The following is a 57,081-nucleotide window of genomic DNA, read 5'->3' as shown; positions in this document are numbered from 1 at the left end:
TCGGGTTGTCCAGCAGCGCCGGGGGGAGCAGGGTGTTCAGCGTCAGCGGCATGGCGGCTCCGAAAATTGGGGGTGGCCGCCCCTCCCGGGGGGGAGGGACGGCCGGGGTTCGAGTGAGGAGCTATCCGAAAGTGATGACGTCCCCGTTGCCGAGGTACGCCTTGTCCTTGGATCGGAAGCGGGCGGTTCCTTCCACCACCGGGTAACCGGCGGCGATGAACTTCTTGGCGCAGAGCACGCCGGTGCAGTGGTTGCAGCCGATGCGCTCGAAGCCGTAGTCGCCCAGGGTGATGACCAGGTCGTCGTATTTGGGGTCCCAGTCCTCAAAGGGCGAGATGTGCAGCCCGCCGTATATGCCGTAGCATTTGTCGTTTTCGTACTTGATCTCGGTGTACGCGGTCTCGGCGAAGCGGATGATGCCCTGATGGCAGCAGCCGGTGACCGAGACGAGGCCCTTGTCCGCCACGTTGAAGTACAGCGACTGTTCGCCGTACACGCGGCAGATGATGGGGATGGCGAAGACGTAGCTCGCCATGCCCGGCATGACCTTGTTCAGGCCGGGCTGGATCGTGATCAGCTTGCCCTTGTGGCCGCAGTCCTTGATGTACTGCAACCCTTCCGGGTAGAAGCCCTCGGGGATGTAGATGGTGATTTCCGGGTCGTACTTGAGGGCGACCGGAAGTCCCCAGAAGTGGTCGAAGTGCTCGTGGGAGAAGAACAGGGCTTCGATCTCCTTGTTCTCCAGCATCTTGTCGATGCCCTCCCGCTTGAAGCATTCCTCGCACCATTTGTAGGACCAGCCCACGTCCAGGAGGAACTTGTGCTTCTGGCCGCTCATCTCCTCCACTTCCACCAGCGCGGCGTAACCGCCCGCGTTTTCGGGGTGGACCGAGTTGGCCTTGATGATCTCCCAGGCCTCGTCCAGCCTGCCGGGCAGCAGGTGCTTGATCTGGGCGATGCCTTCCTCGTAGGAACCCTTGCCCAGCCCCTTGCCGTTGCCGAACGGCGGCCAATTGTAGTCGTATTGGTTCACGAGCAGGCCGCCGGCGCCCTTGATGTCGCCCATGAGGTTGCCGTTGTCGAACCAGCTGGTCTCCGAGATGTTGGTGACCTTGACGCTCTTGCACATGCCGATGTCTGCGCCCTTGCGTTCCACCTGGGTGAAATGCTGTTTGCGCAAGGGAGAGTAGGAATAGAGTCCCATGGCTCCAAGCAGGCCAACGCCCACACCTGTGGCGGCTCCCTTCAGGAAGTCGCGTCTCTTCATGTTGTCTGACATGCGATTCTCCTTTCCGGGCTACTTGCCGGGTATGATGTTGACGGACGCGTACACGTAGGGCAGCGCCCAAAGCGTGATGAAGTAGAACATGACGCCCATGGCCACGCCCGCGCCCAGACCGGCGCCGAACCTCGGGGTCCAGCGGATATCGTCGATCTGCGCCTGGTGGGCCGTGTGATCCGCCTCGATCTCCTCGGCGGTCTTGGGCACCATCTTCCAGCCGGGCCAGTTGTCCATGAACCAATGGTGGACCAGCCAGATGTTGACCAGCCAGATCATGGGAATCATGGGGAACTGCTGCGGATGGGAGAATCCCTTCTGGGTTCCGAGGAAGTTGTGCGAGGTCTTGTAGTACAGGATGTACAGGGCGATCGCGCCCACGATGGTCAGTATGGTGCGGATCATCACGTTGACCGGCATGGAGAACTTCCTGGGCCAGTTGTTGCAGTAGAAGGCGATGAACAGGGCCGGGACCAGGAAGAAGATGGCCATTTCGCCGACGTGCAGCCAGCGCCAGTCGGGCGCGAAGGCACGGCGGGTTCCCCGGATGGCTTCGCCCCAGGTGAGTTCCTGCGCGAAGTAGAGGAAGAAGTGCATGGCCACCGCGATGGCGATGATGCCGAAGAAGCAGGCGAAGCGCCGTCCCCAGTCGTTCTTGATCAGGTTGAAGGGATAGCGTTCCCAGATGGTTTCCACCAGCCAGACGACCACGGTGCAGCACATGATCCACGAGATGTGGAAGTTGCCGGAGACCGTGTCCGCGAACTGTTCCCAGTACGGCGGCGCGATGGAGGTGAAGTACTGCCACGGATGGTACAGGATGCCCATGTGCGGATGCATGGTCACGAAGTAGACCACGGTGGACAGGAAGAAGGTCATGATCAGGATGGAGAAGCCCTTGGCGGGCTGGGTCAGCTTCTGCCACGGTGCTTCCTCGAAGGCCACGACCCATGCGGGCGAGAGCCAGCTGGCGATGGCCGCGAACATGAGGATGGCCAGGGAGGCGTATTCAATGGCGAAGAAGCTGGTCACGCCGGGCAGCTTTTCGAGCTGTTCCGGGTTGAAGTAGGCCAGACCGTAGTTGCCGAGCAACCCTTCGAAGAATCCCTTGATCAGGGCGACGAGAATGACCACGGATATGAGCGTCAGTATCGAGCCTTTGACCAGCGGGTGGGTTGTTTCCAGCCACTTTCTCTTGAAGGGCCAGTAGTTGAAGATATAGACCATCCAGATCATCATGATCAGCCACCAGCGGCAGTACATGTAGCCCACGTAGGGGGTGTACATGCGCATCAGCCCGCGCGGGTCCTGGAATATCCACCACGTCAGATAGAATATGGCGAGAGTGAACACCAAGCTTACCAGTGCGGGAATCGGCCCCGACCAGCGCTTGACGAGCTTCCGCTCTTCCAAGTAGCCTTCACCAAACCGTTCCATAAGTTACCTCCTCCTGTAGGGGGTGCCGGGATACGGGCCCCACCCCGTTTCCCCGGCCTGTTCGGTTGTCATCCCCCGGACGGCGTCGGACCGCTGCCCGCCATGGCCTCATAGATGGCCGTGAGCAGTGTTTCGCGGTCCGCGTCCGGGGCCAGCCCTAGACGTTCTGCTTCCATAGAAAGCAATTCAGGGGGGAAGTCCCCGGCAATGGCCCCCAGCTCCATTTCGGGACGCGGCGCGTCCTTCGACTTCGGCTGTTCATCGCCCGCGGCCGCAGCGGACACACGCCGCCCGGCCTGGAAACTTCCCCTGAAAAGTTGTCTGCGCGTCATGGTCGTCATGCCGTATTCCTCTCGTCCTGTTCGTCCCGTTCCCTGAGCGACCGGAACACCAGGTCGGTCATGAGAACCTGTTCCCGTTCCTCCAGAATTCGGCACATGCGCAAAAAATAGTTGGCCGTGATCGTCCTCGCCCATTCCCCGTCCCTGGCGCGCAGGGCGTGCAGCAGCTTGATGTGGTCCGCGAAGATGGCCTCGCGCTCGTCCCTGCGCATGGAGAAGAAGAAATCGTAGGCGGGCATGTCCGCGGAGCAGACCTGCTCCACCGTGCGCACCAGAAAATCGTTGCCCGTGCCCACGGCGATCAGCCGGAAAAAGGTCAGGCTTTCGCTCCACACCCGCTCGGCGGATTTCTGGAAAATGGAGCGCGAAATGTTCACGCTGCATTGCTTCAGTTCCTCCAGATGGCGTTCGCCGATGCGTTCCGCCGCCTGTTCCGCGATCATGGGCATGACCATGTAGGCCGCCTCCAGCTGGTCCGCGATGGCCTTGCCCGGACTCAGGTTGAGGTCCAGCGGGTTGTCGTGGGCCGAGGAGATGCCCACCCGCAGATAACAGCCGCTGCCGGGGCGGATGACCACCAGCCCGCGCGCCTCCAGCGAGTGCAGGATGGCGCGCAGGGTGTTTCGGCTTACGTCGAGCAATTCCACGAGCCTGCGCTCCGGGGGAAGTCTGTCCCCGGCCTTCAGCTCCAAGTCCTGAATGACCTGCCCGAGTTTTTCGAGGGCCTTGTCCTTTTTGCTCATGGTGCTTCGCCTTTGCGCTTTTATGCGCCATTGGGACTACCAATTAGCCGATAGTGAATTGGTCAGCCAAATTTTTTATGTCAAAAATGCTAATATGAACCAATTTTGGCTTGATTTTAGCCCAATACCAAAATCGGTACTACCAGTTTTTGGTATTGCCGATATTGGGGTGGTAAAACCGATTTTGCCCGAAGCTGCGGGGCGCAGTCGGGCGGAAGGCGAGACAAGGGGCGGTTGGCGTTGCCCGCAGGCTACATATTGAGCTGGTATTTCACGGCGATGGACAGCAGGAAGGTCTGTCGGCCGACGATCTCGGGCCGTTTGACCTTGCCGCTGGCCGTCCGGATGGCGTTCAGGGCGGCCGCGTCCATAAGCGGGTCCCCGGACGAGCGGCGCAGGCGGATGTCCGCGAAGGTGTCGTCGGGCAGGATGCGAAACGAGCACAGGGCATTGCCCAGCAGGCCGGAAAGGTCTGCGTCGTAGTGGAATTTGTACCGTTCCACGGTCTCCTGAACGCGCTGGAAATATCGTTCGCGCGCCAGCCTGCGCCTGCGCCGGGCCGCGCTCTCCGCACTGCGGGACTCGTCCGGGACTTCCATCTGTTCCAGGGCCAGCGTGTTTTCCGTGGGCACGGCGGCCGCTATGGTGAAATCGGCGGGCAATATGATTTCCTCTCCCGCCGCAGTGGGAGTTTCACGGCTCCATTCCCGGTCCAACGCCCAAAGATGCAGGCCGCAGGAGATGGCTATGCACAGCCAGAATATCTGGTTCCGGGTCATTGCTCGTCCACCGCCTTGCTCGGAGGGGCGGTGGGCCTGGTGACGATGACCAGATTGCCGAAACCGTGGGTGCGCACCATGTCCACCACGCGAACGAAGTCCACCACGTCCGCATGCGGGGCCGCCTTGAACAGGATGTTCTGGGGCTGTTCCGCATAGGGACGCTCGCCTATGACCCGCAGCCGGTTGGCCAGGGCGTCGGACGAAATGGGCTGCGTATCGCAGAACAGGTCGCCGTTTTCACGCAGTTCAATCTCCAGGGACTTGCCGTACACCGGCGTGGACGAGTTCGCGGAAGGCAGTTCCATTTCCATGCCCCTGGCCGTGAACACGGTGGAGACCACGAAGAAGATCAGCAGGATGAAAACCACGTCCAGTAGGGGCGTGATGTCCGGCGCGGCCGATCGCGGCCTGATCCGGTTGAATGCGATCATGCCTCCTCCTCTTGCGGGCCGTTCAGAAACTGGTTTGCCGCGTGCTGCATGCGGTAGGCGGTCTTGTCGTACTGGTTGCAGAACCAGCGGTGGGCCAGGAGCGCGGGGATGGCGACGGCCAGGCCTGCGGCGGTGGTCAGCAGGGCCTGCCATATCCCGCTGGCCAGAAGCGTGATGTCCACGTTTCCCGAGGCGGACAGGTTGGAAAAGGTGGAGATCATGCCGATGACCGTGCCGAGCAGTCCCATGAGCGGGGCGGCCGTGGCCACCGTGGCGAGGAATTCCAGCCGGCGTTGCAGGGTGAAGAGCAGGGCTTCGCCTGTTTGCAGGATGACCTTTTCCTTTTGCGGCAGGGGGCGGTCGTTGAAAAACGCGGCATAGAGCGGGACATAGAACGGGGCGACGTCCTCGATGTGCCTGAGGGCGGATTCGGGGTCGTTTTTCCGGTAGAGGGCGAAGGCCGGAGCGAGTTTCTCCGGGGAGGGAAAGCGGCGGGTGGTGAAGGCGAGAAACCGTTCCGCAATGACCGCCAGCGACAGTATGGAGAGCGCGAGGATGGGCCACATCATGAAACCACCCTGTTCAAGGATATGCATAGGTTGACTCCGTCAGTGAGTTTTAATGACAAACAATAAACTCACTGTCGATGTCGGCGGATGTGGGGATAGGCCGAGGTCGGCAGTGGAAAGCGGCGTGCCGCTTGGGGGCTGGCGCGGACGTCGACTGTACCCTACCCCAGCCAGGGGCGGTGTTCAAGGCCTGCTTCGCGAAAGGTCAGCTTTTTTTCTTGCGCAGGGCGTTGATCGCCTCGTTCAGGGAACTCAGGATCGTGTCGAATCTTTCCGGCTTCACGTCCACGAACCGTTCGGGTTCGGTGGAACAGAGGATGAGCACGGTCTGCAGCTCGCCGTCCATGTAAAAGGGCTTGGCATAATAGGAATGGATGCCGTGCGGGATGAACAGCGCCCAGTCAATGGGCTTGATGCTGTCCATGGTCTCGTCCACCACCAGGTGGTCGAGATTGAACCGGGCGATGTCTTCGGCGATGGTTCCCCGGTAGGAGAATTTCTCGCCCTGGGCCATGTTCGCCAGGGGCGCGCCCGTACCGTACACCTGGACCACGTTGTTCCTGGCGCAGATGCACGACAGCATGATGGCGTTGCACCGCTTGCTGATGTCGGGATGTTCCAGGGCCTGGCCCAGCATGGCGGACAGGTCGGGCGCGTTTTCGAATGCGGCCCGGACGTTCTCGCTCAGCTTTGTCTCGTCCTTCCTGTTGTCCGAGATCGGGGTCACGGACATGCGGACCAGTGCCGTCTGCTTCCAGGGAACCCAGCGCAACTCGGTTTCGGCCCTGAACGGTTCGCCCTGGGTGGTGCTGAATTCGAACACCCCGTTCCAGGGGTGGGTGGGCAGGTCGTTGAGAATGGCCCCGAGGTTGTCCACGGGGTGGAGCGAGATTTCGGAAAAATGGGGGAGTCGTCCGGTGGCGGCGTTGGGCAGGCCGAACAGGTGGCAGGCCGCGGCATTGGCCTGGCGCAGGCGCAGGGACTGGTGGTTGAACAGGATGATCGGGGTGGGGACGTGGTCGATGCGGTTCCGCGATGCCTCTTCGCTCCGTTGGATGTCGCGGATGACGTTCACGGTGTCCCCCACGTCCAGGAGGTAGCCGTAGTAGTAGCGCGGGTCCGACGAGTTCACCGCTCCGGTGAGCTTGAGCCACATGATGGAGTCGTTCGGGGTGTGCACGCGAAAGACCGTGGCCATGGTTTTTCCCTGGCTCACCGCGTCCAGGAACTTGTCCAGCAGGTGCGAGTCCTCGGGCAGGAGCATCTGTTTGCGGAAGGCCCGGTTCTTCAGGAAGAGGCGCGCGCTGTCGCCCAGGGGTTGCAGCGGATAGTCGTTGAGAAATTCGATGCGCGAGCGGGCAATCTCGATGCGCCACAGCAGGGCCGGAAAATCATCCAGGAAACTGCGGATATCCTCGATGGGAATGGAGGCACAGAGACGTGGCTCGTCAAGGGGGGTGTCGCTCATCATTAGAATCCTCTTACACTTACATTGATACTGCAATTGATTCTTATGGTCAACGGCATAGTCGCCGCCTCCGCCGGAAAGGAGCGGAACCGAGACGCTCGCACGCCAACGCCCTGCGCATCGCCCGCAATGGGGAGCCTCCATGGGTGGGGAGAAACAAAGGAGCGATTCCCAGAGAAAAATCCGGTTCCGCACGTTTGTCCAATCGGGATATTGGAGCGGCCAGCTTTTGCGCGCCGTATGGCTATCCCCATAATGCACTGCTGGTCGAGGCGGAAATGCCCACCCAATAGAACCCCCTCGGATTACGGCAAGGGGGTTCTTTCAGTGGAGCAAGAAATGAGATTTGAACCCGCAACCTGCTGATTACGAATCTGATACGTTGTCGGATTAACGTTGTTGTTCGACCGCCTCGTCCCGCCGTATGGAGAGCTGTGCGGCAGCAAAATTCAAAAGGGTTTACGGAGTATCTCCGTAAACCCTTGTTTTGTCTGGTCGGGATGAGAGGATTTGAACCTCCGATCTCTGCGTCCCGAACGCAATATTCCTCTTGTTTGATATGCTTTTCTCCTGTTTCTTTTAGTTTGCTGTAATTTGTTATAATTGACTTATTTTAATTTTTGTCTTTGCTCCTCTTTCTTGTTTTGTGTTGTTATTTGCTTCTTTTTGCGCTTTTAGGTAGCAATAGGGTATCAAAGGAGAGGCTATGGCAGGAAAGGTTGGAAGTAGAAAACGGGTTGACCCAAATCGCTGGCCTGGAGTTTACGGGTATACGAGTAGTACCCGGCGGGTCGATGGCAAGCCTGACGTTTGTTATTACATCACCTACAAAGTGGACGGAAAGAAGATTTGGGAAAAGGTCGGTTGGAAGGGTGAAGGGTACAACCCCCAAACGGCCGATGAGCTTCGCTCAGAACGAGTTAAAAAGGCTCGGCACGGAAAATCAGTCAAGACCCAAAAAGAAATTCGTCAGGAAGAGCGTAAGCGTAACAGAACGCTTGATGAGATAGCTGCAGCATATTTTGAGACACGAGATATTGAGAAGCAAAGCGTCAAGATAGACAAAGGGCGCTACGACAATCATGTGTCTCCGGTCTTGGGGAACATGAGTGTACGGAAGTTGACTGTCCTCGATGTGCAAAAGATTGAGGCCAGAATGAAGGGGCTTTCGCCCGCTTCAATATGGGGTGCACTTGAGATGCTGAGGAGGACGATTAATTTTGGCGTTCGCTCCAGTCTTTGCATGCCTCTTCCCTTCAAAATCAAGATGCCCAGACGTGACAATGAGGTCGTTGAGTATCTCAAGCCAAAACAGCTTGAGCGACTTCTGAAAGTCCTTGATGAGTGGCCCTCTAAGGATGTGGTCAGAATGATTCGCCTGGCGATGCTGACGGGGATGCGCCGCGGAGAAATTTATAAGCTTCGTGACGAGGATTTGCATTTTGAGCAGTCCTTGATTGTCTTGAAAAAGCCCAAGGGGGGGCAAACCGTTTCCATCCCTATGAGTAGCCCTGTTGCCGCGTTGCTTGAAAAGCAGCTTGAGTGGCGTGATCTGACGGCTTCTGGATCGTCGTTCGTTTTCCCCGGTCGAGGCGGTGGGCAACGGGTCAACAGCAGTGCTGTGAATCGGATTAAAGCTGAAGCCAATCTGCCTAAGGAGTTCCGTATATTTCACGGATTGCGGCACCATTACGCTGTCACCCTTGCCAATTCCGGTGAGTTTTCCCTAGACATGATTGGGGAGCTGTTGACCCATAAAGACAGGGACATGACCAAGAGGTATGGTCAGTTTTTGCCGGATACTAAAAAGAAAGCTAGTGAGCGGGCGGCATCGCTCCTAATGAAGAGTTGATTAAAAATATGGCTAATGCTTGAAGAGGAGAATGAGATGCAAAGATGTTGTTCTTTGGAGCTGACTAATAATACTATTAGACAGGTCGATTTGACGAAGAGTCTTTGGAATCCTTTGTGGGTGTCTATACTATTGTCTATAGTTGCTGCACAAATAACAATGATACCTATGTTTGTAGATGTTTTTTTGGATAGAATTGGTCCCGAATCCTTTTTGTGGACTCCTATTATTCCAATTCTGTATTTTGTGACAGCACAGAGTGTGGTCAGTCAGTTCATGTATGGCACTAAACACAGATTGATTTGTGCCAGTTTCTATAAATTGATGGATGGTAAAAATCTTTCCAACCCTCGCGGGACAGTTCATCTGGGCTATGCTCTTTTGAAATGGTTCAGTGGTAAACTTGGTAGGTGCACGCAATTAGAGTCTGCTCAGGAGCTATGCTACGTGGCTATGGCCTATCTGATTAATATAGGAATGGTAAGAGACCAGGGGCGGGGGCGTTGGCTCCGAGGAGCTGTTCAGGAATTGAATGCGTTTGTAAGAAATCCAAATTTCTATCGAGCAGATTTAGTCTTCCCGCCCCATTACGATACCTACAAAAGGTTTAGTCGAGAGTGCGCAGAAGAAGGGGGAGGATTGTTTAGAACCAGGGAGCAGGTCGAGTTTGAGTCTTGGACATAATTTGTCCAGATAAAGCCACTAAAGCCGATTTAAAGAGGCGACTAGTTTAAACTAGTCGCCTCTTTGCATTGCTGTGAACTTTGCAAATAATAAATATTTAGGATGGTTAATTGTGATTTCAGGGTGGTGGAAAAGAATCAAAAAAGTGCTGTGCAAATAGCTTCTGTCTGTCCCGATAGCGTCAAAGCCCATGAGGGCAAAAGCAAAAGGAGACAGCAATGGAAAAGCAAAACCTGAACACGCAAGAAGCATCCGACTACTTGCGAACCCTTGGAATCGAGTTCGCTCCTCAGACCTTGGAAAAATGGAGATGTCGTGGAGGTGGGCCTGCATTCAAGAAAATTTCCATGCGGGTATATTATGAGCGCTCCGTTTTGGATGAGTTCGCCAAAGGGAGGACTGTCTTAAGAGAGACTATGGTGTAGCCATGAGTAAACGCGAAAAGGAAGCCCAACCATTTAAGGCTGGGCAGCGGTTTAATCCGTATGGACATTTCAGGGGGATTTACATCCCTGATTGTGTGGCAAAAACGAAACTGCTTACCCCTGTTGAGAAACTTGTGTGGGGACGATTGTGCAAACATGCTGGCGAAGATGGAAATTGCTATCCATCTTTCACAAGAATTTCAGAAGCATTGGGAATATCCAGAAGTGGGGCTATTAAAAGTGTGGCTTCTCTTGTTTTTAAAAGGTTTTTAGAAAAAAGTACCAATGAAGGTGCTCTACCTAATGGGAGACATCACAGGACAAATCGTTATGTTTTCTTGTGGCATGAGTGCCTAAATGACGGTTTAAAAGCTACTAGTCTACACAGTACATCAGAGATAAAAAAACAGTCAGCATCCAGTATAGTTAGTGAACCAGGGCCGGTCTACCCTGTAGACCAATGTGGTCCACAGAGTAGACCCAAAGAGATTCTTGAAAAGGGCCTGAAAAAAAACACCACTACACCTAGCGCGGGAGGATCGCCTTCCATCGTGGTGGGTGGTGGTTTTGATTTTGCTTTGTCGAATGAAGAGGTTCGATACATAGAATTGAAGGTTGATTATGTGAAATCTCATGGGCGACTTCGCAAGGAAAACTCACTGCCTTTGGAAAACTATCTTAGACTTGAAGCTTCTAAAGGGAAGCTGGATATGTCTGATTTTGAGCGGCTTAAAGAATGGAAGTCCAAGCAGATTAAGTCGTTGACAGCCAAGGGGCCTCTCATTGTGCAGGATTTTGAGACCCGACATGCAGATCTTGAAGCCATAAACCTAGAGGTCCGAAATTGGTGGAACTCCCTTGGTCCTACCCACCCTGCAAAAAATGACAAAAGAACCAATCTTTATGGAGCAGACCCCGATGGGTTGCATTGGATTAGATGTCAGTTTCAAAAGTATTCGACCAAAGAGGGACCGGATAGTGCTGAATAGAATCATTAATTTATTATTTTTGCTGGCCGTCTTTGTCGGCATAGTGCCGCACTGGTTCATTGATTTTAAAGCTATTCACCCCAAGTGTTCTGCGATTCACGCCTTGCTCCTCCTTGTTACTAGTGCCGTCTGTTTGGCCCTGAACCATCTTGTCGGTCTTCAGAGGCAACCAGACAAGCAGAGGGAGGTTGACCATGAAGCGGACTCTTAGGCTGACGATCTTCTCCTTGGCTCTTTTGAATACGTCTGTGGCTTTCGCCTCCGGCATGGCCGTGTCCGATGCCCTGTCGCATATCTACGAGTCCAAACAGCTGGAAAACATAGTTCAGCAGCTTGAGACCGGCCTCAAACAGCTTGAGCTGGTCCAGCAGTACACGGACACGATCCAGACCACCTACGACAAGGCCCACACCAACTACAAACGGGCAAAGGGCGTTTACGACGATCTTATGGCCGTCAAAGAGTTTTATGAGTCCACAAAAAACACGTGGATGGGGCGGTATGAACAGTACAAAGGGCTTTATGACTCGATTGCAAATCCGGACTTGGAGGATTTTCAAGACCTTCTGGATGGTGCCTTTGTTGACCCCCGAAATATCGACCCAATGGAATGGAAAAAGCTCATTGATCGGCAATTCGACATGCGCCAGCTCGCGCTTAAAGACCTTTTGGATAAGACCGAAAAAACCACCCAGGACATGGGTGGGCGTATCGAAAAGGCTCAAAATTTAGCCAGGGACATCGACGAGACCGGCAGCGAGAAAGACGCCATGGACCTGAACAACCGGCTCCTGTTCGAAATCCTCTCGGTGCTCCAAGAAATGATGGCCATGGACTCTCGCTATCAGCAAACCATGGCCTCACTGGAATACGAGGGCGTGACCGAGGGTTCAATCAAGGCGCGTCAGGAAAAGCTCAAAGAGCTCGAAAGCAACTATGAGAAGTTTCGGTATGAGGTCCAAGTTATCAACTCCTACGGAGTAGACGTAAACTCTGACTCGGCCCTGGACGCAATGGACAAAGTTATCAACCAAGGACTTTAGGCATAAACATGAGATGCTTATTGCTTCTTCTGGTGCTTTTTTGCGCCTTTGGCTGTGGTCAAGACGATGTAAAAGACCGAATCCCCTCCCCTAAAATCGTGGAAGGGACCAGCAATCTTAAAACGACCCCTGATGATCCGTTCCCCAAATACGAATCTGGTTCCAAGGCTTTTAATCCTGACAAGAATGAACGCTTTGAAAAAAAAGCTCTTGATAAGATTGGTGTTGATGTAAATACGGATTCGCCTCTTGAAGCAATGGAAAAAGCCATGAAGAATATGGAGTAACGAAATGACAATCTCTGCAAATATATATTACAGCACATGTATGAGTCTGAGTCGTTTTTATTTATCAATGTATAGCGATCTAATGGATAGCTTTTCTATTTTCCTGCGTTCAGCTTTCGCGCTTTACATAGTGTATGTCGGATATCAGTTCACGATGAATAAGAAGGAAGGAAAAGACTCACAAGACATATTTATAACAAGTATTCTAGTCTCTGCCGTCTATGTCTTTGCTTTTGAAACAAGTGGTTATTACAACTATGTGATAAAACCAGCTTTTGGCTTATTGGAAGATATTTTGACATTCATTTTAAGCAAGGTCCAGGAAGCAAGTAGCTACCTGGGAAAACCTGCCGAGACTGATTATTTCAGTGACGTTACCAATATAACGCAACTTTTTACAGCCCTTGATATGATGTTTCTGGAATTCATGAAGACATGCAAAGGCTTGCTCCCATCCGGTTGGAAAATGTTTAACCCTCTTCTCCTTGTAGATGTTTTTGCAATCCTAATGTTAATTTTGGCATACGGTGCAATGTATTGCTGTTTCGTATTCATGTTTATTATGAGCTACTTCCTCATGTGGCTTCTTTTTTATGTGGGCGGTATCGTCTTAATTCTTGGCTGTTTCAAAGAGACAAGAGGTATTTTCTTTAGTTGGGCAAAGATGCTCTTTAACTATGCACTTGTTGCTATATTTACAGCCCTCGTTGTCGCAGTTTGCTACGCAGGAATAAGCCAATCTGTTTACAAAATGACCACATACGATACGACAATGCTCAATTTCACGGCAGACTTTCTCGGTCTTTTTGTGTGGTGCTTCATTTGCTTTGCAATCACGCTTAAGACTCCTGATCTGGCTGCTGGCCTCACGAACGCCATGGCCGGTAGCACCTCCGGGATCGCTGGCGCATTGTCCATGGGCGGCGGCAAAGCAGCGGCAATGTCTGCCGGATTGGGAACAATGCACGGCAAAGGAATTGGTGCGCTTGCCACCAAAGCCGGGCAAATGACCGGGGTTGTCCCTCATGGCAGGAGCGCAACCCAACGTCTGAAAGACAGACTCGGCATCAAGAACTGATTTAATCATGGGCCATGGGGGAGTCTCCCCCCATGGCCCTTTACCTTCAAGGGGAACACAATGACGAGAAGGGATAGAGCCAAATGCAAGGCATACGCGATTTGGTACCGCCTGGAATTCAATGAATGGAGAGAGGATTTCATTAACCGCCTTTCTCGGCAGGGGCGTTGGCCTTCACCAAAGTACGCAACAGAGTTTCAGGCCCTGAGGAGAGCCGGACTCTACTATCTGGAAAGGTTGATAGAATACACCCTGATGAGGACGGGCTAGGCCTTATGCGTTCGGCTCCCGCCTCCCTTGCTTTCCGAACCGGAAGCCGGTTCCGTTCTCCCTTCGGTCGAGGGCCTGGGGACACCCCTTGGGACCCCTCCGAAGAAAAGCCCGCTGCAAGCGTACAGTGACCGAAGGGAACGGAGGTGGCCAAGTTGGGCAAGCGTGTGCCTGGGGCCGTGCAGCGAAGCGAAACGCGGGAGTCTACCGGCTTCCCCCCCAGCCCATAAGAGGCTTCGCCTCGTCCTCTCCCTGGAATTGCCTTCGCCTTTTCCCCTCCCTTCAAAAATCAGGGGATACAAGGAAACTAGCGGGCGATACACGCCAATTCCACCGCGATACAAGGCAGAGGGTACGCGATACACGCTAAATCGGGCGCGATACAACCGGAATCGGCCACGATACAAAACCATTGGAACCATCAAATTTAGTCAATTTTTGAATAAAATATACATTAATTCAGATAGTTAAATACAATCAGGGTCGTAACAAGGGTTTTTAGGCGGCAGAAATTGCTTGGGTGAAATGGATGGATTTGTTGATGGCAGGATACGCACTTTGTCGGACAAAGCGCTATTGGCTGCCGCCAATCCTGCCTTTTCAGCCGAAAAGGGAGGGGTAGCCCCCTCGCTGGCCATGGCCAGCTTCACCCGAAGCGCCTTCCCTAAAGGGGCCCGGCGAGGAGAACATATGAAGACCAACAAGATCAGTGTTCGATTGGACAGCGAGCAATCTGCGCTTCTGGAATCCGAAAGGAAGAGGCTCAATCTTCGAGGCCATTCCGGGGTGGTCCGGTTGGCGCTGGAAGAATTGGCGCACAGTGATCAGCCGCAATTGAAGCGAGAGATGGCCGAGGAGTTTCAGGCTTGGCGCAAAGAGCTGCATGGCGTCGGGACAAACCTGAACCAGATCGCTTTTCGCCTGAACGCCGGGCATCCGCTTTCCTCGCATCAGATTGAAGATGTACTTGGCGATTTGCAGCGCATGCTCAAGCGCCTTTCGATCAAAGTGAAGGAGGCCCGCCGTGAGTTCAGGGTTTAAGCCGGAAGACGATGAATACGGTTCTGGCCGTGCCAGGCGCGGCAAGGCTGGCTCCTTGCGGCCTGCCTATCGTGGAGGCACCAGTTCCAGCAAAACGTCCACCCCGCCCCCGCAAGCGATTGTGAAAGTAGCGGGATGGGCACCAACACCGGCATCCGTTAAACGCATGTTGGATTACGTTGCCCGCGTGGAGGATAAAGAAGAACGGGAATTGGTGGCACTCGAAACTGAAGACGGCGTTTTGCGTAAAGGCCGGGATGAAGTTGATGAAATCATCGAGGAGTGGAAACCGGATTTCGAGCGAAAGTCCAAAGGACGCTCAAACCAGACCCGGCACGCTGTCCACCTGGTTTTGTCGGCCAAGGCCGAGCTGAGCGCCCGAAATGTGGCGCGGACGGTGGCAGCCGCCCGGCGGGTGCTTGAGAAGCATGTGGGCGAAGCCGGATACCCTTACGCCCTGGGCGTCCATCAGGACGGCAAGAATCCCCATGTGCATGCCGTCATCAAGACGGTAAGCCGCGAGAAAGACGTTCCCAAGCTCAGGCTCACCCCTGCTCGTTTGCTCGAAATGAGGAAGAGCCTGGCCGAGGAATTGACCAGGGAGGGGCTGGAACACGTTGCGTCACGTATGCCACGCCGTGAGAAGACAAGACGGGCGAACATGAAGGGAGAGGCACCCAACACTTTGCAGAAGGTCGAGGCCGTGCTGAAGAAGTTGAGAAAGGAGCAGCGGCAATTTGAACGGGCCTTGGGCAGAAAGGAGCCGAAGGTCAACACGATCCAATTCCGTCAGCAGCAGGGGAAAGCCCTGGATACTTTGCGGGCACAGGCCAAGGACGATACCGCCCTTACCGGAAAGGATCGGCAGGAGGCTTTCAACCTGATCAGGGGCTTCCGGCGGGAGATCGAGAAAAAGGGAGTGAACCCGGAATTCGAGATGAAGGCCACGGTAAATCATTTTCAGAGCCGCATAGCTGATTGGAAAAAGGAGCTGGGAAAAGACATGGCAATAGCTCACACAGTTGGCAGGAAGCCCTCCTTAAAGGCACTCAAAAAGGGCGAGGCGTTGCAGCGCGATATTCACCAGTTCATTGGTTCTGATCTGCGGCAACAAGACATCCCTGTCGAAACCAAGAAGGCGATCTATGCCCAGCTGCGTAAGGAGTTCCTGGAAATAAAGAAGACCAACGAACGCTGGATGGGCCGGGAACGATAATTTGATAGTTGGAGGGGATCGAGCTATTCTCGATCCGCTATGGTTTGCTCCCAATGTGGATGGTAAACCGTTTCATTGGTAGGGCCGGGGAGTGGTTCCCCGGCTCTTTATTTTGGGTAACGGGGAAGCCATCCTAAATGGCTTGCCGGTAAAACCTCCCGGTATGAGCTAGGGGCGTGTGGATAGGAGTTAGAAAAACAAAGTATTACAGTAAGTTCAGTATTTGTAAACGGAGCAAGAGCAACACATTGAGGTAGTCGGCTGATCGGGTGCGCCTTGGGAGGCTAACCCCAACGGGGAAGCCATCCTAAATGATCAGGGACGGAAACCTAAATGATCGGGGACGGAATCATAAACGGATGGGGAAGCCATCCAAAATGGATTGCCGTAACACTCGGTCATGTTTAGACGCGGTCCATATCTGTAAGCCCATTGGGGTTGAACTTATCAAGCTACAACTTTCAATATGCCTTTCTCGACAGCAGTATTTAATAGCTCGCTCGGTCCCCGATCTTTAGTACCTAAAATGGCGACACGATATTTAGCCCGGGTAACAGCAACATAAAGTCTGTTGTGATAAGCATATTTCAAAAAAGCACGACTTTCGATGGTGTGTTGATCTTTCGTGGGCGGCACTCTGCCTTTATCCACTCCGACGAGTATAACCGCAGCAAACTCTAAGCCGCCAACGTAGTCGGGTTTGGATAATAAGTGTGCCCCTGATTTGCTCGCCCTTTCTTTAAGTTCGATATCGCCACGATTTTTAAGTAGAAACAATGGTTTGTTGTGTTTCGTAGCGTATTTTTCGATTTGATTGAAAAGGCTATCATCAAAAGCAACGATTAATACTTCACTCTTCGTAACATCGAGATCCTTGCTAATCTTTGCCGCCAATTCAAATGATTTTTGGACCAATTCTTCATCAGTATCAGTTTCGTAATAAAGTGGATCAGCACATAGTTTTTCTTCTTGTGCAGTAAAAGTGCTTGAAGAAATCTCAAGTGGGTTATCGAAATTGGTGAAAAGGCTAGCTCCTGAAGACATAACAGCGAAAGCTAGTTCGACAATTTCAGAAGAGCATCTAAAAATTGAAGTTATGGATGTCTTTGTAGCATCCACGACGTTGTTAGACGTTAGGGCCGTAACAAAAAAATTATCGTGCCAACCATGGTCCCCAATAGCTTGAGACTTGTCGATAGTGAAGGCAATGGGATATTCTTTTTGGCTTTTTGACAAATAGTGGAACATGGACAGTTCGTTCATGTTGAATAGATGCGTTTCATCAATAAATATACTGTCATAGCCTTCTTGAAGTCTGCGCCTTCTCCATAAAGGAGTGTTGAGTTGAGCAGAAGCAGAGAGGATTATGTCGTCTGTGTCGAATTGCGAAGCTAATTGAAGCTGTCTTTGATATTCAAGATAGACTAGGAAAACGAAAGAGCGATCAGGATCAGTTTTCACAGGGAGTCCATATTCAAACCGTTCCAAAGCCGTGTATTTACTCTTGTCTTCTTCAGCTCTACCTTTGATCAAAATACTGATTTCGTGTTGCAGTAGATCAGAAATTATATCTCTATCTTCTGTGATAATGTATTGATAAAATTCATTTGAAAGAAAATGCTTGTAACTATTGAGTTCTTTGTCGATGACGCTATCCAAAGACTCTCTTATGTAAAGAGATTGTATCCCTTTTGATGTCATTGCATCATTGTCAAGAAACTCAGTTTCAGTGATTGACATTGTTAAAAGTTCACCGCACAATCCTTGCAGTGTTGTAATGTGCACTGATTGTATAGAGTGTTCCCTTTTTAGAGATATGAATGGTAGTTGGATTATATTGGCAGTAAGTATTTCTTCTATATTTTTTTTGGTGGATTCACTGTGGGCGATAATTACACTGTGATGTTCATTTCCTAATTTGTGTGCAGTAACTAATTCGTGTATACATTTGAGAATTAGGCATAAAGTTTTTCCTGTCCCCGCAGGCCCTTCAAGCCGATGTGGAGACTTCATTTTAGATAGAACGAATTTTTTTTGCGTTTCTGTCAGAGCAATAAGCCAGCTCTCATAGCCTTGATAAGGCGATAGGTGGGAGCCCTGGTATCCAATGCTCGTGTGCTTAAAGCTATCAAGATCCTCTTGGGGGGATCGGCGTGGATTGACTGATTCGGCGGCTTGAATAGAGTCCGCATATCCAATTGCTTTTCTAAAATTGGTTATTGGGGCATCAACTTTTTGGCCTAAATCATCTTGTTTGCCGCAGTGCGTAACAAAGAGGTGCTCCCCGGGGCGTTTGGTTGCTCGTTTTGAGTCGGGTTCAAGGTCGATGATGATTCTAAAGTGAGTCATCTGGCTAATTGGAAATGGGAAAAGAGCCACCCTAGAATCATTAATATATCTTTCATGGCTGCCAAAGCTGATTTTGTTCCACTTTTTCAGCCCAAATCTTAGGATTTTTTGGAATATCCTTAAGACCTCATTGGGGCTGAACTTGTTGAATAGCTTGCAGTTTTCATTGTCAATAACTATGTAATTTCGAAGCGTAGTTCCTCTCCCAATTATGGCCACTCCATCCTTGTTTTTTTGGCATTTCAGCCTGTTGTCGAAGTCGTAATCCTGAGTTTCGTCGTTAATAAATTGCGCTAAAGCACTTCCTTGTGAGAACTCAGCTGTTTGCGTGTAGCGGCTGGATGCAATAATATCAGAAGCTGTTTGATCGATAATTATATATTTCATTGCGTCGTCCTACTCGCTAAATTTTGTCAGCATGTGTTGGATGTATTGATCGTTGATGTCTTCAACTCCAATCCGTGAGAATAATAGTGCGAATGTCTGCATCACATGTTCAATTGTAGGCGAAACTAACTTGCCAATTGGGTAAGCCATGTCCCAATTTTCAGAAAATTGAATGTGATGCTCAATGCCCATGGCTTTCGCTTCGTCTTGTGTTAATCCTTGAGCTACAAGTTTCATTAACTTATCGGGGATCATTCTAACCTCTCTTAATAGAAGTACATATCCTGTACTATCGCCTGTAGCTTCAGTTTTTTCTAAGAAATAATATCCTTGCAGATTATGGTTAAAAAGTCTTTTTAAAACATCCTTAATCTGTGGAGTTGCTATTTCAGTGAGAGTTGTCGTGGCTGATGGAGAATCGAAGTCGTAGTTAGTAATGGTTTTAATTGTCTGGATTTGAGCTTTGAGCTTGTTCAACTGCTTTAAATCTTTACTTTTTGTGAGTGTCTGGCTCAATTTTTCGCAAACAGAGCTTAGCCCCTCTGTTTCGACAACTGAGTAGCTCATGTTCAATTCCGAACATATTGATCTCGTCGTGTTTATTGCATTTTTTGTAGCGCTGTCCAAGATTATCCGCGCACCATCGACCCTAAGCCACTCGTCAAGTGGTACGATGGGTACGTAATTGTATGCATGTACCTTGTCCTGTGCTATATCGCACCGGGCCGTAACGACAAATCCAAACACATCTGTTGTTGGATATTCTTCACCTACGGCGCAACTAAATATTAACCCCTGGCATATTTCACCATGCCTGGGGTTGTCTATTTTGATTTGTTTGTATGCTTTTATTTCTTTCACGGTAACCGTAGGGGGTGAGAGTGTAGATCACCTTTCTACGCCAGCCAGTCTTGATGCAAGGCGCTTAGCTCTGAGGTGAGTGTTCATTTTACCATTTGCAGATTCCTATGCCCTGTAATCTCCGCAATTTCAAGAATATCTAATTGGTTTGTTCAAACAATCGCGATGTGGCCTCGTGGCGAAGGTCGTGAAAAGTAAAATTCTCAATGCCTGCCTCTGCTCTGTCACGGCGCATGGCTATTGTGATTGCGTTTTCACTCATGCCGAAGACAGAACCATTTAGCCTTCTTGGGATACCTTTGATTGTGGCTATGGCAGTAGGGGAGAACGCTATAGCCCGTTCAGTCATATTCTTGGTTTCAGCCAGGTAGGCCGTTTTTTCTTTTAGATTGAGGTTAGCCCAGGTGAGGTTGGCTATCTCCGCGCGGCGCATGGCTGTTTCGATGGCGAATTGGACCACAGGCCGGAATCTTTCGCCGCATGCTTCCAGAAGGCGTTCCTCTTCGCTTTTCTTTTCCTTGCCCTGCGCTGGTTGGAGTCGTCTTGTGCGCCCTCCATTCAATTTGGGCTTCCTGGCTCGTTTCACAGGGTTGCTCAGACTCGCCATGCCCCAATCCGTTGCCGCTACTTCGAAGAGGCGGGAGAGGATGGCCAGGTCAAGACGTATGGTGTTGGGTTTTACGCCTTCGTCTTCGGGCTCCTTGATGGACTCTGCAATATGCTTGCTACGGATGGAGGCCATGAAGAGGGTGGTGATCTCGCGCTGCTGAATGGCTTTGGCCCGGCGCGTCTCATTGGTGACCATTTTTAAATTGTGGATGTACTCCTAAATGAATCGTTCCAAGGCTTCGTAGAGCGTCGTGCTTTCGGCTTCTTTCCGAGAGACGAAAACGCCGCGATCCATTTCGTTTTTAATGTCTCGCGCCCATTGCTCAGCGTCGATCTTCCGTTCAAAGGTTTGCTTTGCGACGGGTGCCCCTTTCTACGGATCTTAGCCTGCCATTGAAGTTTCCCGCGTTTCTGAATTGTAGCCATCGGAGTCGTGTCTGGTTGTAGTGTGTTTATGCCAATATCTAGCAACTTTGTATATTGTCGGGCAAGTGTAACTTCTTGTATATGGTGGTAAATTGAGCTGAGGAGGAGTTTATGCCTTGCTGCATGTGTGAAGAGTACGGATGGGAAGACCCGCAGGCAGTGGTTTTTAGGGATCTCGAAAGTGTAAAAGATTACTGCCTATTCCATGCACCAGTTGAGCGTAAAGGAGTTACGGTTCGAGAGTTTAATGAGCGCGTAGCGGACCGCATACAAGCAATTGTTGATTTCGATGATGAAGATGTTCTATGCGATTTTAGTGGAGCTGTATTCCCTGGAAATATTTGTTTTATGTCTGAGTGTAATATCCCATGGGTTTCTTTTAAAAATGCACATTTTTTGGGTACTGTCAGTGTGTATGGGTGTTCATTTGAAAGTGATGTTGATTTTTCAGATGCATTGTTTCTTGAAGAGGTTGATTTCCAAGAATCCACGTTCAACGGGACAGTTGATTTTGCTGGTGCGAAGTTTTTTAATAATGCTTTCTTTGAGGGAGCAACAATGCATGGTTATGCAGACTTTATGAACTCATCGTTCCTCGGCGATGTTGATTTCTATGATACGACATTTAGAGACGGCGTGGCATTTTGTCATGTGGAGTTCGGAGGGAAGGTGGTTTTCTGGAATACCTTGTTTTCCAATGAAGTAAAGTTTATGAAGACAAAATTTTCGGTACAGGGTGCGGTTTTTCAAACAATACAGTTTGAAGGCTCTGTTGAATTTACTAATATTAGTACAATTAATAAAACAATTTTGAGTTTCATTAATTGTAAAATATCACATTCTGAAATACTTATTCAGGATTGTGATCCAAGGTGTTGTGATTTTACAATGCAACGAGATCTTAGAAATATCCATTTTATAAATTCTCCATGGGACATAATGGGACGAGTCAAGGCATCTGCTGAAGAGCAGGAAGGAAATCTTCAGCTAGTCCGTGATTTCTATCAAAGGATGAAAGCAAAGTACAAAACTGAGAACAACGAGTACGAGGCTTCGAAATGGCATGTGGCTGAGAAAGAATCGCAGCTGAAGTTGCTAGGCCGAAAAGATGGCTCAAGGTTTCTTCGGGATGTCCTCTGGTTGTATAAATATTCAAGCGGATTTGGAGAAGATCCTCGTCAGGCATTTTGGGTGTTGTTGATGCTTTTGGTGTTGCCGTTGTTGTTCTTGGTTTGCATTGAATTATCGAACAATTTTGTATGGTGGGGTTTTGACCATTCGAGGATAGACGCTGTTTTTACGGAATGGCTCAAGTTCATACCCTTGACCCGAGCCGCTGACAAAAATGAGCTTGGTCTGCTGTATGCGTTCATGGTGTTTTGGCAGCTCCTAATAACCATTCAGACGGCATTATTCGTCTTCGCCTTGCGAAACAACTTTCGCCGTTAATGTCCCAAATTTGTCCCAAAAACTTTATCAGACAATAAAAAAGGGTCTAGCAAGCTGCTAAGCCATTGATTTCATTGGAGACGGGAATGAGATTTGAACTCACGATCTACTGATTGCTAATCAGGTGCGCTGTCAGCTACTAATCGCTGTTCAGCTACCGATGTCTCACTGTGTGGGTAGCAGTGGGGTAACAAAACAAATAAGGGTTTACGGAGTATTTCCGTAAACCCTTGATTTTTCTGGTCGGGATGAGAGGATTTGAACCTCCGATCTCTGCGTCCCGAACGCAGCGCTCTACCAGACTGAGCCACATCCCGATGCGTGAGAAGGGGTGTTTAGCGCAGGGGTGAACAAAAGGCAAGGCAAAAATTCAACTTGGGGTGAAGGTTGTTGACCCAATGGGTAAAGCTCCTTAAAGTCGGAGATTGAATGACAAAATAATACCATGCCGAGACCGGCCTGATTAGGCTCCCAGGATGTTGACGCCGGTTGGCGGATGGGGGATCGTTCTGGCGGCGGGGCGTTGGGATTTCAGTGTTTCCTCAAGGAGATGTATACGTGATCAAAGTTCTCGTCGTGGATGACTCCGCCTTCATGCGGAAGGCCATCAGCACGATGCTCGACAAGGACCCCGGCATCACCGTGGTCGGCACGGCCAAGAACGGCCAGGAAGGCCTGGACATGGTCCGCGAACTCGACCCCGACGTCGTGACCATGGATATCGAGATGCCCAGGATGGACGGGCTGACCGCCCTGCGGCACATCATGATGGAGTCGCCCCGCCCCGTGCTCATGGTCAGCTCCCTGACCACCGAGGGCGCGGAGTCGACCCTCAAGGCCATGGAACTGGGCGCCGTGGATTTCATTCCCAAGCAGCTTTCCAAGGTCTCCCTGGACATCATCAAGATCGAGCAGGACCTCATCGAAAAGGTCAAGACCGTGGCCGCGCGCAAGATGCGCCACGTCATCGCCCGGCCCGCGCCGGTGCGCAAGGCGGTTCGTCCCGTGGCGGTGCCGGCCCGGGCGACGAGCAGGCCCGTGCGCGACGTGGTCGCCATCGGCGTGTCCACCGGCGGCCCGCCCGTGGTCCAGAAGATACTGTCCTCGCTGCCCGAGAATTTTCCTGCGGGCATCGTCATCGCCCAGCACATGCCCGCGGCCTTCACCGGTCCCTTTGCCCAGCGGCTCGACAGCGTCAGCCGGATCAAGGTCAAGGAGGCCGAGACCGGCGACGTGCTCAAGCCCGGCTACGCCTTCGTGGCCCCCGGCGGCAGGCACATCGTCCTCGACCAGAAGGTCAGCCGCATCGACATCGTGGTCACCGACGAGCCCAAGGAAGCCCTCTACAAGCCGTCCGCCAACGTGCTCATCGGCTCCGTGGCCCAGGCCGTGGGCCGGCGCGGGCTGGGCGTGATCCTGACCGGCATGGGCAACGACGGCTGCGAGGGCATCCGCGCGCTCAAGGAGAAGGGCGGCCGCGCACTGGCCCAGAGCGACTCCACCTGCGTGGTCTACGGCATGCCCAAGGCCATCGTGGAAGACAACCTGGCGGACGAGATCGTCGATCTCGACGACATGGCCGAGTCCATCATTGCGAACCTGTACAAATAAAGCGACCCACGAGAATGGGGAGGTCTGACGACATGGCGGATTGCACGGATTACCTGGCCCTGCTGAGCAGCGACAATAAAGAGATCGTCCGGGAGAGCGCGTTCAAGGCGGGCGAGGACAACTGCGTGGAAGCCGTTCCCAAGCTGGCGGAACTGCTCAAGACCAACCACCTGGGCATCCAGGAGGCGGTGGACAGCTCCCTGCGCAAGATCGGCGGCCGCGAGACCGTGGAGGCGGTCATCCCCCTGCTTCGCTCCGACGAGGCCCCGGTGCGCAATCTGGCCATGGACATCCTGCGCGAGGTGGGCAACCAGGACATGCCGTCGCTCATCGAGCTGACCCAGGACGAGGACCCCGACATCCGAATTTTCGTTTCCGACATCCTTGGGTCCACCGGAAACATGCTGGCGGTCCAGCCCCTGTGCGAAGCGCTGCTCAAGGACCCGGAGGTCAACGTCCGCTACCAGGCGGCCGTGAGTCTCGGCGAGCTGGGGCTGGAAGAGGCCACTCCCTGCCTGAACAAGGCCATCAACGACGAGGAGTGGGTCCAGTATTCCGTGATCGAGGCGCTGACCAAGATCGGCCACGCCAGCTCGGTGAACGCCCTGGTCAAGGCGCTCGACGGGGCGTCCGACCTGGTCGCCTCCATGATCATCGACTCCCTGGGCGAGATGGGCAACGTCAAGGCCGTGACCATGTTGCTCAAGCGCATGCCCGACGCGCCCACGGCCCTGCGCAACAAGATCGTCAAGGCCGTGGTCAAGATCATCGGCGGGAAGTCCCTGACCCTGCTTTCGGACGAGGAGCGCGAGCGGTTCAGGCAGTACCTGCTGGTGGCCCTCCAGGACGAGGACGAGGAGATTCAGGACGCGGCCATCCAGGGGCTGGCCTACGTGGGCGGCGAAGAGGCGTCCAGGGGCATCCTGCGCATCGCCGCCGCCCTGGACCCGGACCGCGACCAGGACCGGCTGGCGCTGATCATCGGCTTCCTGTCCCAGATCGGGCTGACCGAGGCCCTCAAGGGCGGGCTGCTCGGCGAGGATCAGGAGCAGGCGCGCGTGGCCGTCCAGGTCCTGGCGCAGATCGCGCCCGACGAGTGTACCCTGGAGGACTGTGTCTGCCAGGTGCTCATGGAGGCCTTCTGGAAGGCGGCCCTGCCGGTGCAGCGCCAGATCGTCGGCGTGGTGGCGTCCAAGAGCGACGAGCAGTCCAAGGACTTTTTCATCCGCGTGCTCAACGAGCACGAGGACGGGACCGTGCTCAAGAGCGCGGTCTATCTGCTGGGCGAGAAGCTCCGGCTGGCCGAGGTGGTGGACCGCATCTTCCCGCTCCTCGACCATCAGTACGACGACGTCAAGGAGGCCGCTCTCGAGGCCTGCATCGCCATCGGCGGCGACGGGGTCCAAGCCCGGTTCCAGGAGATGTTCACAAGCGAAGAGCCGGTCCACCGGCTGATGGCCACCTACGCCCTGGGCAAGCTCGGCCCCATGGAGAACCTGGAGATCCTCCGCCAGGCGGTGGAGGATGTGGTCCCGGACATCCGCAAGGTGGCCGTGGAGGCCCTGGCCGCCTCGGGCGGCGACGATTCGGTCTGGCGGCCGCTGGTCCTGCACCGGCTCTCCGACGAGAGCAAGGATGTGCGCCTGACGGTCATCGAGATCATGGGCCACCACTACGACCAGGAAATGGTCCCGCACCTGCTGGACGCCCTCGACGACGAGGATGACTGGGTCAAGATCAGGGCCATGGACGCCCTCGGCGAGCATTCCACCGCCGAGGCCGCGCCCCGGATGGTCGAGATGCTCGGCAACACCAACCGTTTTGTGGTCATGAAGGCCATCGAGGCCCTGGGCAACATCGGCGGGAGCGCGGCGTTCGCGGCCCTGCTGGAAGTGACCAACAGCGACGAGTACGAACTGGTCAGCGCGGCCGAAGAGGCCATTTCCAAAATTCAGGAAATGTAGGAGCTTCCGCAACCGATGTCCTCATTGTTCTCAAAGACCATCACCCTCGGGAGGGAGCTCCGGATCACGGATCAGGAGTTCACCAACCTGCGGGATTTCATCTATGCCGAGTGCGGCATCTACATTGCGGACAACCGCAAGTATTTACTGGAGAATCGCCTCGGTAACCGGATCAAGAAGCTGAATCTCAAGAATTTCGACGAGTATTACAACCTGCTCCGGTTCGACCCGGCCAAGGGCGCGGAGATGAAGAAGCTGTTCGAGGTCATCACCACCAACGAGACCAGCTTCTATCGCAACCCGCCGCAGCTCAAGGTCTTTCAGGAGGAGGTGCTGACCGATGTCCTCGATTCCTGCCGCAGGAAGGGCAGGAAGCTGCGCATCTGGTCGGCGGGATGTTCCACCGGCGAGGAGCCGTACACCATCTCGATCATCATCCACGAGATGCTCAAGGCGGAACTGCCGAACTGGGACATCCGGATCACTGCGAACGACCTTTCCGAGAGGGTCCTGGAGTCGGCCAGGCGGGGCGTGTACAATGACTACACGTTGCGGACCACCCCGGAGGAAATCGTCGGCCGCTATTTCGACGTGGACAACGGGCAGAACAAGATCAGGCAAGAGGTGAAGCGGTTGGTCAGCTACGGCCAGATCAATCTCCGGGATCGCGTGCAGGTCAAGCGCGTGGAGCGGTCGCAGGTTGTCTTCTGCAGGAACGTCATCATCTACTTCGACGACGAGATGAAGAAGCGGGTGATCAATGCGTTCTATGACAACCTGCTTCCCGGGGGGTACCTGATAATCGGCCATTCCGAATCGCTGCACAACATCACCCGCGCTTTCAAGCCCATTCATTATCCCGGTGCCATCATCTACCAGAAGGAGGAGTGAGTCATGTCCTTCGGCGGATTTGATAAGGTGGCGCATGTCGTGTTATTCAAGGGGGAATCATGCCTAAACATATTCTGATAGTGGACGATTCCAAGACTGTCAGGAATCTTGTGGCCTTCATCATGAAGAAGGAAGGCTTCAAGGTTACCACGGCGGAGGACGGACTGGACGGGCTGGAAAAGCTCTACAGCCTGTCCGAGGTGGATCTGATAGTCTCGGACGTGAACATGCCGCGGATGGACGGCCTGACCTTCATCAAGACGGTGAGGGAACAGGGGGCCTACCGGGACATTCCCATCGTGGTGCTCTCCACCGAAGGCCAGGACAAGGACATTCAGACGGGCTTGACCGTGGGCGCGAACCTGTACATGGTCAAACCGGCCCAGCCGGAAAAGCTGGTCCGCAACGTCAAGATGCTGCTGGGATAGCAGTCCGGGCACGGGATGAACACACGTAACCGATGCTGCGGCGGGCGGGGAGCACGCTTCCGGCCCGCGCATGAGGAGACTCGATGAGCCAGGAATTTCTCGATCCTGAAATTCTCTCCGATTTTTTCATTGAGGCCAAGGAACACCTGGAGACTATAGAGCCCAACCTGCTCGAACTGGAAAAGTGTCCCGACAACCTCAGCCTCCTCAATGAGATATTCAGGCCCATGCACTCCCTCAAGGGGGCATCGGGCTTTCTCGGTCTGAACAAGATCAACGGGCTGGCCCACAAGGCGGAGAACATCCTGGACGACTTGCGCCAGGGTTCCATGCGCGTGACAGGCCCGATCATGGACCTCATCCTTTCCGCTACAGATGCCCTGCGGACCATGGTCGACAACCTGGAGACCAGCGGGCTGGAGGGTGATGTGGACACCGCGCCCATCATTGCAAGGATCGAAGCGGCCCTGGTCGGGGAGCTTGACGACGGGGGCAGGGAATTGGCCAAAGACGGGGCGGCCTGCCCCGAGCAGGGCGCCGAGCCGGCGGACGAGCCGGTCGTGGAACCCGAATACATTGAACCGGAACCCGCCTTCACGGCGGAGGAAGCTGGGGATACTCCGATGACTGCTTTCAGCCCGCAGCCAGACCCTGATTTCGACGCCACCCCCTACTCCCTGACCACCGTGGGCGAAGGCCATCTGGCCGACTTCCTCGAAGAGGCCCAGGAGATAGTGGAGAACCTGAACCGCTGCCTGCTGGCCATGGAAGGGGACCCGGGCGGGAACGACGAACTGATCAACGACACCTTCCGCTATTTCCACAACCTCAAGGGCAACAGCGGCATCATCGGATTCAAGGAGCTGAACTCCCTGACCCATGAGGCCGAAACCCTGCTGAATCGGGTGCGCAAGGGCGAGATCGCCTCCACCCAGGGGCTCATCGACCTGCTGCTCGCCGCCGTGGACCTCATCGAGGCGCTGGTGGGCAAGGTGGACCTGGAGCACGGCAAGGTGGAGCCGCTGGACACCAGCGTCATGGCCCAGGTGCTCCAGAAGGTCACCGAGGACGGCAACACGGACGCGGTCGGCGGCCTGGTGTCCTGCACCAAGAATGCCGAGGAAAAGCCTGCCCCGCCGGCAGCGCCCAGGGCGGCGTCTCCGGCAGAGCCCACGGCCCAATCCGAGGCCGTCGAGCCGGAGTACGATCCGGAGGACGTGGCCCTGTTCATCCAGACCATCGACCAGCAGTTCGAGGCCGTTGTCGTGGCCTTCGAGATGTTGCGCAAGGACGCTGACCAGCGCGACATCGTGGACGGCCTGTTCCGGACTTTCCAGACTATCCAGAATTCCACCGGCTACATGGGGTTCGACGAGATCAAGGAGTATGCCGGGCGGACCGTGGGGCTGGTGGACCAGGCGCGCAAGTCCGACATGGATTTCTCCCTGATGCTCGATATCCTGGAGCAGGAATACGCCATCCTCCGGGACATGATCCGGGCGGCCATCGCCAAGCTGCCGGGCGTCTCCGAAGAGAAGGCCGCCGAAGCCCCCCCGAAGGCCGCCCCCAAGCCGGCCGCGCCCAAGCCGGTTGCGGCCAAGCCGGTTGCTGCCAAGGCCCCGGCTCCGGCCCCCAAACCCGCCGCGCCCGCGCCAAGGCCCGCTCCCGAACCGCCCGCGGCGGTCGAGCCTCCGCCGCCCGCGCCTCAACCCGCAGCCAAGCCCGCTCCCGCGGCAAAGTCTTCCATGTCCTCAGGCACCAGCAAGAGCGGGGCGCAGCCTCCCGCCAAACCCAAGGCCTCCAGCACCATCCGCGTGGACCATCACAAGCTGGACCACCTGATGAACGTCATCGGCGAGCTGATCATCAACCGCAACCGCTACGCCATGCTCGCCCGCGCCCTTGAAGAGGGCCAGGAAGACGTGCACGTGGTCGCCCAGCAGCTCACCGAGACCACCTACGCCATGGCGCGCATCTCCGACGACCTGCAGGACACCATCATGAAGGTCCGCATGGTTCCGGTGCAGACCGTATTTTCCCGCTTCCCGCGCCTGGTCCGCGACCTGAGCCGCAAATCCGGCAAACAGGTGGAGCTGATCATGGAAGGCGAGGAGACCGAATTCGACAAGTCCGTGGTCGAGGAGATCGGCGATCCGCTGGTGCACCTCGTCCGCAACGCCGTGGACCACGGCCTGGAAGACGAGAACGCCCGCATCGCCGCAGGCAAGAAGCCCAAAGGCCACGTCTGGCTGCGCGCCTACCACAAGGGCAACTCCGTGGCCATCGAGGTCGAGGACGACGGCCGGGGCATGGACCCGGAAAAGCTCAAGGCCGTGGCCGTGCGCAAGGGGCTCATCAGCCAGGAAGAGGCCAACGCCATGGACGAGCGCGAGGCCATGGACCTGATCTTCGCGCCGGGCTTCTCGTCCGCCGAGAAGGTCACGGACATCTCCGGGCGCGGCGTGGGCATGGACGTGGTCAAGACCAACATCAAGAACCTCAAGGGCAGCGTCCACATCCAGTCCGAGGTGGGCAAGGGCACCAAGCTGACCCTGACCCTGCCCCTGACCCTGGCGATCATCGACGCGCTCATGGTCCAGGTGGCGGGCGACACCTTCGCCATCCCCCTGGACGCGGTGTCCGAGACCACCAAGATCGAGGTGGAGAAGCTCTCCGACATCAACAACCGCAAGGCCGTCACCCTGCGCGGCGAGGTGCTCGGCATCGTCGAGCTGGCAGAATTGCTCGACCTGCCCCAGGATTCCGGCGAGCGCGAGGTGCTGCCCATGGTCGTCATCCAGGACAACGACCGCAGGCTCGGCCTGGTGGTGGACCGGCTCCTGGAGCGCCAGGAGATCGTCATCAAGCCGCTCGGCCAGTACCTGAACAACTTCAACCTCAAGGGATTGTCCGGCGCGACCATCATGGGCGACGGCTCGGTGGTCCTGATCCTCGATCCCCACGAAATCTACAGCCTGTCCACCCAGCTCGGCCGCAAGGAACCCCTGGTCGTGGCCGGTGCCATTAAGTAGGCAGCCGAAGACCCGCAAAAAAAGGGGCTCCTGAAAGGGAGCCCCTTTTGTTTGCGGGTCTTTGGGCGCGGCTCTCAAAAGCCTGAGGGCGTGGGACCTCCCACAACAGAAAAGGCAAGCTTAACCGCGTTCGCAAGGCCTTGCCGAAGGCACCTAAAAAGCTTTGAAGGGGAGTCCAGAGGGGAAACTTTCTCGAAAGTTTCCCCTCTGGCCGCCGGAGGCAAAAAAAGCCGGGGAGCGTTTACGCTCCCCGGCTTTTTTACGGTCCTTGATCCGTGGACTAGATCATGGTCATGAGGTTCACGAACAGGGCGGCGTTGAGGGCGTGCATGACCCAGAACAGGGCGGCGGCCAGGAAGGCGAGTCCCTTGAGTCGCAGGGGCGTTTCGCTGCGGCCCAGGAACAGCCAGAGGAAGCAGCAGATGGCGCCGATGGCGGCCAGCCCAGCCCAGACAAAGGCCAGTGGGGTGCCGAGGATCAGGGTCTGGAGGTTCTCGGGCAGCCGGGCGTAGAGCCAGCCCTGGCAGCCGAGGAAGCCGATCATGGGCAGCATGGCCCAGCGCGCGGCGATGCGCAGGGCGAAATTGTAGTAGTCGCGGCCGAAGTCGTCCTTGTGGCGGCGGACGATGAGGTAGACCATGCTCAGGGCTGCGGCGGCGGCCAGGATGAGCAGGGCGTACATGGCGGACATGGGCTGGGCGATCATGGCGGTCTTGGCCAAGGCCTCGGCGGACGGCGCGGTCATGGAGAAATTGAAGGCGAGCTTGGCCGGGACCACGATGGCCAGGCCGATGATCGCGGCGAAGGTGGCCACCAGTCCCAGGGCGATGTGCGCGGCCTTGGCGTTGCGCATCTTCTTCCAGGTGGGGAAGTAGAGCAGCCCGGCGACCACGAACACGCCGAAGGCGGTCAGCCCGTTGAAGAAGGGCGAGCCGGGCGTGGTGTGCGCGCTGAACAGGTCCGGGTACTTGACCAGGGCGATGCCCAGGGACGCGCCGCAGATGAGGATCATGACGATGGTCAGGATCATGCGACGATGGTCAGGATCAGGCCCAGGGCGGCGGTCTGCTGCCCGTATTTGTCGAAGAGGATCTTGCCGCGGGTCTTGGCGGAAATTTCGGCCAGGACCGCGATGGCCGGGCTGCCGAGTGCGCCCATGCCGAGCAGGCTGAAGAAGGCCGGTGCCAGCATGAAGGCGACGAGAGTCAGGGTTTCTTGGATGCTCATGGCTGATTGGAACTCCGGTAGGGTTGCCTTTTGGGGACGGTATCCCGTGCGCGTTTTAGTGCCTGAAAAACGTGTCTCATGCAAGGGTGCATTTCCCGGTTGCCCTGTGCGGCGGGATCATGGATTCCTTGCAAAAAATCCGTGTATCGCCTATTGCCTACTGAAGCGACCAAACCAGTGACCGCGGAGACCGCCTCTATGAAATCCCTGAAACTCCTTCTGCTTGCCCTTCTTTGCCTGCCCGTGGTCGGTTGCGTGACCACGCAAAAGGAGGCGAACACCGTCTCGGCGAGCACGGAGTGGCGCATCAAGAGCCTGGAGGAGAGTTTCCTGAATTTCCGCGAGCAGCAGCGCCAGGCCGCCGACGAGGACCAGGAGGCGTTGCAGCGCATCGAGTCCCGGCTGGCGGCCATCGAGGGCGAACTGACGGGGCTCAGGGGCGGATCGCCCGCGCCCGCCAAGGGAACTGTTGATGCTCCCGCCGGAGAGACCTGGGTGGGCGACCTGAAACCCGAGGACGACGGCTGGGTCGAGGGCGGCAAGAGCCAGCCCCTGGTGGAGAACGACGAGGAGAAGCCTTGGGCCAAGCTGCCCGAGCCGCCCGCCGCGCCCGAACCGCCTGCCGTGATCCCGGAGCCGGAGGTCATCGACCGCGCCCAGGCGCCCAAGCCCGCGCCCGCCCCGCAGACGGCCGCGCCAGCGCCGAAGCCTGCCCCGGCGTCCGTTCCCGCGTCTTCGGCGGCCACGCCCAAGGCGTTGTACGAGCAGGGGTACGCCCGGTACAATGCGGGAAATTATCCCGGCGCGCGCACCCTGTTCGACGATTTCCTGGCCAAGTACCCGAACGACGATCTGGCGGCCAACGCCCTGTACTGGAAGGGGGAGACCTATTATTCCGAAAAGGACTATGCCCAGGCTATCCTGACCTTCAAGGAGGTCACCGGGAAGTTCCCCAAGCACGACAAGGCGGCTGCGGCCCTGCTCAAGATCGGCATGTCCTACGACCGGGTGGGGGACCGCGACAACGCGCTTTTCTATCTCCGCGCCCTGCAACAGGATTTCCCGAATTCCTCTGCGGCCGGTATCGGGCGCAGGGAGCTTTCCAGGCTGGGCGGCTAGCCCTTTTCCCGTATCCTGATTTTTCGCACGACCGGCGACCCGTCCGAGAGCGGGGGCCGGTCGCACCGTTTCCAAGAGGTTTCGCGCTTCCATGGACCTGCAACGAGAATACTTCGCCTGCCTGGCCCTGAGACATACCCCCCGGCTGGGGACCAAGGTATGGAAGGAGTTGTTCGCGGCCTATCCCAGCGCCTACGACGCGGTGCGCGACGCGGGCCGGTGGCACGCCCGCGAGCTGGCGGCCAAGGGCGTGGCCAAGGCCTGCGCCTCGGAGGTCTGGCGCGAGAAGGCCGAGGCCGAGTTCCGGGAGGCCCGGCGGCAGCACATGGAGCCGGTCACCTTTTTCGATCCCCGCTACCCGCAGTCCTTCCGTGAACTGCCCGACCCTCCGGCCCTGTTCTATATGCGCGGGGACCAGAGCCTGCTGGCCAATCCCGGTGTGGCCGTGGTCGGGGCCAGGGAGTGCACCCGGCTGGGGCTGGAGACCGCCGGACGGATCAGCGCCCAGCTTTCCAAGACCGGGATCACGGTCATCTCCGGCCTGGCGCTTGGCATCGACCGCCAGGCGCACCTGGGCGGGCTCAAGGGAGTGGGAAGCTCCATCGCGGTGCTCGGCTGCGGCCTGGACGTGGGCTACCCGCCCGGCAACGCGGACGTTCGCCAGGAGCTGTACGAGCGGGGGCTGGTCATCACCGAGTACGCCCCGGGCATGGAACCGAGACCCGGCAATTTCCCCTACCGCAACCGGCTCATCAGCGCGCTTTCGCTGGGGGTGCTGGTGGCCGAGGCGGCCCACAACAGCGGCAGCCTGATCACGGCGCGGCTGGCCGGAGAGCAGGGCAGGGACGTGTTCGCCGTGCCCGGTCCCATCGGGCAGCCGACCTTCACCGGCTGCCACCGGCTCATCAAGCAGGGGGCCGCATTGGTGGAGTCCGCCGCCGACATCATCGAGATTTTGCGCTTCGACTTCGCCCGCGAACTGGCGAACGTGCCCGACCCCGCTCCCGAAGAGGAGGAGAATGGGGTTGACGCAGCCGAAGCCGTGGTCAAAAAGAAGAAGGGCGTCCGCCGGAAGGACGTTCCTTCGCCCTCCGAAAGGCGCGCGCCAGCAAGGTTCGCCGACCGCGAGGGGATGAACCTGACCGGCGACGAGCGGCGGGTCCTGGACCTGATCGACGCGGCGGACAAGGTGCACATCGACGCACTGGGCCGCGAGATGGGCTGGGATTCATCCGTAACCAGCCGTGTATTGTTGATGCTGGAGATGCGCGGTGCGGTCCAGCAGCTTCCGGGAATGTGGTACATAGCCAGAGAAAACTAATTGTTTGAGGATATTATGGATTGGAAATTGCTCGCCACCACGTTCGGCACCCTGTTCGTGGCCGAACTCGGGGACAAGACGCAGCTCGCCTGCATGCTCATGACCGCAAAGACCCAGAAGCCGTGGACGGTCTTCCTGGGGTCCTCCCTGGCCCTGGTCCTGGTCAGCTTTCTGGGCGTCATGTTCGCCCAGTTCATCTGCCAGTACGTGCCCACGGACGTCATCAAGAAGATCGCCGCCGTGGCCTTTGTGATCATGGGGTGCCTGATCTTCTTCGACAAGATATAGCCGTTCCCCCTTGAGGTGGGCGGTCCGCCCGTGTAATCTGACGCCAAAGAGTCCAACGGATACGCATGCAGAAGATACCCATCAATCTCGCCGCGCCCGGCATGAAGCTGGCCAAGCCCGTGACCCGCGAGAACGGCATCACCATCATGGCCGAGGGCATGGAGCTGACCGACAGCCTCATCGCCCGGCTTGAGGGCATGGATGTCGAGCGGATCACCGTGCACGGGCATCCCGTGGACATGGGCGGGGCCGGGGCCGGCACCCGTTGGGGCGAACGGTTGGACCGGCTGGACCATCTGTTCCGCAGGCACGCCGAAGACAAGTGGATGATGCGGGTCAAGGCCCGCATGGGCCAGTATTTCCAGATAAAAGCCGCCGCCCAGGAAGCCCGGATGAAGGCGCTCAAGAGCATCGAGAACGGCGAGGACGGGGGCGCGGAAAACGGGGCGGTCGAGCCATGATGGACGTTGACGGCGATCTCAAGACCGTGGTCAAGGGCGAGATATTGCAGGTCAAGGACCTGCCGACCCTGCCGCACGTCCTGGACAAGGTGACCAAGCTGGTGGAGGACCCCGACGCCTCCAGCGAGGCCATCGCCAAGGTCATTTCCACGGACCAGGTGCTCTCGGCCAAGGTCCTCAAGATGGTCAACTCGCCCATCTACGGCTTTCCCGGCCGCATCAGCTCCATCCAGCACGCCCTGGTCTTGCTCGGGTTCAACGTGGTGCGCGGCATCATCATCTCCACCTCGGTCTTCGACATGATGGTCCAGGCTATGCACGGTCTGTGGGAGCACTCCCTGGGCTGCGCCACGGCCTGCAACATCATCGCCCGGCGGGCCGGGTTCGAGGACCCGGAGGAATACGCCGTGGCCGGGCTGCTCCACGACCTGGGCAAAGTGGTCACCGCAGTGCAGCTCCCGGACCTGCACAAGGCCGTGCTGGACACGGTGCAGTCCCGCGACCTGACTTATTTCCAGGCCGAAAAGGCGGTGCTCGGCTTCGGGCACGACCGCATCAACGCGTGGCTGGCCCGCCATTGGGGGCTGCCGCCCAACATCCGCGAGGCCATGACCCGGCACCACGCCCCGCAACTGGCCGAGTTCTACAAGCCCATGTCCTGCGTGGTCCACATCGGCGACTTCCTGGTCCGGCTGCTGGAGTTCGGCAACGGCGGCGACGACCAGACCGCCTACCTCCGACCGGAGGCGCTCATCGAGCTCAAGTTCAAGATGAGCGACCTGGACAAGGTCATGGACGAGATGACGGGGCAGCTCCTCGAAGTCTCCGACCTCACCTTCTGATTCCTCCCCCATCTCGCCCATGTGGCGATGTTGCAACTTTTTTTCGATCATTATCCATACCACTTAGATGGACAAATGAGTTGTTCGAGAATGGTTATCATTTTGATGGATTGACCAGTCAACGCTATTACGCTACTCAATTTCTATAGCTATTTTCCTGCTGGTACGTGCCGGATGCTTAACAAAAGTAGTACGTTGGTCCGCATCGGTCCAGGCCCGGGCTCCCCAGGACGCCTTGAGGCCCGCCATGCGCATTCGGTACCCCGGTAGCACATCTTTAAAGCATTACGAGGCGGTATATGCTTTCTTTCGTCCGGCGGCGGCTTTCCCTGAAGTTGCTCATTCCCCTTTGTCTCGTCATCGTTACCGGCATCGGCGGCCTGGTTTACTACGTGACCCAGTCCTCCTTCGACATGGCCTATTCCGGCGTGGTCCACACCGCCGAGGAGCAGGCCATTTCGGCGGCGCGGTCCCTGACCATGTTCATCCAAAACCAGCGATCCCTCGCCAAGGCCCTGTCCCTGAACCCCGACATGGTCGCGGCGGTCAAGGGCGACCCGGCGCGGGCGCAGGACGTCTGCGACGTGCTCATCAAGACCAACGCCAACATCTGGGGCGTGGAGGTCTTTGACGGGAAGGGCAAGGTCATGGCCGGGGCCAACAGCCACGACGTCAAGATGGTCGGCCTGTTCGTCGGTTCCCGGCGCTTTGCCAAGGAAGTGCTCAAAGGGAACGACACCGGCGTGATGGACAAGACGATCATCTCCGACCGCAAGTCCGGGGCGCGGATGTTCAACATCAGCTATCCCATCCGGGACGTGGACGGCCAGGTCTGCGGCGGCATCGTCCTGTTCGGTTCCTGGGACGCCTTCGTGGAGCAGTTCGTCGCCCCGGTGGCCATCGGCCAGACCGGATACGGCTTCGTCCTCGACGGCGAGGGCCGCTATATCCACCATCCCGACGAGACCTTGTTCCGCAAGGATGCCAGTGGGTTCGAGTTCATCCAGGAGGCCCTGTCCATCAAGGAAGGCGTGGTCGAGTACGAGTTCGAGGGGCGGCCCAAGGTCATGGTTGTGGCCACGGACCCCATGTCCGGCTGGGTGGTCTGCATGAGCGCCTATCTGGACGACATCGCGGCGGCCGCCGCCCGGCAGGGCGACGTCATGAAGCTCGTGGGCGCGGGGCTGATCGTCGCCTTCATGCTCCTGGCCCTGGCCCTGCTTCAGTTTTTCGTCTTCCGCCCGGTGAGGAAAACCGTGCGCATGGCCGAGGCCACAGCGCACGGCGACCTGGCCGAGCTGTTTGAGAAGCGTGAGGACGGCGACGAGATCGCCAGCATGCAGTCGGCGCTCATCGACATCCGCAGGACCGTGCGCAGCATGACCGGCAATTTCGCCGAGGTGGCCCGCAGGATCGAGCAGGGCCACTTCAACGAGCGCGGCGATGCCTCGGAATTCGAGGGCGACTTCGCCGGGCTGATCAACGGCACCAACTATATGCTCGACGGGATGGTCAACCTGCTCAACGAGCTGCCCCTGCCGCTGATGGCCATTTCCAAGGACCACAGCATTCTCTTCATGAACAAGGCCGGGACCGCACTGGGCGGTGCCGAGTTCGACGAGTTGGTCGGCTCGACCTGCTCCGAATACTTCCGCACCGGGCATTGCGGATCGGGCGAGTGCGCCTGCGACAAGGCCATGGCGGGCAAGGAGATGGTCTTCTCCAATACCGAGGCGCACCCCGGTGGAGCCTCCCTGGAGATCGAATATTTCGGCATGCCGCTGCTGGACGAGGAGGGCAACACCCTGGGCGCGGTCAAGGTGATCATGGACCAGACCCAGATCAAGCGCGCCCAGCGCAACATGCTGGAGACCGCCACCCAGGCCGATTCCGTGGCCTCCATGCTGTCCGCCGCCTCCAACGAGCTGGCCGCGCAGGTGGAGCAGACCACCCGCGGGGCGGACCGCCAGAAGGCCATGTCCGCCGAGGTCGCCTCGGCCATGGAGCAGATGAACGCCACCGTGCTGGAGATCGCCCGGAACGCCTCCGAGGCGGCCCGGCAGGCCGAGCAGATGCGCGACAACGCCACCCATGGCGGCCAGGTGGTCATGGAGGTGGTCGATTCCATCGAGACCCTTCGCGGCCGCGCCAAGCTGGTGGATGAGAACATCCGCGCGCTGGGCAACGACGTGGAGGCCATCGGCGCTATCATGACCGTCATTTCCGACATCGCGGACCAGACCAACCTGCTGGCCCTGAACGCGGCCATCGAGGCGGCGCGGGCGGGCGACGCGGGGCGCGGCTTCGCCGTGGTCGCGGACGAGGTCCGCAAGCTGGCCGAGAAGACCATGAACGCCACCCAGGAGGTGGGCAGCGCCATCCACTCCATACAGGACGGCACCCGGCGCAATCTGGCCGCCTTCCAGAACGCCACCGAGGCCATCGACCAGTCCACGGCCCTGGCCTCCAAGGCGGGCGACGCGCTCAAGGACATCCTGCTGGTGGCCAAGGTCGCCGACGACCAGATTCGCAACATCGCCGCCGCCTCCGAGCAGCAGGCCGCGGCCACCACACAGGTCGCCCGCAGCGTGGAGGAGGTCAACGGCGTGTCCAACGAGATCGCCGGGGCCATGCAGGAATCGACCTCCGCCGTCAACGACCTGGCGCGGCTGGCCGAGGAGCTGCAGCAGATCACCAACCGCATCGGCGAGGACAACGAGTCCACCGAAACCTGGTAACCCGATCCAACGAATCCTCCGGAACCCTCCCGTCCAACCGGTCGGGAGGGTTCTTCTTTTGACGCCGGGCGGGTCCGGTGCTAGATTCCGGCCATGAGCCAGACCCTCGAAGAATCCCTGTTCCAGCGGAAGCAGACCGGTTTTCTGCTCTCGCCCGACAAGTCCCTGGCGGAGATGCTGCGGCAGCTCTGGTCTCCGGACGTCCTGGAGTTCACGGTCTTCGACCAGGGGGCCAAGGCCATCGAGCGCATGTTCATCGATCCCCCGGACCTGCTGGTGGTGGACAACCGCCTGAGAGACATTTCGGGCCGCGAGGTGGCCAATCTGGTCAAGAGCGAGAACGTCTACCGCCAGGTGCCCGTGGTCATGTGCGTGGACCCGGTGGACGTGGAGGAGCCGTGGAACTGGAACCAGGTGGAGGTGGACGACTTTCTGGTCCGTCCCTTCAACCCGTCCGAGGTCCGGGACCGCATCAACCTGACCCTGTGCCGGGCCATGCGCGCTCTGGACGCCAACCCGCTGTCCAAGCTGCCGGGCAACACCTCCATCATCCAGCGCATCCAGCAGCTCATCGACTCCGGCGACGAGTTCGCGCTGGCCTATTGCGACCTCGATTATTTCAAGTCCTACAACGACAAGTACGGCTTCTCGCGCGGCGACGAGGTGCTGATGATGGCCGCGCGGGTCATCGTCAACACCATCCGCAGCTACCAGGGGGTCCAGAGCTTCGTGGGGCACGTGGGCGGCGACGACTTCGTGTTCATCCTGCCGCCGGACAAGGTCGAGGACGCCTGCAAGCGGATCATCAAGGCGTTCGACGAGATCGTACCCCATTTCTATGATCCCGAAGACCGCAAGCGCGGCAACATCACCTCCGTGGACCGGGAGGGCAACACCAAGGTCTTCCCGCTCATGGCCATCTCCCTCGCCGTGGTGGTCAACACCGACCGCCGCATCACCCATTACGGCGAGGTCTCGTCCATTGCCATGGGCCTCAAGAAGAAGGCCAAGGAAGACCCGAAGAGCAGCTATGTCATCGACCGGCGAAAAGCGTAACGAGCAGGGCGAGCTGGTCCGGGGCTTCCTCGCCTATCTCGAAGTGGAGAAGGGCTATTCCCCGGCCACGGTCCGCTCCTACGGGACCGATCTCGACCAGTTTCGGGATTTCCTCAAGGGCCGCCGCCTCAGCCTGGAAAAGCCGGAGAAGATCAACCGCGATCACGTTCGCGCCTTCCTGGCCGAGCTCCATCGCCTCTCTTTGACCAAGACCTCCATGGGGCGCAAGCTCTCCTCCTTGCGCGCCTATTTCAAGTATCTCCTGCGCCACAAGATCGTCACCCGCGATCCGCTGGCGGGCATCCGCAATCCCAAGCAGGAAAAGCGGCATCCGCAGGTGCTCAACGTGGACCAGGCCGTGGCCATGATGGAGGCGAACATCGAGCCGGACCCCGAAGGGCTGCGCGACATCGCCCTGGCCGAGGTGCTCTACGGCTCCGGCCTGCGCATCAGCGAGGCCATCGGCCTGGACATGAACGACGTGGACTCCGACGTGATCCGCGTCACCGGCAAGGGGAGCAAGGAGCGCATCGTGCCCCTCTCGGACGCCGCCGTGCAGCGCATCCGCCGCTACATGGGCCAGCGCCACGCCTTTCTCAAGGACAACTACGCCGAGCAGGCCCTGTTCCTCAGCTCCCGCGCGGGCAAGCGCCTCGACCGGCGGCAGGCCAACCGCATCGTGGCCCGGCTCGCCCGGCTGGCCGGACTGCCCAAGGACGTCCACCCGCACATGCTCCGCCACAGCTTCGCCACCCACATGCTGGAGGCCGGGGCCGACCTGCGCAGCGTGCAGGAGCTGCTCGGCCACGAGAACCTGACCACGACCCAGCGGTACACGCATCTGGACATGCAGCGCATCATGCAGGTATACGATCGGGCGCACCCGCTGGCGGGTGGCGACAAAAGCGACAAGAACGAAGACTGAACGGAGCACACTGATGGAAAATCCCATGGTCCTTCTGGAGACCCCCGAAGGCGAAATCCTGATCGAACTTTTCCCGGACAAGGCCCCCAAGACGGTGGAGAACTTCCTCCGTTACGTTGACGACGAATTCTATGACGGAACCCTGTTTCACCGCGTCATCAAGGGGTTCATGATCCAGACCGGCGGCCTGACCTTCTCCATGGAGGAAAAGGAGACCCGCGATCCCATCGAGAACGAGGCGACCAACGGCCTGAAGAACCTCAAGGGGACCGTGGCCATGGGCAGGCTGCCCGAGCCGCACAGCGCCACCTCCCAGTTCTACATCAACGTGGCCGACAACGCGGACCTGGACCACACCGGCGAGGACGATGACAACTTCGGCTACTGCGTGTTCGGCGAGGTCGTGGACGGCATGAACGTGGCCGAAAAGATCAGCAAGACCCGGACCCGCTCCTACCAGGGCTTCGACGACGTCCCCGTGGACCCCGTCTCCATCATCACCGCCCGCCGGTTCGAGTAGAAGAATGCCTCCGGCGGCCGGGGGAAGGGGAGAGGGCAACCCTTTGAAAAGGGCTTTCCCTCTCCCCTTCCCCCGGACCCCCGTCCCCCCTCCCTTCCTCAACTTTTTGTCGCCGCTTCGCGGATGATGCGGGCACCGCTTTTTTGCTTCTTGGCTTAGGGAACCACGCTCCCGCACGCCCGCACGGACCTGCCGTAGGCACCCAAAAAGCCTGGAAAGGGAGTCCAAAAGTTTCCCTCTGGCTGCCGGAGGCATTCCGGAAGAAAAAAAGGGGCCGTCCAATTGGACGGCCCCTTTTGTGTTCTGCGCTGGCTGTGCAGTGGCCTAGCCTTTGTAGTCCCGCGGCTTTGTCGCGGCCTGCTTCGGCGCTGCGCCTGAGTAGGCCTGGCCTCTCGGCTGAGGGCGTGTCAATTGGACGGCCCCTTTTGTGTTCACGGTGGTGCGTCAGCCTATTTGTTCAGGACTTCCTTGATGCGCCGTTCGGCTTCTTCCTTGGTTTCCTGGAGCTTCTGGCCGACTTCCTGGTATTTGCGCTCGGCCTCTTCGCTGAGGGTGGCCATCAGTTCCTTGACGGTGATGATCTTGTCCACCAGGTAGGCGTTGGCACCGCAGAAGGCGAAGCCGTTCTTGAGCTTGCCCTTGTAGGCGTTGACCAGGGCCTGGGCGATGCAGTAGGGCGACTTGTCCTCGGCGCAGGAGTGCAGGCACTTGTGGACGCACTTCTTGGGGTGCTTGAGACCGGCGGTGACCGCGTCGAGGAAGGTGTTCTTGAGGGCGCGGCCGGGCATGCCGACCGGGGACTTGATGATGGTCACATCTTCCTGGCGGGCATTGACGTAGGCCTGCTTGAAGGCCTCATCCGCGTCGCATTCCTTGGTGGCCACGAACCGGGTGCCCATCTGGACGCCGGAAGCGCCCATCTCCAGGAACCGGGCGATGTCCTCGCCGGTGTAGACGCCGCCCGCGGCGATGACCGGGATCGGCTTTTCGTGCTTCTCGCGGTAGGGAGCCACGGCCTCGACCACTTCGGCGAGGATTTTTTCGAGCTGATACTCGGGATCTTCGATCTGCTCGGCCTTGAAGCCGAGGTGGCCGCCCGCCTTGGGGCCTTCGACCACGAAACCGTCGGGCAGGTAGCCGAATTTGCCCGCCCACTTGCGGCACAGGATGGAGGCCGCGCGGCCGGAGGAGACGATGGGCACGAGCTTGGTGCGCACCTCCTCCTTCATCTCGTCGGACATCTCGCGGAGATAACCGGGGAGGTCCAGGGGCAGTCCGGCCCCGGAGATGATCAGGTCCACCTTCTCGCGGATGGAGGTGCGGACCATGTCGCCGTAGTTGGTCAGGGCGCACATGATGTTCACGCCGAGCAGGCCGTCGGTCATCTTGGCGCGCGCCTTGCGGATTTCCTCGATCAGTCCGCGGCGGTCCGCCCCTTCGGGGTCGCGGGCGCGCTGCGGGTCGCGCATGCCGATCATGGACGTGGCGATGACCCCGACGCCGCCTTCGTTGGCAACGGCACTGGCCAGGCCGGAAAGAGATATGCCGACGCCCATGCCGCCCTGGATGATGGGCAGGCGGGCCGTCAGGTCGCCGAAATTCAGGCTGGGAAGTTTCATTTGGGTACCTCGTATATTACAGATGCTAGGAGTCCATTGCTCGGAATCCAAGTTCAAGTCAAGCAAACGGTTGTTTGAAGTCGTTACGCCTTCATTAGGTATTCTTTTACCACTAATTCCGAAAAATACATAGAGCTGGTGAAGGCGGGAGAAATTGAGTTGAGCACGTGCACGGTGTTTCCTTCGCGCTCGACCACGAAGTCCATGACCAGCTCGCCGGTCTCGATATTCACCAGCTGGGGCCGGATGCCGGCCTTTGAGGAGGGGAGCACGTCCTTCGGCGCGAGGTGCCGGACCAGCTTCGCCGCGTCCTCGAAGAAATGTTTGAAAAAGTATTTGCGCGGCTCGGACAGGGCCACGGTGCGGAATTTTTCGTTTTCCAGGAACATGAGCGCATCGCGCAGGAGGATGGACGGAAATTCGCGGTCCAGCCCCTTGAGGAGGCCGTAGTTTTCGCGCCCGAAGGCCGGTATGGCCGTGGGACCGACGTAGACCTCGCCGTGCACGCTGCGGGTGAAATGCACGCCGAGGAACGGGTTGCGGATGTCCGGCACCGGGTAGATGGACCCTCTGATCTTGTCGGCGGCGGGCTTTTTCAGCACCTTGTAGATGCCCTTGAACGGCAACAGCCGGTAGTTCTTCGCGATGCCGAAGGTCTGGGCCACCTTGTCGCTGTAGGCCCCGGCCGCGTTCACGAACAGGGTGTACCCGATGTCGCCCTGGCTGGTGCGGACCTTGTCGCGGCCCGGGCCGAGGAACGTGGTCTCGAAGAAGAACCGGACCTTGCCGCTGGTCTCCAGCTCCTCGCGCATGGCCTTGAGGATCCGTTTGGGGTCGACCACCGACGTCAGCGGGGAATGCAGGGCGCGGTTCACGGTCTTGGCGTTGGGCTCGATCTCGGCCAGTGCGCGCTCGTCCACCATCTCCACCAACGCCCCGTTGGCCTTGGCGCGGCGCTCCAGTTCGTCCAGGGTGTCCAGTTCGTCCTCGGTGCGGGCCACGATGACCTTGCCGGACCGGAACAGGGGCAGGCCGCGCTCCTCGCAGTACGCCTGCATGCGCCGGTTGCCCTCCAGGCACATCTTGGCCTTGAGGGTGCCGGGATCGTAATAGATGCCCGCGTGGAGCACGCCGCTGTTGCGGCCCGAGGCGTGGCGGCCCGGCTCCGGCTCCTTGTCGAAGATGATGATGTCCTCGCACCCGGACCGGACCAGCTCGCGCGCGATGGTCAGGCCCAGGATGCCCGCTCCGCAGATGACGGTGTGCGCCGCGAACATGAGCTATCCCTTGCAGAGCAGGGCCAGCCCGCTCTTGGCTTCCTTTTTCCGGAGCATGTCCGTGCCGATGATCTCGGCGATGATCACCTCGCCCACCAGCCAGACGTCAAGGCCCGGGCGGATGCAGCCGGTGCGCGTCCTGCCGTCGCGGCCCAGCGCGGCGTGCATGTGCAGGGTCGGGGTTCCGGACTCGTCCGGGAAGAGCGTGCCCAGGGCGACCACCTCGTGGGGCGCCTCCACCGGGCAGAGGATGGGGTCGATGACCGGGGACTCGCCGTCCCTTGGCCCGGCCACCACGTTGCCCCGGTCCGCGCCGCCGATCATGGTGCACAGGGCGGACTTGATGTCGTGCTCGGCGGCGAACCGTTCGATGCAGTCCGGGATCTTCTCGTCGTCTTCCAGGCGCAGGGTGAAGACCCTGCCGAAGCTGCCTTGGCTGTATTGCATGGGAAGTAACCTATTTGTCCTTGGGCGGGGTGACCCCGCACGGTTTGGTGAAATCGCACCACTTGCAGCGGTCGCCGGGCTGCGGGTCGAACCGGGACGCCTGCATCATGTGCCGGACCAGGGTCCGGACCAGCAGCGGCGACAGGACCTCCACCGCCTCCTCCCGGTCCTCTTCGGACCATTTGGCGGGCAGCAGGAGGTTCTCCCGCCCGTCGTCCTTGAGCATGACCAGCCCCGCATCCACCGGGGCTTCCTTCTGATCTTCGGCATACAGGTGCAGGTAGGCCGGGAGCTGGACCGAACGCACGGCACGGGCCAGGTCGGTCAGCAGGTCGGGATCGGCGACGTCGGGGCCGAACTCGGCCATGCGCTCGTGGAGCAGGAGATCGCTCCAGAATTTCGCCATGGGCAGGACCGCGCCTCCGGTCTTGTAGTCCAGGATGATGACGCCTTCCTCCCGCCGCTCCACCCGGTCTATGCGTCCGCGCAGGGGGATGTCCAGGCCGTCCAGGGTCAGGACGGCCTTGAGCTCCTGTTCCAGTCCGAGCAGGGTGGCGGGCTTTTGCGCGGCCACGAACCGTTCCAGCCGGTACCGCCCGGCCTCCATGAGGCCCATGCGGGCGTCCAGGGGCAGGGACGCGTGGAGGTCGCTGGCCCGGAACCGTTCGCTGAAGGAGGCGAGCAGGGGGGCCGGGTCGAGGGCGCCCAGGTCCTGGCCGACGCCGATGCGGGGGGCCAGGAAGTCCCGCAGCACATCGTGGACCAGAGAGCCGAACTCGCTGCGGTCGCCTTCCTCGTCCATGGTTTCGACCAGGCGCAATCCGCTGAGATACTGGTAGAAGAACCGCTTGGGGCAGTTCATGTACAGGTCCAGGCCCGAGGGCGAGAGCCCTTTTTTCGTGAGCCGTTCCATGAGGGCGTCGTGGATTCGGTCCGTGACCGGGATGGACGGGGGACCGGAGGGCAGGGAGCTTGTCGGGAAGGTCACGAACCGGAGGACGCCGTCCTTCGCGTCGAGAAGCCTGCCCTGCGCCCGCTCGCGCTCCCACAGGAGCTGCTCCACGAACCGGCTGCGCACGGCCTTGGGGTCGAACTCGCCGGGCTGGATGCCGGACTGGTAGTAGATCACGGCCTCGTCCGCGCCCATGAGCAGCCGATAGAAGTTGTACCCGGACACGTTGTCCCGCTCGCGGGAGTCGGGCAGGGCGAGGAGCCTGCGCAGGGGATCGGGCAGGAGCGGGTCGGGCGGATTCGCGCCGGGCAGCCTGTCCTCCACCGCGTCGAGCACGAAGAGCCGCCGGAAATGCAGGAGCCGGGTTTCGAGCACGCCGAGCACCTGGAGCCCGGACAGGGGGTCCGGCTCGAAGGAGACGCGCTCGCTCTGGAGCAGCCGCCGCAGGATGGCGTGACGCACCGGGCGTTCCAGGGGCTCGGGGCTGATCTCCGCGCCCTTGAGCTGGGGGATGACGGAGTTGGTCAGCCGGAACAGGCACTCCGCATCCAGGAGATAGGTGTGCCAGAGCCGTTCTCCGCGGGCGTGGAGCAGCTCGGCCAGTCCGCTCAGCCGGTCGCCCAGGTCGGTCAGTGAACCCACGGTCTCGAACCGGGTCAGGCAGCAATCGAGGACTTCGCGCAGCAGGGGCAGGGCCGTTGCCGGGTCCACGTCGGCCAGGGCCGGGTCGTCCCAGTCCGGCTCGTGGGCCAGGGGATCGATGAACCGCTCTCCATGGCGGATGATCGCCTCCCACTGGTGGAACACCGCGCGCAGCGGCTTGGTCTCCGGTCCGAGCAGGCGCAGGTAGGGATGGCGGATGAGCGCGATCATGTCCTTGCGGTGATACGCGCCGCCCGCGTTCCGATTCTCCTGAAGCTCGAGCAGGGTCTCCACCAGCCGGGCCAGGGAGGTCCGCGCCAGGGGATAGCCCATGGAAATATTCGGCTCCAACTTCGGGTCCACCTTGGGAAGCAGGTGCAGGACGGGCAGGAGCGCGCCCTCGTCCGGCAGGACCACGGCGGTCCCGTCCAGGGAGTCGCAGCCGCGCATGTCGTGGCCCAGCCCTGCCAGTTGGGAATGGCGGTCGTATCCCTCGCAGAACCGGATGGCCGGGGCGCGCGGTTCGGGCGTCACGCCTGCGGGCAGCTCGGCCCGGACCCGCCAGCGGCGCATCCAGGCGGAGTGCTCGGCCGTGGCCCAATGCGGGGTGTCGTTGTCGGCCAGGGCCGGGTCCGAATGGATGACCGGCACGAGGGTCCCGCGTTCCCACAGAAATCTGAACAACCGGTCCTCGGCCCCGCTCAGGGCGTAGAAACCGGCGGCCAGCACGGTCTTTCCCTCCAAAGCTCCGGCCACCTCGTCCAGGCGGCCGAGCACGAACCGGGCGGTCAGCCCCGGCGTGGTCCATCCCCTGGCTTCCAGGCGGGAGACGTACGCGCCGTGGATGGCGCGCAGCTGCTCAAGGAGCGCGGCGGCGTAGGGCGGGACCTCGCCCTCCATGTACGCCAGGTCCTGGGGCTCCAGGTCCTGGCGCAGGAGATCGTCCATCAACCCGGCCAGCAGCGCCCCCCACGGCAGGAAGGGTTCGCGCTCCAGGTCGGGAAGCCGAGACAGCAGGCTGCCCCGGTCCGAGCGCAGCTCGCGGACGATGGTGTGCAGCTCTTCGATGAGGTCGAGCTGGTTGGCCCTGACCGGCACCACCTCGGCGAGGGTCCGGTGCAGGTCGGCCATGAAATCGGCGATGGAGGTCATGCGCGGCATGAACGCGGGACGCGGCATGTCCGGGTGGGTCGCGAGCAGCCCCTTGAGGTGGCGGCGCGGGCGGTTGTGCGGGAACAGGACCACCATTTCGGCGGGGTTCTCCGTAGCCGCGACCATGTCGGCCAATGCGGCCATGAAATCGTTCTGCCAGGGGATCAGGGTCAGGGGGATCATCTAGGCATTCCTCCCGACTTCGCGGATCTCGCGCAGGTCCAGGTAGACCAGGAAGCCGCGCACCTCTTTCTCGCCCATGGCGTCGAGGATGTCCATGTAGCCGCGCACCTGGATGTCGTTGTGCGGGTCGGGACGCCCGGTCTTGAAGTCCACGACCATGGTCTCCTCGCCGCTGCACAGCAGGTCGAACCGCTTGAATTCGCCTTTGGCATCCAGCACTTCCGGCTCACGCACGCCGGTGGCGATCCAGCCGCGCAGCCGGTGGTCGGCGAGCGCCCACCCGGCCATGGCGCGCAGTTCCCGGTCCAGCCCGTTGAGCAGCTCGTCGCTCAGGCCGCCCAGCTCGGGGAAGTCGCGCCGGGCCAGGGTCACGGCCCGGTCGATGTCGGCCTGAGGGTCGTCGGTGCCGCGCAGGAGCTCCATGACCCGGTGGGCCACTTCGCCGCGCATGCGCTCGTTGTAGAAAGAGTCGTCCAGGTTGTGGCGGTAGACGCGCAGCCGAGGCAGCCAGCCCATGAGGTCGATATCCGTGTTGTCCGCGGGCAGCTCCTGCGGCTTGGGCCGCTCCTCCCGGAGGGAGGGACGGGTCTCCGCCGGAGTGTCGCCCAGCTCGAACACGCCGTCGTCGTCCAGTTCGAGGAAGAGGTCCATGGCCTTCAGGGCCACCGGGTTGGGCACGCGGCGGGCCTGTTCCACGAAAAAGCCGTACAGCTCCTCGCGGGCGCGGGTCCAGGCCACGTAGAGCAGGTTGAGCCGTTCCCGCACCTCCCGTCCCAGGCTTTCCAGGTACGGCGCGCCAAGCCGGGGGCTCATGGGCGCGAGCAGGAGGCTCCCCTTGAACTCCTGGACCGTGAAATCGGCGTCGGGTCCGGCGGACCAGTGGTGGAACGGGACGATGGCCACCGGGAATTCCAGCCCCTTGGCCTTGTGGATGGTCATGATCCGCACGGCGTCGATGTTTTCCGGCAGGGGGACCTTTTCCCGGTCGGACTTCTCCTCCCAGTAGTCGAGGAAGGCGGACAGGGAGCCGTACCCGTTTTCCTCGGCCAGGTGGACCACCTCCAGGAACCGGCGGACATACAGTTCGCTCTCCGGGTGGCGCTCCAGTACGCGGAAGGCGCGCACGGCCTCCATGGCCAGGTCGTAGGGTGTCATCAGCCCGGACTGGTTGTAGAACGGCTCGACATACCGCCGCCACAGCTCCGGGTAGTCCTCCCGGAACTGGACGCCCAGGGGGCGGTTGCGGGGTTTGATGAGCCAGTCGAGCAGTTCGCTTTCGTCCAGGCCGGACTCGGCCAGGAACAGCTCCGCCCCGCCCGCGAAGGTCAGGAACGCCCCGTCGTCGCGGGGAAAGTCCAGGAAGGAGAGCAGGCCGACCAGCTGCCGGATCACGGGATGGCGGTTGAGTTGCAGCGAGTTTTCGGTGATCACCGGGATGTTCTTCGACACCAGCAGGTCGCAGACCAGGGAGGCGTGGGTGTGGGAACGGACCAGAATGCCGATGTCCCGGAAGTTGCGCCGGGCGGTGAGGTCGTCCATGAGCGCGGCCAGCCGCTCCAGGGTCTGCTCCACGATGTCGCTTGATTCGCCGCCGGGGAGCCGCTCCATGCGCACGTATCCCCTGGTCTTCCGGCTTTTTTCGGGCAGGGACTGGCCGCAGTCCGCGAACCCCCGCCGGAGCTGGGAAACGAATTGCTCCCGGAATTGCGGCGGGGCTTCGGGGAAAAGCCGCTCGGCCAGGTCGTCCGTCTGGTCCGGGTCCTCCAGGTTGGAGAAGAACCGATTGTTGAATTCCACCACGTTGCGGTGGCTCCGCCAGTTGTCGGGCAGGTCCTCGGTCTCGGGGCGCTCGACCAGTCCGGCCAGCTCGGGCTGGTCCATGACCTCGTCGAACAGGGCGGAATCGCCGCCGCGCCAGCCGTAGATGGCCTGCTTGACGTCGCCCACGTAGTAGAGGCTGCCGCCCTTGGCCAGACATTCCCCGGCCAGGGGGGTGATGGCCCGCCACTGATCGCGGTTGGTGTCCTGAAATTCGTCCACCAGCAGGTGGTGCAATCGGCAGCCGAGGCGGCAGTATGCCTCGGAAACCGCGCCGCCGTCGATCAGCAGGTCCATGACGTGCGCGGCCACCCCGGCGTTGAGGACCGTGCCGCGCTCCCGTTGCAGCTCCTCCAGCCCGTCCTCCAGCCGCCGGGCGATCTCCACCGCCGGGGCCAGGAAAAAGGCCCCGGCCAGGATGGCGTGGGCGCGGGCGTATTCCCCGCACGCCTCCTTGAACCGGGCATAGACGCCCTCGGCCAGGTCGTCCACCAGGGGCTTGCCTGCCTTGTTCACGAATTCATACAGGGTCTCCTTGGAGAGATAGGCGGATTTGGTCTCCGGCTCGTCGAACAGGGAGAGGGTCTCGAACTTGGCCAGCAGCTTGGGAAAATTCGCGTTCACCGGCAGGCCGGTCTCGTCGAGGAAGGTGCGCATGCGGTCCACGGCGCGCATCAGGTTCGCGTGCTCACCGGCCAGCAGGTCGCGGATGGCCTCCTGGTCCGTGAGCAATGCCCCGGACCGGGCCTCCAGGCATTTCGCCAGTTCGCGCAGCCTGTTGCGGATGGTGTCCTGGACCCAGAACCCCGATCTCCCCTCGTTCCTGACCAGGGTGCGCACCGCCTTTTCCAGCAGCGCGTTCTCCCCCTCGTCGGTCTCGCAGGTTTCCTGGAAGTGGTCGAAGACCGCGTCGAACAGCTCCCCCTCGTCAAAGACGATCTCGAAGTCCGGGCGGACCCCGAACTCCAGGGCGAAGAGGCGCAGGAGCAGGACCAGCAGGGAGTCGATGGTCCGGATGTTCAGCCGGTGATAGCGGCGCAGGACCTGGGACAGGGTATGCCGGGCCGTTTCCGGGGAGCAGGGATGGTCGCCTTCCCCGCCCAGGGCGCTGACCTTCAGCCCCAGGACCACGCGCTCCTTCATCTCGGCGGCGGCCTTGTTGGTGAAGGTCACGGCCATGATCTCGGGCCAGGCGAACCCCCGGCCCGGCCGGTTGGTGCAGACGAACGGGCGGTCCGGCTCGGTGGAGGCGTCCAGCAGGGCGAGGAACCTCCGGGTCAATTGATAGGTCTTGCCCGACCCGGCGGACGCCTTGACCTGCCTGAGTTCCGACATCCCTCTAGGCCTCGCTTTCCACGGCCTTTTCCGCGCCGGGCCTGACCATGACCACCATGAGCACGGCCCCGATGATCAGGGTGGAGCCGGCGTAGCCGAGCATGGAGAACTTTTCGCCGAAGAGCAGGAAGGCGGTCACGGCGGCCACCACCGGTTCGAAGGTGGCGACGATGGAAGCGAAGGTCGCGTCCATGCGCTTCAGCCCCGCATAATAGAAGGAGAACGCGCCGTAGGAAGTGACCAGGGCCATGCCCGCGAGCATCAGCCAGGTCTCCGCGCTCTTGGGCGTGAAGTCGATGAACGGCAGCAGGAGCAGGGCGCCGAAGGGCAGGGCGTAGACGAAGATGGTCGGCGTTGGGTAGCGGTACAGGAATTTCTTCCCGAAGATGTAGTACAGGGCGTAGGTGAACCCGGAGAGCAACCCCGCGCCCAGGCCGACGGCGTTCAGCTCGATGGCCGTGCCGCTCATGAGCTTGGGTCCTAGGCTGATGCAGGCCACGCCAAGGATGGTCATGCCCACGCACAACGCCTTGACCATGGTCATCCGCTCCTTGAGCACCAGCCGGGAGAGCAGGGCGACCCAGGCCGGGGCGGTGTAGAGCAGCACGGCGGCCAGGGCCATGCCCACGTCGCGAATGGCCACCTGGTAGGCCCCGTAGAACAGGGTCACGCAGATGAAGCCGAAGCCGAACAGGGCGGGCAGGTCGCTCCGGTGGGCGCGGGCCTGCCCGGCCAGCAGGGCATGGGTGAAGAAGAACACCCAGCCGAACATGGCCCGCCAGAAGGCGATCTCCAGCGCGCCGACGCCCTGGGACAGGACGAATTTGGTGAAGACCCCGATGAGGCCCCACATGAAGGCCGCGGTCAGGACATAGAGGAATCCGGTCATGGCTACAGCTCCACCAGGGTGCCGACCCCCGCCTTGGCGGCGCGTTCATAAACCAGGGACGCGGTCATGATGTCGTGGCTGGCGACGCCCATGAGCACCGCGCCCCGGCGTCCCTCGCGCACGGTCGTCGTCATGCCCGCGCAGACCTCGCCCATGTCGGCATCGACGTCGTCAGGTCCGGGGTAGCCGTGCTGAAAATACATGCCCTGCTCGCGGGTCCAGAGGTACTGGGCGCGGTTGTCGCAGGTGAAGTGCGCGCCCGCGAACACGTCGGGGTGGACGAAGGCGTCGTAGTCCACGGCGATGACCAGGCAGTCCTCCTTGAGCATGGAGCGGGTCAGGGGGCGGACCGGGGACTGAGTGATGGGGGTGCAGGTGACGACCACGTCCACGCCGTTCACTGCGGTTCGAAGCTCGGTGTGGACGCTGAAGACGGCGTCCGGCACCTGGGGCTGCATCTCTTCCGCGAACCGCTGGGCCGAGGCCGCGCGCGGGTTGCAGCAGCGGACGTCCTCAAGTTCGGGGAAGACCGCCTTCATGGCCAGGAGGTTGACTCTCCCCTGCACGCCGGTGCCGATCACGGCCACGCTGCGGGTCTTGGGGTTGCCGAAGTGGCGGGCATACACGCCCGAGGCCGCGCCCGTGCGCCAGGCCGTGACCCGGGCCGCGTCCATGACCGCGCGGGGCAGCCCGGTGTCCGGGTCGGTGACCAGGATGATCCCGGAGATGTAGGGAAGCCCCTTGGCCGGATTGGTCGGGTAGGCGGACACGCACTTGACCCCGGCTCGGTCGATGGAACCGCCCAGGTGGCAGGGCATGGCGTGGGTGAAGCAGTCCTTGCGGGGGTGGACGCCGATCTTGGCGGGCATCTCGGCCTCGCCGCGCCCCAGGGCGGCGAACCCGGTTTCGACGCCGTCCATGATCTCGGCCATGGTGATGCCCAGGCCGTCTATGTCTCGTGCTGATAGCCAGCGAACTTCCGTGGTCATGTCCTGATCCTTTGTGCCGTGAGGCCGGTTGAAACTTCCGGCAAGGATGCTTGAAAATCACTGCCGATGCAACCGGAATCCCTTGCCGGAGCGGGGGGATGCGCGTATGGTCCGTCCATGCTTTTCGAGGGGACGTTCAGCGTCGACGAGTCCGGTGACGGCCAGCGGCTGGATCGGGTCATGGAGGCTTTCCTGCCTGGAACCGGGTTGCGCCTCAGGCGTCGGCTGTGCGACGAGAAGCGGGTGTTGGTGGACGGCCGGGCCAGGAAGCCCGGCTACAGGGTTCGAACGGGAGAAACGGTGGAGATCAAGCAGGTGTTGCAGATGACGTCGTCCGGCGGTCTGGGGCTGAGGGTTGTGAAGCGCGAAGGTGGCTTCGCGGCATTGAACAAGCCCGGCGGAGTCCACTCGGCGGCCATCGCCGGAGGGAGCGAACCGAGCGTCGAGAGCTTCCTGCCCGACCTGTTCCCCGGTGATTCTCCCGTGTTGCTCAACCGGCTTGATTTCCTGACTTCCGGCCTACTACTGGTGGCCCTGACGCCGGAGGCGCGCGAAGCCTACCTGGCCTATGAGGACGAGGGAGTCATCAACAAGTTCTACCTGGCCCGGGTCCGGGGCAGGATGGACGGCATCATCTCCATCCGTAGCCGACTGGACACCGACGACCGCAAGACCACCCGCGTCCTCAGCGAACCCGACCCGGACCACCGGCGGTGGACCGGGATCACGGCCCTGTCCCACGACAATGCGGCGGACACCTCGCTGGTCCGTTGCCTGATCATGAAGGGCGCGCGGCACCAGATTCGGGCGCACCTCGCCTCCATCGGCCATCCGATCCTCGGCGATCCGCTCTATGGCGGCGGCGAGTCCCGGCGCGGCCTGATGCTCCAGCACCTGCGCATCGAAATGCCCGGCTTCCAGGCCGAGGGCATCCCGCTGTTCTGATCTTAGGGATTGATTCCGTAATACCTGAATATTTCCTGCAACTCGCCGGAAACTCTCAGCTCCTGTATCCTGTTCTCGACCAGGTCGCGAAGCGCTTCGACGTTTTTCAGCCGGGGCGAAAAGCCGATCCGGTTGTAGAACATGGACACGGGCGTGGGGTCCACGCGGACCCTGCCTTCGGGCAGATTTCGTTCAATGGAGTGAAAGGCCAGGGAGCCGACGAGCATGGCGTCGATGCGCCCCTCGAGCAGGCACTCCAGATTCTGGTGCTGGGCCATGGTCGGGTTGTCGCAGGAGGCCACCCGGACGCGGGTGTTGTCCCGGTCGTGGGCATGGAGATAGTCGTCGATGGCCGGGTTGCCTGTCCGGAACCCGTTGGGGATGGAGAATCGAATGTCCTCCAGCGAATCGGGGCCGTCATACTTCCAGGTGCTCGTGCTCAGGGTGGCGAACTGGACCACGTTGATCATGTCCATGTTCCGGACGAAGATGAAGTCCGGGTAATCCGACCCCACAAAGGTAATGACGTCGTACGCTCCGTCCAGCGTGTCGCGCACGGCGCGGACGTAGGGCATCTCATGGAATACGAGGGTGTGTTCCGTACCTTCGAACGCCTTGCGCAGCACCTCGTGCATGATACCGTCCCTCGGTGCCTTGTCCCGGTCGCAGACGAGGGGGCAGTAAGTGGACGTGGCGACGTTGATCTCCGCGGCGGAGACCGGGCAGGCCAGGAACAGCAGGAAAAGAATGCATAGACGGTAGTTCATATTGTGTATCCGATTACAACTATCCGATGCTATACCAATCCGGGGAGAAGTGAAAAGGATAAAAAAAAAGCCCGGTCTCCTTGGGGAGGCCGGGCCGTATCGTCTTGAAAAGACGTTCTATTTCTTCTTGTCGAACGCTTCCTGGAGCTTGGCTCCGAGCAGTCCCATGGAGCCGGTGTCCACGGCGGCTTTCTTCTTGGGAGCGTATTCCTTCCAGTCTCCGCCGTCCTCTCCGGCCTCGCCGGTGGTCAGGGATATCTTGCGCTCCCCGGCCTTGACTTCGCCCACGGTCACCTCGACGGTGTCGCCGGAGCGGAGTTTCTCGTAGCTCCCGGCCTTCTCGGAGCGGGAGTACACGGACTTGGGCAGCAGGCCGGTGATGCCCGGCTCAAGCTGGATGAAGATGCCGAACTGCTCCTGCTTCTCGACCACGCCCTCGACCTTCTGGCCGGGGGTGTACCGTTCGGCCACCTCCGCCCACGGGTCGCCCTCGGCGTCCTTCATGGACAGGCCGATGCGCCGCTTGTCCAGGTCGATGGACTTGATCTTGACCGTGACCTGCGCGCCTTCCTTGACGAAATCGGCCGGCTTGTGGATGCGCTGGGTGTAGCTCATCTCGGAGACGTGGACCAATCCGTCCACTCCGGGCGCGATTTCGACGAAGGCGCCGAAATCGGCCAGCCGAACGACCTTGCCGGTGACGATATCACCCACGGCAAAGGTGGCGGACAAGGTGTCCCAGGGGTTCTGGGCCAGCTCTTTCATGGACAGGGAAATCTTGAGGCGGCCCTTGTCGTCGTTCTCGATGCGGGTGATCTTGGCCTGGACCTTCTGGCCCACGGACAAGGCCTCTTCGGGGTGTCCGATACGGCCGTAGGTGATCTGGGAGATGTGCACCAGCCCTTCCAGGCCGGGCATGATCTCCACGAACGCGCCGAAGGCGGCCAGCCGAGTGACGGTGCCTTCCACTTCGTCGCCGACCTTGGTCTCGCTGACGAAGTTCTGGGCGGACTCGGCAGCCTCGCGCTCCAGCAGGGCGCGGCGGGAAACCACGATGTTGCGGCCGTGGCTCTCCAGCTTGGTGATCAGGAATTCCAGGGTCTGGCCCACGAACTCCTCGGCGTTCTCGACGAACCGGGCGTCGATCTGGCTCACCGGGCAGAAGGCGCGGCGTTGGAGGATCATGACGTTGAAGCCGCCCTTGCAGGTGGACTCCACCTTGCCCTCGACGGGCAGGGAGCCGCGCTGGGCCTCTTCCAGCATGGCCAGGCCGCCGATGCCGGAGATGGCGCGGGACAGCTTGATGCCGCCGGAGTCCTTGCCAACCACGTAGAGCTCCACGGTGTCGCCCTCGGCGACGGAGCAGTTGCCTTCCTCGTCGAGCAGCTCCTCGCGGTCCACAACGCCGTCGAGCTTGGTGCCGGTGTCCACGAAAACAGCGTTTTCGCCCACCTGGATGACGGTGCCCGTCACCTTGTCGCCGACGGAGAGATCGTCGCCGCCGCCGTCGCTGTACTGTTCGAACAGTTCGGCAAAGGACTCTTCGCCTTCTTCCACGCCATTTCGCTCTTTGAATTCTTCGGACACGTTGGTTCTACCGTTGGGTAAAAGGTTTAGGTTAGCAATGCCTTGGCGAAGTCCTTGCCGTCAAAGGGGCGTAGGTCTTCCATTTTTTCCCCGAGACCGACGAAGGTGATCGGGAGCTTGTTCTGCAGGGTCACGGCGACCACTACGCCGCCTTTGGCCGTGCCGTCCAGCTTGGTCAGAATTATTTCGTCCACGCCCACCGCCTGGTGAAAGAGCTTGGTCTGGCTCAGCGCGTTCTGTCCGGTGGTGGCGTCGATGACCAGGACGTTGCGGTGGGGCGCACCCTCGTGCTTCTTGCCTACCACACGCTGGATCTTGGTCAACTCCTCCATGAGGTTCGTCTTGGTGTGCAGCCGTCCGGCGGTGTCCAGCAAAAGCAGGTCGTACCCCTCGCTGATCGCCTTGTCCATGGCTTCGAAGGCCACGGCCGCCGGGTCGGAACCCTCGGCCTTGGCGAAGAAGCCCGCGCCGAGACGGTCGGCCCACACGCGCAGCTGGTCGATGGCCGCTGCACGGAAGGTGTCGCCCGCGGCGATGAGCACCTTGCGACCCTGCATCTGTGCGCGGTAGGCGAGCTTGGCGATGGTCGTGGTCTTGCCCACGCCGTTGACGCCGACCATCATCAGCACCTCGGGCGGGTTCACGGCCTCGATGCGCTTGGGAACCTTGAAGATGTCCTCCAGCTCCTCGCGCAGGATGTCCTTGAAATCGTCCGGGTTGTCGGTCCCGGCCTTGCGGGCGCGGGCCTTGAGGTTGTCCATGAGCTGGGCCGCGGCCTCCATGCCGACGTCGGCCATGATCAGGATCTCCTCGAACTCCTCCCAGAAGTCGTCGTTCAGGGAGGTGTGGGAGGAGAGCAGCCCGTCGATGCGCTTGGTGATCTGCTCGCGGGTCTTGGAAATGCCTTCGGAGAGCTTGAGGAACAGCCGGTCGCGCTCGTCCTCTTCGTCTTCGAGGTCGAGGGCCAGGGCCAGCCGGTACTGGAGCTCCGACTTGAAGTCGGCCACCCGCTGGTAGCCCATGTCGTCGAGCCAGGCTTCGAACTTGTCGATGAAGTTCCGGGCCTCGTTGTCGGGCGCGCCCAGGGCCTTGAAGAGGAAGGCGAGGCGTTCCCACAGGTCCTGCCCCTTTTCCTCCACGCCTTCGACGATGATGTTCAGCCATTGGGAGAGCTTGGGTTCCGCCTGGCGCAGGGCCAGGGTCAGCCCGGCCTGCCAGTCCTCGGTGGGCACGGGCGCGGCCTCGTTCTTGGGCGCGGGTGCGGCCTGCGCCGCCGGTTCGGGTGCGGGTTCGGCCTTGTCCGGCTCGGAGCCGTCCAGCCCCATTTCCCGCCTGTATTCGTCCACGGCCTGCTGGGCCGCGTCCTCGGGCCTTGCCCAGGCCTTTTTCAATCTGCTAAAAAATCCCATCAGGGCCTCTTCTAAAGATATCGTTGTCAGTTCGGGCGTAGTTAATAGCCTACCTGTCAACAGGTGGCAATAGATGATATAACAACCTGCCTGTTGCCATTATGCGGCCGAGCGGCTAAGAGCGAGAAAAAAATTCATCCAAAGGACGAATATATGAAACGAACCAAGATAAAAGACGCATTGAACGCGCAGGCCCCGGTTGCCGACATCTGCATCAAGGGCTGGGTGCGCTCCAAGCGCGACAACAAGGGCTTCTCCTTCCTGGCCTTGAACGACGGCTCGTGCCTGGCCACCATCCAGGTGGTCGTTGACCACACCCCGGAGATCGAGGCCGCCCTGGAGCGGCTCGGCACGGGCGCTTCCGTGGCCGTGTACGGCGAGCTGGTGGAGTCCCCGGGCCAGGGGCAGCAGTGGGAGGTGCGCGGCAAGCGCCTGGAAGTGATCGGCGAGGCCGACCAGGAGACCTACCCCCTGCAGAAGAAGCGCCACTCCGACGAGTTCCTGCGGACCATCGCCCACCTGCGGCCCCGGACCAACAAGTTCAGCGCCCTGTTCCGCATGCGCTCCAAGCTGGCCCAGGCCGTGCACAGGTTTTTCGCGGACAAGGGGTTCTTTTACGTCCATACGCCGA

At 59.4% G+C, this 57,081-nt stretch carries 50 protein-coding genes and 1 tRNA gene (2 of these 51 cut by a window edge); 26 read left to right on the top strand and 25 right to left on the bottom strand.

Annotated features, from left to right (window positions below):
• The 9 genes from AWY79_RS13470 to AWY79_RS13430 all read right to left on the bottom strand — a co-directional run.
• Positions 1-52, bottom strand: partial view of a CobW family GTP-binding protein gene (locus AWY79_RS13470; RefSeq protein WP_066804929.1) — the 5' portion only. Its footprint begins 1,772 nt before the window's first position; the window shows 52 of its 1,824 coding nt (coding positions 1-52); the start codon lies at positions 50-52; its stop codon lies off the left edge, out of view.
• Between the two features lie 69 nt (positions 53-121).
• On the bottom strand, positions 122-1,279 hold the full coding sequence (locus tag AWY79_RS13465) for a twin-arginine translocation signal domain-containing protein (protein WP_199533820.1): 1,158 nt from the start codon (positions 1,277-1,279) through the stop codon (positions 122-124).
• An 18-nt stretch (positions 1,280-1,297) separates the two neighbouring features.
• A complete protein-coding gene (locus AWY79_RS13460) occupies positions 1,298-2,716 on the bottom strand; it encodes a hypothetical protein (protein WP_066804927.1) in 1,419 nt (472 codons plus the stop codon).
• Positions 2,717-2,784: 68 nt separating this feature from the next.
• Positions 2,785-3,057, bottom strand: coding sequence for a hypothetical protein (locus tag AWY79_RS13455; RefSeq protein WP_066804925.1), 273 nt, complete (start codon positions 3,055-3,057; stop codon positions 2,785-2,787).
• Complete coding sequence (locus tag AWY79_RS13450) at positions 3,054-3,800, bottom strand: FadR/GntR family transcriptional regulator (protein ID WP_066804923.1); 747 nt, start codon at positions 3,798-3,800, stop codon at positions 3,054-3,056. The genes AWY79_RS13455 and AWY79_RS13450 overlap by 4 nt, the downstream gene beginning before the upstream one ends.
• A gap of 251 nt (positions 3,801-4,051) precedes the next feature.
• Complete coding sequence (locus AWY79_RS13445) at positions 4,052-4,579, bottom strand: energy transducer TonB (protein ID WP_078063784.1); 528 nt, start codon at positions 4,577-4,579, stop codon at positions 4,052-4,054.
• Complete coding sequence (locus AWY79_RS13440) at positions 4,576-5,013, bottom strand: ExbD/TolR family protein (protein ID WP_066804919.1); 438 nt, start codon at positions 5,011-5,013, stop codon at positions 4,576-4,578. The genes AWY79_RS13445 and AWY79_RS13440 overlap by 4 nt, the downstream gene beginning before the upstream one ends.
• The gene (locus AWY79_RS13435) at positions 5,010-5,609 is read right to left on the bottom strand and encodes a MotA/TolQ/ExbB proton channel family protein (protein WP_066804916.1); all 600 of its coding nucleotides are present in this window, start codon (positions 5,607-5,609) and stop codon (positions 5,010-5,012) included. Before AWY79_RS13435 ends, AWY79_RS13440 begins: the two co-directional genes overlap by 4 nt.
• A 178-nt stretch (positions 5,610-5,787) precedes the next feature.
• Positions 5,788-7,050 carry a PAS domain-containing protein gene (locus AWY79_RS13430; RefSeq protein WP_158509897.1) on the bottom strand — a complete coding sequence of 421 codons (1,263 nt, stop codon included), beginning with the start codon at positions 7,048-7,050 and terminating at the stop codon, positions 5,788-5,790.
• A gap of 706 nt (positions 7,051-7,756) precedes the next feature.
• Here AWY79_RS13430 and AWY79_RS13425 point away from each other — a divergent pair.
• From AWY79_RS13425 to AWY79_RS13390, 9 genes are all read left to right on the top strand, one after another.
• Positions 7,757-8,902 (top strand): tyrosine-type recombinase/integrase, encoded by a 1,146-nt coding sequence (locus tag AWY79_RS13425; RefSeq protein WP_066804909.1) that lies wholly within the window; start codon positions 7,757-7,759, stop codon positions 8,900-8,902.
• Between the two features lie 15 nt (positions 8,903-8,917).
• On the top strand, positions 8,918-9,586 hold the full coding sequence (locus tag AWY79_RS18850) for a hypothetical protein (RefSeq protein ID WP_133987267.1): 669 nt from the start codon (positions 8,918-8,920) through the stop codon (positions 9,584-9,586).
• 218 nt (positions 9,587-9,804) lie between these two features.
• Positions 9,805-10,011 carry a helix-turn-helix domain-containing protein gene (locus AWY79_RS13420; RefSeq protein WP_066804908.1) on the top strand — a complete coding sequence of 69 codons (207 nt, stop codon included), beginning with the start codon at positions 9,805-9,807 and terminating at the stop codon, positions 10,009-10,011.
• Positions 10,012-10,013: 2 nt separating this feature from the next.
• Positions 10,014-11,000, top strand: coding sequence for a helix-turn-helix domain-containing protein (locus tag AWY79_RS18405; RefSeq protein WP_078063782.1), 987 nt, complete (start codon positions 10,014-10,016; stop codon positions 10,998-11,000).
• Positions 11,001-11,194: 194 nt separating this feature from the next.
• Positions 11,195-12,043 (top strand): hypothetical protein, encoded by an 849-nt coding sequence (locus AWY79_RS13410; RefSeq protein ID WP_066804904.1) that lies wholly within the window; start codon positions 11,195-11,197, stop codon positions 12,041-12,043.
• A 20-nt stretch (positions 12,044-12,063) separates the two neighbouring features.
• Positions 12,064-12,330 (top strand): hypothetical protein, encoded by a 267-nt coding sequence (locus AWY79_RS18845; protein WP_133987265.1) that lies wholly within the window; start codon positions 12,064-12,066, stop codon positions 12,328-12,330.
• 4 nt (positions 12,331-12,334) lie between these two features.
• Positions 12,335-13,408 carry a type IV secretion system protein gene (locus AWY79_RS13405; protein ID WP_078063781.1) on the top strand — a complete coding sequence of 358 codons (1,074 nt, stop codon included), beginning with the start codon at positions 12,335-12,337 and terminating at the stop codon, positions 13,406-13,408.
• A gap of 960 nt (positions 13,409-14,368) precedes the next feature.
• Positions 14,369-14,719, top strand: coding sequence for a plasmid mobilization relaxosome protein MobC (mobC, locus tag AWY79_RS13395; RefSeq protein ID WP_066804893.1), 351 nt, complete (start codon positions 14,369-14,371; stop codon positions 14,717-14,719).
• Entirely contained in the window at positions 14,703-15,935 is a 1,233-nt protein-coding gene (locus AWY79_RS13390; RefSeq protein ID WP_133987262.1) for a relaxase/mobilization nuclease domain-containing protein, read from the top strand. Before mobC ends, AWY79_RS13390 begins: the two co-directional genes overlap by 17 nt.
• A gap of 447 nt (positions 15,936-16,382) precedes the next feature.
• Here the strand turns inward: AWY79_RS13390 and AWY79_RS18400 are convergent, their stop codons facing one another.
• The 3 genes from AWY79_RS18400 to AWY79_RS13380 all read right to left on the bottom strand — a co-directional run bounded on the left by AWY79_RS18400 (position 16,383) and on the right by AWY79_RS13380 (position 20,337).
• Positions 16,383-18,671, bottom strand: a complete 2,289-nt coding sequence (locus AWY79_RS18400; RefSeq protein WP_078063779.1) for a UvrD-helicase domain-containing protein — start codon at positions 18,669-18,671, stop codon at positions 16,383-16,385.
• Between the two features lie 9 nt (positions 18,672-18,680).
• Positions 18,681-19,238 (bottom strand): hypothetical protein, encoded by a 558-nt coding sequence (locus AWY79_RS18840; protein ID WP_133987260.1) that lies wholly within the window; start codon positions 19,236-19,238, stop codon positions 18,681-18,683.
• 433 nt (positions 19,239-19,671) lie between these two features.
• Positions 19,672-20,337: a site-specific integrase gene (locus AWY79_RS13380; protein ID WP_233490928.1), complete on the bottom strand. Its 666-nt coding sequence runs from the start codon at positions 20,335-20,337 to the stop codon at positions 19,672-19,674.
• Between the two features lie 341 nt (positions 20,338-20,678).
• On the opposite strand from AWY79_RS13380, the gene AWY79_RS18395 reads away from it, so the two are divergent.
• A complete protein-coding gene (locus AWY79_RS18395; RefSeq protein WP_078063778.1) occupies positions 20,679-22,016 on the top strand; it encodes a pentapeptide repeat-containing protein in 1,338 nt (445 codons plus the stop codon).
• A 240-nt stretch (positions 22,017-22,256) separates the two neighbouring features.
• Here AWY79_RS18395 and AWY79_RS13365 read toward each other — a convergent pair.
• Positions 22,257-22,333, bottom strand: a tRNA-Pro gene (locus AWY79_RS13365).
• 241 nt (positions 22,334-22,574) lie between these two features.
• Between AWY79_RS13365 and AWY79_RS13360 the strand changes: the two genes are divergently transcribed.
• From AWY79_RS13360 to AWY79_RS13340, 5 genes are all read left to right on the top strand, one after another.
• A complete protein-coding gene (locus tag AWY79_RS13360) occupies positions 22,575-23,627 on the top strand; it encodes a protein-glutamate methylesterase/protein-glutamine glutaminase (RefSeq protein ID WP_066804880.1) in 1,053 nt (350 codons plus the stop codon).
• Positions 23,628-23,659: 32 nt separating this feature from the next.
• Positions 23,660-25,591, top strand: coding sequence for a HEAT repeat domain-containing protein (locus AWY79_RS13355; protein WP_066804877.1), 1,932 nt, complete (start codon positions 23,660-23,662; stop codon positions 25,589-25,591).
• A gap of 15 nt (positions 25,592-25,606) precedes the next feature.
• On the top strand, positions 25,607-26,482 hold the full coding sequence (locus tag AWY79_RS13350) for a CheR family methyltransferase (protein ID WP_066804874.1): 876 nt from the start codon (positions 25,607-25,609) through the stop codon (positions 26,480-26,482).
• A 59-nt stretch (positions 26,483-26,541) separates the two neighbouring features.
• The gene (locus tag AWY79_RS13345) at positions 26,542-26,910 is read left to right on the top strand and encodes a response regulator (protein WP_066804871.1); all 369 of its coding nucleotides are present in this window, start codon (positions 26,542-26,544) and stop codon (positions 26,908-26,910) included.
• Between the two features lie 83 nt (positions 26,911-26,993).
• Positions 26,994-29,942 (top strand): chemotaxis protein CheA, encoded by a 2,949-nt coding sequence (locus AWY79_RS13340; protein WP_066804869.1) that lies wholly within the window; start codon positions 26,994-26,996, stop codon positions 29,940-29,942.
• A gap of 280 nt (positions 29,943-30,222) precedes the next feature.
• Here AWY79_RS13340 and AWY79_RS13335 read toward each other — a convergent pair whose 3' ends face one another.
• Together AWY79_RS13335 and AWY79_RS19415 are read right to left on the bottom strand one after the other, a co-directional pair.
• The gene (locus tag AWY79_RS13335) at positions 30,223-30,972 is read right to left on the bottom strand and encodes a hypothetical protein (protein ID WP_233490927.1); all 750 of its coding nucleotides are present in this window, start codon (positions 30,970-30,972) and stop codon (positions 30,223-30,225) included.
• Positions 30,969-31,169, bottom strand: coding sequence for a hypothetical protein (locus tag AWY79_RS19415; RefSeq protein WP_233490926.1), 201 nt, complete (start codon positions 31,167-31,169; stop codon positions 30,969-30,971). Before AWY79_RS19415 ends, AWY79_RS13335 begins: the two co-directional genes overlap by 4 nt.
• Before the next feature lie 198 nt (positions 31,170-31,367).
• Between AWY79_RS19415 and ybgF the strand changes: the two genes are divergently transcribed.
• From ybgF to AWY79_RS13290, 9 genes are all read left to right on the top strand, one after another.
• Complete coding sequence (ybgF, locus tag AWY79_RS13330; RefSeq protein WP_066804866.1) at positions 31,368-32,288, top strand: tol-pal system protein YbgF; 921 nt, start codon at positions 31,368-31,370, stop codon at positions 32,286-32,288.
• 91 nt (positions 32,289-32,379) lie between these two features.
• Positions 32,380-33,609, top strand: coding sequence for a DNA-processing protein DprA (dprA, locus tag AWY79_RS13325; protein ID WP_066804864.1), 1,230 nt, complete (start codon positions 32,380-32,382; stop codon positions 33,607-33,609).
• 15 nt (positions 33,610-33,624) lie between these two features.
• Positions 33,625-33,897, top strand: a complete 273-nt coding sequence (locus tag AWY79_RS13320) for a TMEM165/GDT1 family protein (RefSeq protein WP_066804861.1) — start codon at positions 33,625-33,627, stop codon at positions 33,895-33,897.
• A gap of 65 nt (positions 33,898-33,962) precedes the next feature.
• Positions 33,963-34,358: a hypothetical protein gene (locus AWY79_RS13315; protein WP_066804858.1), complete on the top strand. Its 396-nt coding sequence runs from the start codon at positions 33,963-33,965 to the stop codon at positions 34,356-34,358.
• Positions 34,355-35,200, top strand: coding sequence for an HDOD domain-containing protein (locus AWY79_RS13310; RefSeq protein ID WP_418055031.1), 846 nt, complete (start codon positions 34,355-34,357; stop codon positions 35,198-35,200). Before AWY79_RS13315 ends, AWY79_RS13310 begins: the two co-directional genes overlap by 4 nt.
• A 299-nt stretch (positions 35,201-35,499) precedes the next feature.
• Positions 35,500-37,938, top strand: a complete 2,439-nt coding sequence (locus AWY79_RS13305) for a methyl-accepting chemotaxis protein (protein ID WP_066804855.1) — start codon at positions 35,500-35,502, stop codon at positions 37,936-37,938.
• A 93-nt stretch (positions 37,939-38,031) separates the two neighbouring features.
• A complete protein-coding gene (locus AWY79_RS13300) occupies positions 38,032-38,994 on the top strand; it encodes a GGDEF domain-containing response regulator (RefSeq protein WP_066804851.1) in 963 nt (320 codons plus the stop codon).
• Entirely contained in the window at positions 38,969-39,919 is a 951-nt protein-coding gene (gene xerC / locus AWY79_RS13295) for a tyrosine recombinase XerC (RefSeq protein ID WP_066804847.1), read from the top strand. Before AWY79_RS13300 ends, xerC begins: the two co-directional genes overlap by 26 nt.
• Positions 39,920-39,932: 13 nt before the next feature.
• On the top strand, positions 39,933-40,439 hold the full coding sequence (locus AWY79_RS13290; protein ID WP_066804845.1) for a peptidylprolyl isomerase: 507 nt from the start codon (positions 39,933-39,935) through the stop codon (positions 40,437-40,439).
• A gap of 449 nt (positions 40,440-40,888) precedes the next feature.
• On the opposite strand, the gene AWY79_RS13285 is transcribed toward AWY79_RS13290, so the two are convergent.
• The 7 genes from AWY79_RS13285 to AWY79_RS13255 all read right to left on the bottom strand — a co-directional run bounded on the left by AWY79_RS13285 (position 40,889) and on the right by AWY79_RS13255 (position 51,742).
• Entirely contained in the window at positions 40,889-42,058 is a 1,170-nt protein-coding gene (locus tag AWY79_RS13285; RefSeq protein WP_066804842.1) for an NAD(P)H-dependent flavin oxidoreductase, read from the bottom strand.
• 83 nt (positions 42,059-42,141) lie between these two features.
• A complete protein-coding gene (gene lhgO / locus AWY79_RS13280) occupies positions 42,142-43,335 on the bottom strand; it encodes an L-2-hydroxyglutarate oxidase (RefSeq protein WP_066804839.1) in 1,194 nt (397 codons plus the stop codon).
• A 3-nt stretch (positions 43,336-43,338) separates the two neighbouring features.
• Positions 43,339-43,782, bottom strand: coding sequence for a PPC domain-containing DNA-binding protein (locus tag AWY79_RS13275; RefSeq protein WP_066804836.1), 444 nt, complete (start codon positions 43,780-43,782; stop codon positions 43,339-43,341).
• A gap of 10 nt (positions 43,783-43,792) precedes the next feature.
• Complete coding sequence (locus AWY79_RS13270; RefSeq protein ID WP_066804834.1) at positions 43,793-46,711, bottom strand: PD-(D/E)XK nuclease family protein; 2,919 nt, start codon at positions 46,709-46,711, stop codon at positions 43,793-43,795.
• On the bottom strand, positions 46,712-49,864 hold the full coding sequence (locus AWY79_RS13265) for a UvrD-helicase domain-containing protein (protein ID WP_066804832.1): 3,153 nt from the start codon (positions 49,862-49,864) through the stop codon (positions 46,712-46,714).
• A 4-nt stretch (positions 49,865-49,868) separates the two neighbouring features.
• Positions 49,869-50,753 (bottom strand): DMT family transporter, encoded by an 885-nt coding sequence (locus tag AWY79_RS13260; protein ID WP_066804830.1) that lies wholly within the window; start codon positions 50,751-50,753, stop codon positions 49,869-49,871.
• Positions 50,754-50,755: 2 nt separating this feature from the next.
• A complete protein-coding gene (locus AWY79_RS13255; RefSeq protein WP_066804828.1) occupies positions 50,756-51,742 on the bottom strand; it encodes an ornithine cyclodeaminase family protein in 987 nt (328 codons plus the stop codon).
• 117 nt (positions 51,743-51,859) lie between these two features.
• On the opposite strand from AWY79_RS13255, the gene AWY79_RS13250 reads away from it, so the two are divergent.
• A complete protein-coding gene (locus AWY79_RS13250) occupies positions 51,860-52,687 on the top strand; it encodes a pseudouridine synthase (protein WP_066804817.1) in 828 nt (275 codons plus the stop codon).
• A 2-nt stretch (positions 52,688-52,689) separates the two neighbouring features.
• Here the strand turns inward: AWY79_RS13250 and AWY79_RS13245 are convergent, their stop codons facing one another.
• From AWY79_RS13245 to ftsY, 3 genes are all read right to left on the bottom strand, one after another.
• Entirely contained in the window at positions 52,690-53,454 is a 765-nt protein-coding gene (locus AWY79_RS13245; protein WP_066804815.1) for a substrate-binding periplasmic protein, read from the bottom strand.
• A 117-nt stretch (positions 53,455-53,571) separates the two neighbouring features.
• Complete coding sequence (locus tag AWY79_RS13240) at positions 53,572-55,011, bottom strand: 30S ribosomal protein S1 (RefSeq protein WP_233490925.1); 1,440 nt, start codon at positions 55,009-55,011, stop codon at positions 53,572-53,574.
• Between the two features lie 56 nt (positions 55,012-55,067).
• On the bottom strand, positions 55,068-56,450 hold the full coding sequence (gene ftsY / locus AWY79_RS13235) for a signal recognition particle-docking protein FtsY (protein ID WP_066804811.1): 1,383 nt from the start codon (positions 56,448-56,450) through the stop codon (positions 55,068-55,070).
• A 153-nt stretch (positions 56,451-56,603) separates the two neighbouring features.
• On the opposite strand from ftsY, the gene asnS reads away from it, so the two are divergent.
• Positions 56,604-57,081, top strand: partial view of an asparagine--tRNA ligase gene (gene asnS / locus AWY79_RS13230; RefSeq protein WP_066804808.1) — the 5' portion only. It continues 890 nt past the right edge of the window; 478 of the gene's 1,368 nt are visible here — the first part of the coding sequence; the start codon lies at positions 56,604-56,606; the stop codon falls past the right edge of the window.

Source organism: Pseudodesulfovibrio indicus (genome assembly GCF_001563225.1).
GTDB classification, from domain to species: Bacteria; Desulfobacterota; Desulfovibrionia; order Desulfovibrionales; family Desulfovibrionaceae; genus Pseudodesulfovibrio; species Pseudodesulfovibrio indicus.
The sequence above is the reverse complement of the archived record's forward strand: the minus strand, read 5'-3'. Positions and strand labels throughout refer to the sequence as shown.

What these genes read in the sequence shown, in the direction of transcription:
- AWY79_RS18395 (WP_078063778.1), top strand. Translation starts at nt 20,679, where the DNA reads ATGCCTTGCTGCATGTGTGAAGAGTACGGATGGGAAGACCCGCAGGCA.
- AWY79_RS13350 (WP_066804874.1), top strand. Translation starts at nt 25,607, where the DNA reads ATGTCCTCATTGTTCTCAAAGACCATCACCCTCGGGAGGGAGCTCCGG.
- AWY79_RS13345 (WP_066804871.1), top strand. Translation starts at nt 26,542, where the DNA reads ATGCCTAAACATATTCTGATAGTGGACGATTCCAAGACTGTCAGGAAT.
- AWY79_RS13355 (WP_066804877.1), top strand. Translation starts at nt 23,660, where the DNA reads ATGGCGGATTGCACGGATTACCTGGCCCTGCTGAGCAGCGACAATAAA.
- AWY79_RS13450 (WP_066804923.1), bottom strand. Translation starts at nt 3,800, where the DNA reads ATGAGCAAAAAGGACAAGGCCCTCGAAAAACTCGGGCAGGTCATTCAG.
- mobC (WP_066804893.1), top strand. Translation starts at nt 14,369, where the DNA reads ATGAAGACCAACAAGATCAGTGTTCGATTGGACAGCGAGCAATCTGCG.
- AWY79_RS13335 (WP_233490927.1), bottom strand. Translation starts at nt 30,972, where the DNA reads ATGATCCTGACCATCGTCATGATCCTCATCTGCGGCGCGTCCCTGGGC.
- lhgO (WP_066804839.1), bottom strand. Translation starts at nt 43,335, where the DNA reads ATGTTCGCGGCGCACACCGTCATCTGCGGAGCGGGCATCCTGGGCCTG.
- AWY79_RS13315 (WP_066804858.1), top strand. Translation starts at nt 33,963, where the DNA reads ATGCAGAAGATACCCATCAATCTCGCCGCGCCCGGCATGAAGCTGGCC.
- AWY79_RS13265 (WP_066804832.1), bottom strand. Translation starts at nt 49,864, where the DNA reads ATGTCGGAACTCAGGCAGGTCAAGGCGTCCGCCGGGTCGGGCAAGACC.
- AWY79_RS13440 (WP_066804919.1), bottom strand. Translation starts at nt 5,013, where the DNA reads ATGATCGCATTCAACCGGATCAGGCCGCGATCGGCCGCGCCGGACATC.
- AWY79_RS13465 (WP_199533820.1), bottom strand. Translation starts at nt 1,279, where the DNA reads ATGTCAGACAACATGAAGAGACGCGACTTCCTGAAGGGAGCCGCCACA.
- AWY79_RS13320 (WP_066804861.1), top strand. Translation starts at nt 33,625, where the DNA reads ATGGATTGGAAATTGCTCGCCACCACGTTCGGCACCCTGTTCGTGGCC.
- xerC (WP_066804847.1), top strand. Translation starts at nt 38,969, where the DNA reads ATGTCATCGACCGGCGAAAAGCGTAACGAGCAGGGCGAGCTGGTCCGG.
- AWY79_RS13260 (WP_066804830.1), bottom strand. Translation starts at nt 50,753, where the DNA reads ATGACCGGATTCCTCTATGTCCTGACCGCGGCCTTCATGTGGGGCCTC.
- AWY79_RS13435 (WP_066804916.1), bottom strand. Translation starts at nt 5,609, where the DNA reads ATGCATATCCTTGAACAGGGTGGTTTCATGATGTGGCCCATCCTCGCG.
- AWY79_RS18840 (WP_133987260.1), bottom strand. Translation starts at nt 19,238, where the DNA reads ATGAGCTACTCAGTTGTCGAAACAGAGGGGCTAAGCTCTGTTTGCGAA.
- AWY79_RS18405 (WP_078063782.1), top strand. Translation starts at nt 10,014, where the DNA reads ATGAGTAAACGCGAAAAGGAAGCCCAACCATTTAAGGCTGGGCAGCGG.
- ftsY (WP_066804811.1), bottom strand. Translation starts at nt 56,450, where the DNA reads ATGGGATTTTTTAGCAGATTGAAAAAGGCCTGGGCAAGGCCCGAGGAC.
- AWY79_RS13255 (WP_066804828.1), bottom strand. Translation starts at nt 51,742, where the DNA reads ATGACCACGGAAGTTCGCTGGCTATCAGCACGAGACATAGACGGCCTG.
- AWY79_RS13455 (WP_066804925.1), bottom strand. Translation starts at nt 3,057, where the DNA reads ATGACGACCATGACGCGCAGACAACTTTTCAGGGGAAGTTTCCAGGCC.
- AWY79_RS18400 (WP_078063779.1), bottom strand. Translation starts at nt 18,671, where the DNA reads ATGAAATATATAATTATCGATCAAACAGCTTCTGATATTATTGCATCC.
- AWY79_RS13410 (WP_066804904.1), top strand. Translation starts at nt 11,195, where the DNA reads ATGAAGCGGACTCTTAGGCTGACGATCTTCTCCTTGGCTCTTTTGAAT.
- AWY79_RS13430 (WP_158509897.1), bottom strand. Translation starts at nt 7,050, where the DNA reads ATGAGCGACACCCCCCTTGACGAGCCACGTCTCTGTGCCTCCATTCCC.
- AWY79_RS13250 (WP_066804817.1), top strand. Translation starts at nt 51,860, where the DNA reads ATGCTTTTCGAGGGGACGTTCAGCGTCGACGAGTCCGGTGACGGCCAG.
- AWY79_RS13460 (WP_066804927.1), bottom strand. Translation starts at nt 2,716, where the DNA reads ATGGAACGGTTTGGTGAAGGCTACTTGGAAGAGCGGAAGCTCGTCAAG.
- AWY79_RS13305 (WP_066804855.1), top strand. Translation starts at nt 35,500, where the DNA reads ATGCTTTCTTTCGTCCGGCGGCGGCTTTCCCTGAAGTTGCTCATTCCC.
- AWY79_RS19415 (WP_233490926.1), bottom strand. Translation starts at nt 31,169, where the DNA reads ATGAGCATCCAAGAAACCCTGACTCTCGTCGCCTTCATGCTGGCACCG.
- AWY79_RS13270 (WP_066804834.1), bottom strand. Translation starts at nt 46,711, where the DNA reads ATGATCCCCCTGACCCTGATCCCCTGGCAGAACGATTTCATGGCCGCA.
- AWY79_RS13285 (WP_066804842.1), bottom strand. Translation starts at nt 42,058, where the DNA reads ATGAAACTTCCCAGCCTGAATTTCGGCGACCTGACGGCCCGCCTGCCC.
- AWY79_RS13300 (WP_066804851.1), top strand. Translation starts at nt 38,032, where the DNA reads ATGAGCCAGACCCTCGAAGAATCCCTGTTCCAGCGGAAGCAGACCGGT.
- AWY79_RS18850 (WP_133987267.1), top strand. Translation starts at nt 8,918, where the DNA reads ATGCTTGAAGAGGAGAATGAGATGCAAAGATGTTGTTCTTTGGAGCTG.
- AWY79_RS13420 (WP_066804908.1), top strand. Translation starts at nt 9,805, where the DNA reads ATGGAAAAGCAAAACCTGAACACGCAAGAAGCATCCGACTACTTGCGA.
- AWY79_RS13405 (WP_078063781.1), top strand. Translation starts at nt 12,335, where the DNA reads ATGACAATCTCTGCAAATATATATTACAGCACATGTATGAGTCTGAGT.
- AWY79_RS13310 (WP_418055031.1), top strand. Translation starts at nt 34,355, where the DNA reads ATGATGGACGTTGACGGCGATCTCAAGACCGTGGTCAAGGGCGAGATA.
- AWY79_RS13245 (WP_066804815.1), bottom strand. Translation starts at nt 53,454, where the DNA reads ATGAACTACCGTCTATGCATTCTTTTCCTGCTGTTCCTGGCCTGCCCG.
- ybgF (WP_066804866.1), top strand. Translation starts at nt 31,368, where the DNA reads ATGAAATCCCTGAAACTCCTTCTGCTTGCCCTTCTTTGCCTGCCCGTG.
- AWY79_RS13445 (WP_078063784.1), bottom strand. Translation starts at nt 4,579, where the DNA reads ATGACCCGGAACCAGATATTCTGGCTGTGCATAGCCATCTCCTGCGGC.
- AWY79_RS13290 (WP_066804845.1), top strand. Translation starts at nt 39,933, where the DNA reads ATGGAAAATCCCATGGTCCTTCTGGAGACCCCCGAAGGCGAAATCCTG.
- dprA (WP_066804864.1), top strand. Translation starts at nt 32,380, where the DNA reads ATGGACCTGCAACGAGAATACTTCGCCTGCCTGGCCCTGAGACATACC.
- AWY79_RS13275 (WP_066804836.1), bottom strand. Translation starts at nt 43,782, where the DNA reads ATGCAATACAGCCAAGGCAGCTTCGGCAGGGTCTTCACCCTGCGCCTG.
- AWY79_RS13380 (WP_233490928.1), bottom strand. Translation starts at nt 20,337, where the DNA reads ATGGTCACCAATGAGACGCGCCGGGCCAAAGCCATTCAGCAGCGCGAG.
- AWY79_RS13340 (WP_066804869.1), top strand. Translation starts at nt 26,994, where the DNA reads ATGAGCCAGGAATTTCTCGATCCTGAAATTCTCTCCGATTTTTTCATT.
- AWY79_RS13425 (WP_066804909.1), top strand. Translation starts at nt 7,757, where the DNA reads ATGGCAGGAAAGGTTGGAAGTAGAAAACGGGTTGACCCAAATCGCTGG.